We start from the raw sequence: 54,653 nt of genomic DNA on the forward strand, positions 1-54,653 counted from the left end.
AAGATGCAGAACATCATCCGCGCCGAACGCGACGGCGTCGTCAAGGCCGTCAACGCCAAGTCCGGCGATCCCGTCGCCGCCGATGAGGTGCTGGTGGAGTTCGCGTAAGTCAGCGCCTAGATTGCCGATACGAGTCGGAGCCAAGGCGAAATGAGCGAGCGTAGCGAATGGGCGGAGCTGTTCCTGTCGTCGAACGGCAGGCTGTCGCGCACGCCGTTCCTGATCGCCGCCGGCGTGCTGATCGGCGTGGCGGTGCTGTATGAGGCCATCGCCGGCTATACCCTGCACTGGCTGACCGGCTGGCTGGTCTATCCGGCCCTGCTGTTCTCGGGCGCCTGCGTGCTGTCCAAGCGCCTGCACGATCGCGGCCGTTCGGGCTGGTGGTCGCTGCTGGTGCTGGTGGCGGTGATCGCCGTCTGGCCGCAGCCCGAGCACTTCCTGGACTTCATGTTCTGCCTGGTGATCGTCTGGGCGATCGTCGAGCTGGGCGTCATGGGCGGCGAGCAGGGCGCCAACCGCTATGGGGCCAACCCGCTGAAGACGATCTCGATCTAGGTCGCACAATTCTTGTCATCCCGGCCGAAGCGCAGCGTAGGGCCGGGACCCAGGGGCGGCGCGCACCGCGTTCCTTCACCCCTGGGTCTCGGACAGCCGTGATGACGAATATTTTGGCCGACGGGCGGGGATTGAGCGTGCTCTATATCCCCTGGCCGCGCGAGGATGATATCGCATGGCCCTAGACCGGCGCGTCCGCGGCCTCGACCGGGCCGAACACCTTCTCGAAGCTGGCCTTCAGGGCCGCGTCGGCCTCGTCCAGGGTGACGGGCAGGCCCAGGTCCACTAGGCTGGTCACCCCGTGCTCGGTCTGGCCGCAGGGCACGATGCCGGAGAAGTGGCCAAGGTCCGGCTCCACGTTCAGGCTGATGCCGTGGAAGCTGACCCACTTGCGCAGCTTGACGCCGATGGCGGCGATCTTGTCCTCGCGGCTCCAGCCCGCGCCCTTGCGCTCGACCCAGACGCCGACCCGTCCGTCGCGCAGCTCGCCGGTGACGTTGAAGGCGGCCAGGGCGTCGATGATCCAGGCCTCCAGCGCCGCGACGAAGGCGCGCACGTCGCGGCCGCGCTTGGTCAGGTCCAGCATGACATAGGCCACGCGCTGGCCGGGGCCGTGATAGGTGAACTGCCCGCCGCGGCCGCTCTCGAACACCGGGAAGCGGTCGGGCTCGATCAGGTCGGTCGCTTTGGCGGAAACCCCGGCCGTATAGAGCGGCGGATGCTCCAGCAGCCAGATCAGCTCGCCCGCCGTTCCGTCGGCGATGGCGGCGGCGCGGGCCTCCATGGCGGCAACGGCTGCCGGGTAGGGCACGTAGTCGGCCGAAACCGCCCACCCAACCGGCGCGGCGTCCTCGCGTCCCATGGTCGGAATCCCAGTATTTTCAGAGCTTAACGGGAGAGCAAGCATGTGGCCCTAATCTTGCGATCGAGACGGTGGCGACCCAGTCGGTCGCGTGTGTCAGTTCAAGGGTCTTACTTCGTGAGCCAGGTCAACGCCGTCAATGTCGAGATCTCCGTTCTGCTGGGGCGCTCGATCCTGCCTATGCAGCAACTCCTGCGCATGGGTCGCGGCGCGGTGATCCCGCTGGACGCCAAGACCAATGACGAAGTGTGGATCCTGGCCAACAATCACCCGATCGCCCGTGGCGAAATCCAGATCAGCGACGACCGCATCGCCATCCAGGTGACCCGCGCGGCCGACGTCTACGACTACATGGCCGGCGGCGCCTAATCCGTCGCAGGGGGTAAGTTCGACATACTCGAACTTCCGACTTCCCAAATCCGATTCAGTTTGCTACCTGCCGCCCCTCACCACGATGCGGTCGTGGCGGAATTGGTAGACGCGCAGCGTTGAGGTCGCTGTATCGCAAGATGTGGAAGTTCGAGTCTTCTCGACCGCACCAGTGTTGAACAGAGAATAGAGCGCTCCCGGCGAAATCGGTTTCCGACTCGCTAGGGGCGCTCTAATCGTTTCTGGCCCTGATTTCGCCTCAGGGTCGCTTCATCGGACGCAGCCCACGAACCCACGCGCTCTTAGAGCTCAGGAGGCCCCCATGACCCGGGACACCGCCGAACTGACCGACGACGTGCTGGACGACATCGCGCTGGACCAGATCCCCCTGGCCAAGTCCGAGACCCCCGAGGAGCTGGAAGATCTCGCCCTAGGCGACGACTACGCCCTCAATCCCGAATATGTCGAGATGGTGATCGACGCCGCCGACAGCGGCGACAGCAAGCGCCTGCGCGAGCTGGTGGGCGCCCTGGACCCGGCCGACGTCGCCGACCTGATGGGCTTCCTGACCGCCGACTATCGCGAGCAGGTGATCCCGCTGCTCGATCCCGAAGCGCTGGGCGAGATCATCTCGGAGCTGGAAGACAACATCCGCGAGGAGGTCCTGGAGGCCACCCCGTCCGTGACCCTGGCCCGGGCGCTGGAGGAACTGGACACCGACGACGCCGCCGACGTCATCGACGACCTGGACGACACCAAGCGCTTCCAGGTGCTGGCCGCCATGGGCGAGCTGGACCGCGCCGCCATCGAGACGACCCTGTCGTACGAGGACGAGACCGCCGGCCGCCTGATGCAGCGGGAATTCCTGGCCGCGCCGGAATTCTGGACCGTCGGCCAGACCATCGACCACGTCCGCGACGCGGGCGATCAGCTGCCGGAGCTGTTCTTCGACGTCTATGTGGTCGACCCGACCTACAAGCCCGTCGGCGCGATCCCGATCAGCATCCTGCTGCGCAGCCGCCGCGAGACGCCGCTGGCCGAGCTGATGGAAGCGGCGACCGAAATCGATGTCGGCATGGACCAGGAGGAGGTCGCCTACATCTTCGACAAGTACCACCTGATCAGCGCCCCGGTCATTGATCCGGGCGGGCGGCTGGTGGGCCAGATCACCGTCGACGACATCGTCGAGGTCATCCGCGACGAAGCCCAGGAAGACATCCTGGCCCTGGCCGGCGTGTCCGACGCCGGCCGTGACGCCTCGGTGATCGAGATCGTCAAGTCACGCCTGCCCTGGCTGATGCTGAACCTGGCCACCGCCACCCTGGCGGTCAGCGGCGTCGCCATCTTCCAGGCCGAGATCGCCCAGCTGGTGGCCCTGGCCATCCTGATGCCGATCGTCTCGTCCCTGGGCGGCAACGCCGGCACCCAGACCCTGGCCGTCGCGGTGCGCGCCCTGGCCAGCAAGGAGCTGACCACGGCCAACGCCCGCCGGATCGTGCTGCGCGAACTGCTGGTCGGCCTGGTCAACGGGGTGTGCCTGGCCCTGGTCATGGGCGCGGCGACCTATCTGTTCTTTGGACCGCAGGACCATCACGGCAAGCTGGCGATCATCGTCGGCTCCGCCCTGATCGCCAATATCTTCACCGCCGCCTTGGGGGGCATCCTGGCGCCCCTGGCCCTGGAGAAGATGGGCCGGGACCCTGCGGTGTCATCATCGATCTTCGTGACCTTCCTGACCGACTTCACCGGCTTCTTCGCCGTGCTGCTGATCGCCGCCCTGTTGCTGCACTGACGCCTTTCTCGCGCCCCTAGGGAAAACTGGCGCCGACCTTGCGCCGAGACAGGCGAACGCATCCGCGTCTGTCTCAAACTGGGTCAAACTCCGCGATGAAACCGCGCCATCAGGTCACCCGGACGGCCGTCGATCTCATCAAGAGATTCGAGGGCTACCGTCAGAAGGCCGCGCAGCTCCCCGACGGGCGCTGGACGGTCGGCTATGGCCACACCCTGACCGCTCGCGAGGGCGCCTCCGTCTCTGAAAAGGACGCCGAGGCCCTGCTGCTGTACGACCTGATCTCGGTCGCCCATTCGGTCAACGAACATACCTACGCGCCGCTGAACCAGAACCAGTTCGATGCGCTGGCCTGCTTTGCCTTCAATATCGGTCTCGACAACTTCCTCCGCTCGGGCGTGCTGCGCCGGATCAACGAGGGCTCGCTGTTGCAAGCCGCGTGCGCGATGGAGATGTGGCGCAAGGCCGATTTCGAGGGTGAGCGGATCGTCATCGACGCCCTGGTTCGCCGCCGGTCGGCCGAGAAGACCCTGTTCCTGACCCCGGCCAACGGCGAATGGGTGCCCGCGCCCAGCCCCGTGTTGCGCCCGAAGGTCGACTACGACGCCAGCTGCGCCGTGCCGAAACAGACTCCGGTCGCCGTCAACGCTCGCACCGAGGGCGACCGGGTCGTCGCCGAGCGCGAGGAAGGTCTGCCGCTGACCGTGGTCGTGCCCGAAGAGGACGGTCCGACGGCCACCGAACAGTCGGCCGCCGCGGTCGCCGCGCGCCTGGAAGCCATCTTGCCGGAGACGCCGCTGGCCGCGTCGACGACGACCGCGCCTCAACCGGTGCGCCAGGATGATCTGGGCCTGCCGGAACCGCCGGTCCCGGCCCAATCCGCGATCACCGAACCCGAGCCGGTCCTGTTCCAGGACGAGACGACCACGGCGCCGATCGAACCGGCTCCGACGGAGCCCCCTGTGGCCGCTCCGGTCGAGTTCACGCCGTTCCGCCTGACGCCGCAGCCGGTCGAGGAGGTCGAACGGCCGACGCCGGTCGAGAGCTTCGCCCCGGCCTCGCAGCCGGTCCAGAGCGAGCCGACCCTGTTCGGCGGCCCGGCCGCCAACGCGTCGGTGTTCAACCTCGGCGGCTTCTCGACCAGCGAAGAGGTCGACCTGCGGCCGATGGACGTCTCCATGGTCCAGGCCGAGGCCCCGCGCTTCGGCAACACCAGCCTGCTGGTCAGCCTGGGCATCCTGGGCCTGGCCCTGTTCGGCGGCGGCGTACTGTGGATCCTGACCGTGGCCGCGGGCTCGGACAGCGGCGTGAAGATGTTCGGCTACGGCGCCAGCATGATTGGCGCGATCTGTTTCGTGGTTTCGGCCTATCTTCTGCTCCGCCGCCTTGCCGGGCCCGATGTGAGCGACGAATAGTTTTCTTTGCTTCCCTCGGGGAAACTGAGCAAGAACGCCCGCAAGGTTCAGCGCCTTGCGGGCGTTCGTGCTATGGGAGGACGTATGAGCACCAATTTCGCACCCTCGATGGATTTCGCGCTGGGTGAGACGGCCGACGCGATCCGTGAGACCACGGCCCGTTTCGCGGCCGACAAGATCGCGCCGCTGGCGGCCCAGATCGATGAGACCAACGAGTTCCCGCGTGGTCTGTGGATCCCGATGGGCGACCTCGGTTTGCATGGCGTCACGGTCGAGGAAGAGTTCGGCGGCCTGGGCCTCGGCTATCTCGAGCACGTTGTGGCCATGGAAGAGGTGTCCCGCGCCTCGGCCTCGGTTGGCCTGTCGTACGGCGCGCACTCCAACCTCTGCGTCAACCAGATCCGCCGCTGGGCCACGCCCGACCAGAAGCAGCGTTACCTGCCCAAGTTGATCAGCGGCGAGCACGTCGGCTCCCTGGCCATGAGCGAAGCCGGTTCGGGTTCGGACGTCGTCTCGATGAAGCTGCGCGCCGAACAGCGGGGTGACCGCTACGTTCTGAACGGCACGAAGTTCTGGATCACCAACGCCCCGCACGCCGACACCCTGGTGGTCTACGCCAAGTCGGGCGAGGGCAGCCGCGGCATCACCGCCTTCATCGTCGAGAAGGGCATGAAGGGATTCAGCGTCTCCAAGAAGCTGGACAAGATGGGCATGCGCGGCAGCGACACCGCCGAGCTGGTGTTCGAGGATTGCGAAATCCCGGAAGAGAACGTCATGGGTCCGGTCGGCGGCGGCGTCGGGGTGCTGATGAGCGGTCTCGACTACGAGCGCGCCGTGCTCAGCGCCGGTCCGCTGGGCATCATGCAGGCCTGCCTGGACATCGTCCTGCCCTATGTCCGCGACCGAAAGCAATTCGGCCAGGCGATCGGCTCGTTCCAGCTGATGCAGGGCAAGATCGCCGACATGTACGTGGCTCTGAACTCGGCCCGGGCCTATGTCTACGCCGTGGCCCGCGCCTGCGACGCCGGCAGGACCACGCGCTTCGACGCGGCCGGCGCGATCCTGATGGCGTCCGAGAACGCCGTGAAGGTGTCGCTGGAGGCCATCCAGGCCCTGGGCGGCGCCGGATACACCAAGGAGTGGCCGGTCGAGCGCCTGCTGCGCGACGCCAAGCTCTACGACATCGGCGCGGGCACCAACGAGATCCGTCGCTTCCTGATCGGCCGCGAACTGATCGGGGCCTAAGACGTCAAGAAAAAGGGCCGCCCCGATCGTTCGGGACGGCCCTCCATCGTCGTGGCCGCTTTCGCAGCGCGTGACTTAGAAACCTTGGGCGCTCAACGCCTAGGCGGAGACCTCACTCGTAAGGCTCCAGGTCACGACTTGCGACCGCGGTTGGAGACAATGAGACACTGGTCACCTCCTTTCAGTTGGTTGAACAACACAACTCGAATATGGACCCGATTTCCCGAATGAAAAGGGGGAGTCGACCGCGACGAGACGTCGCGCTGGTCATGCCTAAAAGGCGTGCTCAGATCGTCAGTAGCTTGAAGCCCAACAGGATAGCCGCCCACAGCGCGAACGCCGCGCCGATGGCCAGGGGGCGGTTGAGGTTGATACGACGAGCACCAGTCACCCGGGCCGTATGGCCGTTCGGGGTGAGGTTTATGGGCGTGAGCATGCCGCGTGAATCCTTCCCTTTAATCCCTCTTTTGGGGATCTGACTCGGACCGTATGGTAAATCCTCGCCTTTGAGAAGAATTCTTCACAAAAGCCTTTGGTTGCACGACCGACAAATTGTCGCGGGCTGACATGGGAGCGCCGATGGCCAACTGGGATCCGGACATCTACGCCCTCTATCGGCGCTATCGCGAGCGACCGGCGCTGGACCTGCTGACCGCCATTCCCCGCGACCTGGAGCCGCGCGAGATCTGGGACCTGGGCTGTGGCCTGGGCGAGCAGGCGGCCCTGCTGGCCGCGCGCCATCCGGAGGCGCGAGTCCTGGGCATGGACTCCAGCCCCGAGATGCTGGCGAGGGCCAAGGCCTTGGCGGCGGGGGTCGAGTGGGTGCTGGGCGACATCGCCAGCTTCACACCCGAGGGGCCGGCCGACCTGATCTTCAGCAATGCCGCCCTGCAGTGGGTGGATGACCACGCGAACCTGATCCCGCGCCTGGCCGCGAACCTGGCCTCCGGCGGCGTGCTGGCCGTGCAGATGCCGGTGGCCGACGGGCTGGGCTGGCGCGGTGCGTTGACCGACATCGCCGCCGACGGGCCGTGGGCCGCGCGGCTGACCGGCGTCGAGGGCGTGCGCCACGCCAATCAGCCCGAGGACTACTACGCCTGGCTGGCTCCGACCTGTCCCGAGGTCGATATCTGGACCACGACCTACCTGCACGCCCTCCATGGCCAGGATCCGATCGTCGACTGGACCATGGGTACGACCCTTCGGCCCTACCTCGACGCCTTGCCGGACGGCGAGAAAAAGCCCTTCCTCGACGCTTGGAGGGCCCGGCTGGCGCGCGACTATCCGCGCCGCGCGGACGGCGTGACGCTGTTCCCGTTCAAGCGGCTGTTCATCGTCGCGCGGAAGGCGTGACGTCCGCGCGCTTCTCGGCCAGGCTGGGCCGGCGGCGCAGTTCGTCGACGGGCCGGTTCAAGGCGTCCAGAGCCTGGCTGGCGGCGATGTAGCCGGCCTTCACGGCGGGCTCGAAGGCGCGCCAGTCGCGGATGTCGACGCCTTCCAGTTTCGGCGTGATCAGCACGTCGGTGGCCTCGCGGGCGGCGGCCAGGTCGCGGCCCGTGGTCACCGTCGCCGCGCGCATCAGCAGGGCCACGATCGGCGGGCCCTTGCGCCACTCGCCCGAGAGGATCCAGCTCCACAGCGAGGGCGGCACGACGATGTCGTCGGCGGTGATGCTGCGGCCGCGCGTGACGTCGACCCCGACGATGGGTCCCAACTGGAACGAACGCATGACGTCGGCCGGGAAGTTCTTCATCACGGCCCCGTCGACCAGCACCTGACCCTTGTCGGTGGCCGGCGGCAGCACGCCCGGCAGCGAGATCGAGGCCCGCAAAGCCGATTGCAGATCGTCGGTGCGGTGCAACTGATAGGCGCCCGAGGTCAGATTCGACGACACGCAGAAGAACGGCAGCCACAGGTCGCTGATGTCGACCGTGCCGAAATGCTCGTCCAGGCGCGCCTTGACCTTCTCGCCGCGGGTCATGGCGATGATGGGGAAGGCGATGTCGTCCAGTGGGCTGGTGTCGACGAAGGCCTTGCGGATGCGGTGCTCCAGTTCGCCGTCGTCCCAGCCCATGGCGATACCGGCCGCCACGATGGCGCCCATCGAGGCGCCGCCGACGAAGTCGATCGGTACGCCGCGCTCGCGCATCGCCTGAATCGCGCCGATGTGGGCGTAGGCTCGCGCGCCGCCGCCGGAGAGCACGAGGCCCACCGATTGACCGGTCAGGACTCGCGCCAGGCGCTCCATGTCGGCCACGCCGTTCTCGCGGAGATGAAACAGCCGCGCGGCCTGGGTCGCCGCCATCCAGGCGGCTGAGCCACTGGGCCGCGCCAGGCTGGCCGATTGCAGCAGGATCAGGTCGACTAGCCGCTGGGCCTGGAGCGGGCCCGAGGCGTAGGAGGGGATCTCGGCCGGCGGCGCGCGGTCGCCGCGTCCGATCCGGAACAGGCGATCCACCTGACGGCCGACCACGTGCTTCCAGGCGGTCTCGTCGGCCTCGGCGACATAGAGGACGAAGTCGTGCTCGCGCTCGACATTGCTGAACCATTCGGTCGGAGCCAGCAGCGACTCGCCACCCTCGACGGTGACCGAGTAGCCCAGGGCCTCGATGCAGCGGCCCAGGCGGTCGACGACCGGCCGAATGGCCAAGCCAGGCTCGATGGCGATGAAGCCGAATACCGACGGATCGCCGATCGCCGCGTGGGTCTGGGCCTGGCGGGACCGGCGGATCATCAGCCGCGACAGCTCCAGCATCACGTGCGGGTCTTCCTCGGCCGCCTCGAAGAAGTCGTCGCGGGGCAGGGAGACGACCTCGCTGTCACGCAGGGCCACCATGTAGGCCGAGTGCGCGCTGCCGCCGACCAGGGCCATTTCGCCGGCCGGTTCGCCGGGGCGGATGACGCCCAGGAACTGCGGCTCCTGGCCCTCTTCGCGGCGGAAGGCGCCGAGGCGTCCGGTCTTCAGGAAATATAGCTGGTCGGCGTCCTCGCCGGGGCGGAAGAGGGTCGCCCCGCCCGGCAGCGAAAACCACGCGGCCGCCCCGGTCCGCCGCTCTCGGGCAAACAGGCGCGCCAGGGCCGAGTCGTCGGGCAGGGGCGTTTCCACGGCGCGGACGCTAGCGGTTTCGGGCAGGCTTGACCACGGGGGCGCGATCAGGCGCAACTGTTGATCCCGCACACGAAATGTCCGAGAACGGATTTGGCTCGGAATCTTTCTGTTCGGGGTCCAAAAAACTACGACTTCCTGGATAGGGTGGAAGAGGCTAAGCGTCGGTCATGCCGAAGTTGAACTCCGTTGTCGACGCGTCCGGTGACGCTTTCATCCGCAACGCGGCCCATAACCGCGCCTTGGTCGAGGAATTGCGCGCAAAAGTCGCGGAAGCGGCCCTGGGTGGTCCCGAAAGCTCGCGTGAGCGCCACGCCTCGCGCGGTAAGCTGCTGCCCCGCCAGCGCGTCGAGCGCCTGCTGGATCCGGGCTCGCCCTTCCTGGAGATCGGCCAACTGGCGGCCTGCGACCTCTATGGCGGCGAAGCGCCCGGCGCGGGCATCATCTGCGGTGTCGGCCGGGTCTCGGGCCGAGAAGTGATGATCGTCGCCAACGACGCCACCGTGAAGGGCGGAGCCTACTTCCCGATCACGGTGAAGAAGCACCTGCGGGCCCAGGAGATCGCCGCCCAGAACCGCCTGCCGTGCGTCTATCTGGTCGACAGCGGCGGCGCGAACCTGCCGCACCAGGCCGAGGTTTTCCCCGACCGCGACCACTTTGGCCGGATCTTCTTCAACCAGGCGCGGATGAGCGCCGTGGGCATCCCGCAGATCGCCTGCGTCATGGGGTCGTGCACCGCCGGCGGCGCCTATGTCCCGGCGATGAGCGACGAGACGGTGATCGTCCGCAACCAGGGCACCATCTTCCTGGCCGGCCCGCCGCTGGTGAAGGCCGCCACGGGCGAGGTTATCAGCGCCGAGGAACTGGGCGGGGCCGACACCCACGGCCGCCGCTCGGGCGTCGTTGACCACGTGGCCGAGAACGACGAGCACGCCCTGGAGATCGTCCGCGCGATCGTCGCCAACCTCAACACGACCAAGCCCGACCAACTGGTCATCACCGAATCCGAGCCGCCGCTGTACGATCCCGAGGAGATCTACGGCATCGTCCCGACCGATGTCCGTGCCCCCTATGACGTCCGCGAAGTGATCGCCCGCATCGTCGATGGCAGCCAGTTCGACGAGTTCAAGGCGCTGTACGGCGCGACCCTGGTCTGCGGCTTCGCCCGCATCTGGGGCCAGCCGGTGGCGATCCTGGCCAACAATGGCGTGCTGTTCAGCGAAAGCGCCGTCAAGGGCGCGCACTTCATCGAGCTGGCCTGCAAGCGCAAGATCCCGCTGGTGTTCCTGCAGAACATCTCGGGCTTCATGGTCGGCGGCAAGTACGAGGCCGGCGGCATCGCCAAGGACGGCGCCAAGCTGGTCACGGCGGTCGCCTCGGCCGAGACGCCCAAGTTCACCGTGCTGATCGGCGGCAGTTTCGGCGCGGGTAACTACGGCATGTGCGGCAGGGCCTACAGCCCGCGTTTCCTGTTCACCTGGCCCAACAGCCGAATCTCGGTGATGGGCGGCGAGCAGGCCGCCAGCGTTCTGGCCACCGTCCACCGCGACGCCGCCAAGTGGACGCCGGAGGAGGCGGAAGCCTTCAAGACCCCCATCCGTCAGCGCTACGAGGATGAGGGCAATCCGTATCACGCCACGGCCCGGCTCTGGGACGACGGCATCATTGATCCGGCGCAAACCCGTGACGTGCTGGGCCTCGCAATCTCGGCCAGTCTCAATGCGCCTATCCCGGAGACGACCTTCGGCGTTTTCCGGATGTAGCGTTTAAAAAGGAACGAGCCCGCCATGACCAACCCGATCGCCGATCCCATCGTCGAGGTGAACGACACCGAGACCATGACCCCGCTCGTCCATATCGAAAGCACCCTCGCGGGGGCGGTGACGGTCTGGATCAACCGGCCCGACAAGAAAAACGCCTTCGACGCCGAGACCATCTCGGGCCTGCGACAGGCCTTCGAGACCCTGCACGGGGCCGAGGGCGTGCGGATCGTCTTCCTGCGAGGCGTTGGCGGCGTGTTCAGCGCCGGCGCCGACCTCGACTGGATGGCCGCGTCCATCGAACAGGACGAGGACGACAATCGCGCCGACGCCCTCGAGCTGGCCCACATGCTCAAGGCTCTGCACGACATCCCGGCTCTCACCGTGGCCCTCGTCGAAGGTCCGGCCTTTGGCGGCGGCGCCGGCCTGGTGGCCGCCTGCGACCACGCCATCGCCCTGATCGACGCCAAGTTCTCGTTCTCCGAGGTCAAGCTGGGCCTGACCCCGGCGACCATCAGCCCGTACGTCATCCAGGCCCTGGGCCCGCGCACGACCAAGCTGCTGTTCGCCACCGGCCGGGTGTTCGACGCCGACGAAGCCTGGGGCTTTGGCCTGGTCGACGAGGTGTTCGAGGACCTCGCCAGCCTGGAAGTCGCCCGCGACGCCCTGATCGAGGAAATGGCCCCCTGCGCACCCGGCGCGATCGGCGAGGCCAAGACCCTGGTCAACGACTTCGCTGGCCAGAAAATCGACAAGGGCCTGATCGAAGAGAGCGCCAAGCGCATCGCCCGCCGCCGCGTGTCGGAGGAAGGCCAAGAAGGGGTGCGCGCCTTCCTCGCCCGTCGTAAACCCGCCTGGGCTGAATAAGACTCAACTTCAGCGACGTTTGGGGGACGTAGGGCGTGATCACGGGAGCTGAACTGGAAGCGGCGGCGGCCGACTCGGCGGGCGGCTATGTCCGGCCGAAGAGGAAGCCGTTCGACCACAAGGGCGAGCCTTGCAAGAATTGCGGCACGCCCCTGGAGGGCTGGTACTGTTATTCGTGCGGCCAGAACGCCGACACCCATCATCGGTCGATCCTGCACCTGATCTGGGAGGCCATCGAGGGGATGTTCCACCTCGACGGTCGCCTGGCCAACACCCTGCCGCTGCTGTTCTTCAAGCCGGGCAAGCTGGCCAAGGACTACATGGAAGGCCGGATCGTGCGGCACGTGCCGCCGTTCCGCACCTTCCTGGTCGCCTTGCTGCTGTTCATTTTCGCCGCCGAGCACGCCATCCACGGCATCCGTCACCAGATGGAGCTGAAGGAGGAAAAGGAAGCCGCCCAGCTGGCGACGCCGGCTGGCCGCAAGGCCAAGGCCGACGAGATCCGCAAGGAGGCGACCGAGGCGCGCGCCGAGCGTTTGACCGAGGCCGCCGAGGAGCGCGACGCCGCCCTTAAGGAAGAGGGCGCCGACAAGGCCAGGATCGCCGCGACCTACGCCGAACGGATCAAGCGGTACGAGGCTCGCTACGCCGACAAGATGGCGCAGGCCTTGGCGCTGGAGAACAACCCGAACGCCGCCGCCGAAGCCTTGGCCGAGAGCAAGCGGAAGATGTCCAGCGCCGCCCAGCAGGTCCGCGACCTCAAGCTGGACGAGGCCGAGGTTCTGCCGAACGGCCAGCAGAAGCTGACCGGGACCACGATCGACGGCGTGCAGGTCAACGTCACCGTTCCCGGCGACGTCAAGGGCCACAAGAACTTCGCCAAGGACGCCTCCAAGGGCTGGCTGAAGGAGAACCTGGCCAAGGCCATCGAGAACCCGGATTACTACCTGTTGGTTCTGTTCGGCTGGGCGCACCGCCTGGCGGTGCTGCTGCTGCCGATCACCGGTCTGTCCCTGGCGCTGGTCTATGTGAACAAGCGCCAATACTTCATCTACGACCATCTGCTGGTGGCCACGAACCTGCTGTCGTTCTCGTTCCTGATCTACGCCGTGTGCATGGTCTTGCCGATGTCGGCCTGGCCGGCGGCGTTCGGCATCGCCGGCCTGTGGGGGCCGATCAACCTCTTCCAGACGATGCGGGGCGGCTACGGCTCCAGCATCTTCGGCGCCCTGCTCAAGACCTGGATCGTCTGGACCATCGGCGTCACGTCCTTCGGCCTTCTGCTGCTGAGCCTGATGGTCTTCACCCTTTCCCAGATGTAGGTCTCCGCCTTGATCTCCTCCGTCCTGATCGCCAACCGAGGCGAGATCGCCCGTCGCATCATCCGCACCGCCCGTGAGCTGGGCGTGCGGACGATCGCCGTCTATTCCGAGGCGGACGCCCATGCGCCCTTCGTGATGGAGGCCGACGCCGCGATCCTGATCGGCCCGGCGCCGGCCAAGGAGAGCTATCTGGATCCGCGGAAGATCCTGGCCGCGGCCCGTCAGATGGGGGCCGAGGCCATCCACCCCGGCTATGGCTTTCTCTCCGAGAACGCCGAGTTCGCGGAGAGCGTGATCGAGGCGGGCCTGGTCTGGATCGGTCCGCCGCCCTCGGCGATCCGGGCCATGGGCCTGAAGGACGCCGCCAAGAAGGTGATGATCGAGGCCGGCGTGCCGACCACGCCGGGCTATCTGGGCGAGGACCAGTCGGTCGAACGGCTCACGGCCGAGGCGGCCAAGATCGGCTATCCCGTGCTGATCAAGGCCGTGGCCGGCGGCGGCGGCAAGGGCATGCGCAAGGTCGATAAGGCCGACGACTTCGAGGCCGCCCTCGGCTCGTGCCGCCGCGAGGCCGCCGCCAGCTTCGGCGACGACCGGGTGCTGCTGGAGAAATACGTCACCCGGCCGCGTCACATCGAGGTGCAGGTGTTCGGCGACCAGCACGGCAACGTCGTCCACCTGTTCGAGCGCGACTGCTCGCTGCAGCGCCGCCACCAGAAGGTCATCGAGGAGGCTCCGGCCCCGGGCATGGACGAGGCCACGCGAGAGGCCGTCTGCGCCGCCGCGGTCAAGGCCGCCCAGGCCGTGGGCTATGTCGGGGCCGGCACGGTCGAGTTCATCGCCGACGCCTCCGAAGGCCTGCGCGCCGACCGCATCTGGTTCATGGAGATGAACACCCGCCTGCAGGTCGAGCATCCGGTCACCGAGATGGTCACTGGCCAGGACCTGGTCGAGTGGCAACTGCTGGTCGCCTCGGGCGAGCCGCTGCCGCTGGAGCAGGACGAGATCACGCTGGACGGCTGGGCCATGGAGGCCCGCCTCTATGCCGAGAACCCGGCCACCGGCTTCCTGCCCTCGACCGGCAAGCTGAAGCACTTCCGCCTGCCGGAAGGCGACGTCCGCGTCGACAGCGCGGTGGAGGAGGGCGGCGAGGTCACACCCTTCTACGACCCGATGATCGCCAAGCTGATCGCCCACGGCGCCGACCGCGAGGACGCCGCCCAGCGCCTGGCCGAGGCCTGCGCCCTGGTCGAGGTGTGGCCGGTCAAGACCAACGCCGCCTTCCTGGCCAAGTGCGCCAGCCACCCGGACTTCATCGACGGCGCCGTCGACACCGGCTTCATCGAGGCCCGCCTGGACGAGCTGGTCGAGCGGTCGTTCAGCGACGAGCCGGCCATGGCCGCGATCGGCTGGCGGCTGGACAGCTTCCTGGAAGCCGAGGCTCGCCGCGACCCGTGGGAGAGCGCGCCGTCCAAGCTGCTGGGCTTCCGCATGAACGCCCCGCGCGCCCCGATGCATCTGCCGATGTCGGCCGACGGCAAGGCCATGCCGCTGCGGGTCGCCCTGATCGGCGGCGGCTCCGAGGACTGGTCCTGGGACATCCGCCACGCCGACGGCGCGACCTTCGACGAGGTCACCCGCCTGCCGACCACCTATGGCAAGGGGCCGATCCAGGTGTTCGAGGGCGGCGACGTCCAGACCTTCGATTTCGAGGCCAAGGTCGGCGGGGCGGGCGAGGGGGCGGCCTCGGACGGGGTGATCCTGTCGCCGATGCCGGGCAAGATCGTCTCCGTCGCTGTCGAGGCCGGCCAGACCGTGACCAAGGGCCAGACCCTGCTGACCCTGGAAGCCATGAAGATGGAACACGCTTTGGCCGCGCCGTTCGACGGCGTGGTCGCCGAACTCACCGCCGTGGCCGGCGGCCAGGTCAGCGAAGGCGTGGTGCTGGCGCGGCTGGAAGCGCTGGCCGGCTGAGGCCGCTATCGTCTCCCTTCCCCCTGGATGGGGGAAGGGCCGGGGATGGGGGTGACCTGCCGCGCTGGCCGCCCCGCGCTGCATCGACCGTCGTATTCACCCCCACCCCTGCCCCTCCCCCATCCAGGGGGAGGGAACGTGTTTCAGCATCCTCGCGCCGTGCGGCTGCGAGTGGGTGAAAGGGACGCGGAGCGCCGGGCGACGCCCGGAGTGTGAGGAGAAGAATACCGTTTCGACGAAGTCCGAACGCCCCGCGCGACCGTTATCCGCCAGCGTCCCGTCGGGTGGCCCTGTTCAGGCCTTACCGGGACCTGGGCTCTTCCGTTTCCGGAAGCGCCCAGAGGTCGAAGAGGGCGGGCTTACAGCCTGACACGCCCCTTTGCCTTCGACCACGCCAACGGCGGGCGGGTGAGCCCAGCAAGCTCATCCCCGGATCGTCCGAGTATCCCCCTCGGACCTGACCCCGCTCGATCACCCCCCGCCGCCGCAACGGTCGCTGGCCATGCGCCCTTTCCTCGCGACGAGGTGCAAGCATTATGGCACCGCGCTGAGCGCCGATCATTCAGCGGCGTGTAAAATCGACAAGTGTCTGATTTTGCTGGATCCGAGATCGCGAATGCCGGGGATGGAGCGCCCTGAACGCTCTTTCTCGGAGAGATGGATTTTTGGCGCGATAAGCGCGAGTCGGGGAGAGCGGCCACCAAGATGCCGACTGGGAGGTCGCCTTTCACCGGGGCAGGGAAAGTGTGTTGGCGGTCCGAAGCCGCCCCTCGACCCCGGTTGAAATCACCGATCTGGCGCTCCATCGCCCATGGCGCCGGCCCGGAACCCGAAGGCTCTCTTTCGTGAAGGGGGCGGCCCTGGATCTTCACACGGTCTCGCCCCTTGGCGGCCCCCAAAACAGCTGCCGCGGAAACCTTCCGCTGGCCGCGAAAGGTCCTTTGAGACCGACCAACGGTGTGATGTCGTCCGGACAAGGTGTGGTTGAGTCGGGATGAGCGAACCTTCAATCTTCTTCTTCGAGGTCAACGAGCGTCAGGGGGTCTTTCACCGGCGCGCGTTCCTTTTGGGTGGGCTTGCGGGCGGGGGTCTGCTGGCCCTGGGCGGACGCCTGGCCCAGTTGCAACTCGTGGAAGCCTCACGCTACCAGAAGCTCTCGGCCGGCAACCAATTCAACTACCGTCTGGTGCCGCCGCCGCGCGGTCTGATCCTCGACCGCAACGGCGTGTCGCTGGCGTCCAATCGGCCAAACTTCCGGCTGATGATCAACAAGGACAAGGGCCTGGACGCCGAGGCCGTGATGACCGACCTCCAGAAGCTGGTTCCAATCGACGAGGCGCGCCGCACACGCGTTCTGAAGGAACTGGCCCGCACCCCGCGCAAGGCCCCCGTCGTGGTGATGGAGGACCTTTCGTGGGAAGAGTTCTCGCGGATCAATATCCGTGAGCCGGAGCTGCCCAATGTCACCGCCGACATGGGCGAGGTGCGGGTCTATCCGTTCGGCGGCGCCTTCGCCCACGTGATCGGCTACGTGGCCAAGGCGTCGGAGCGGGATCTGAAGGCCGCCGAGGGCGACAGCACGCAGGATCAGGTTCTGCTGCACAATCCCGGCTTCCGGATCGGCAAGCAGGGCGTGGAGAAGGCCTTCGACACGGCGCTGCGCGGCCACGCCGGCGCCACCAAGACCGAGGTCGACGCCCAAGGTCGCGTCGTGCGCCTGGATCCGGCCGGCGATATCGCCGCGACGGCCGGCAAGGAGATCCGCCTCACCCTGGACGCCGACATCCAGAACCGCGCCCTGGAGGTGATGGGCGAGGAAAGCGGCGCGATCGTGATGGTCGATTGCCGCAACGGCGACCTGCTGTGCATGGCCTCCGCGCCCAGCTTCGACGCCAACCAACTGGTCAAGGGTCTGTCGGGCCCCGAGTATCGGGCCTTGGCCGAATACGAGCGCAAGCCGCTGCTCGATAAGACCATGACCGGCGTCTACCCGCCGGGCTCGACCTTCAAGCCGACCGTGGCGCTGGCGGCGTTGAGCGCGGGCGTCAATCCGAGCGAGCGGGTGGTCTGCACGGGCGGCTGGTACTTCGGCGGCCGCACCTGGCACTGCCACAAGAAGGGCGGGCATGGCGCGCAGAACATGCACGACGCCATCAAGAACTCCTGCGACGTCTATTTCTACCAGATGGCGCTGCGCATCGGGCCGGATCCCATCCACACGACGGCGACCGCCATGGGCTTCGGCCAGACCTTCGACCTCGGCATACCCGGCCAGCGCAAGGGCCTGGTCGGCTCGCGCGAGTGGAAGAAGAAAGCCTTCAAGAAGGACCCGACCTGGCACCCCGGCGACTCCGTGCCGTACGGGATCGGCCAGGGTTATATCAACGTCAACGCCCTGCAGTTGGCGGTGATGTGCGCGCGTCTCGCCAACGGCAAGCGGGCGCTGAACCCGCGCCTCGTCAAGTCGATCGGCGGGGTCGACCAGCCGCATGGCGACGCCGTGGCGAACCTGCCTATTCCGCCCGAGCACCTGGCCATCGTCCGCGCCGGCATGGCGGCGGTCGCCAACGACCCCACGGGGGGCGCCTACAAGCAGAGCCAGCTTGGACTTGGCGATGTGCTGATGGCCGGCAAGACTGGCACGGCCCAGGTCCGCCAGTATTCCCAGACGGGATCGCGCAGCAACCAGGGCATCCCCTGGCGGTTGAAGGACCACAATCTGTTCATCGCCTTCGCCCCCTACGACAACCCCCGCTACGCGATGTCGGTGCTGGTCGAGCATGGCGGCCTGTTCGGCTCCAGCGCCGCCGCGCCCCGGGCCCGCGAGGTGATGCGCGTGGCCCTGCTGAAGGATCCGGAAATCCGCGCCCGCATCGAGCAGCCGACGCCGCTGCCGTCCTTCGAGCCCGAGGAGAACGAGGCGGCGGAAGCGCCGACGCCGACCGAGGGCGGCCTACCGCCTGGGTGAACGCGCCTCGCCGACGTCCTCACATCCGAAAACGCGCATCGGAAACCCAGGCGTCCATCCCAGCCCCCAAACGAAGACCGCCGCTGCGGACGGCCTCCCACAAGGCGTCCGAAACGGCGGTATGGAGCCCTCCGGGCTCGGATCACGCCCCCACATGAACGCGATAGCTAAGGGATAACGGTGTCATATGGACCGTCGATGGCTTTCCCCAATCGGGCGAGAGCGGGCGGACGAATGCGTCGGTTGCCTTACCTTGGAAGCGCGCTATCTAGCGCCCATGGCGTTGCACATCATCAAGCTGGTCGTCGGCTGCGAGACGATCGAGGATCTCCTGGCCTGGCACAAGGACGAGAACCAGCCCTGGATCATGCATACCCGCATGACGCCCAAGCGGATCGACGAGGTGCTGGATGGCGGCTCGCTTTATCGGGTGTTCAAGGGACAGATCCTGTGCCGTCAAAGGATCCTGGCCATCGATACGGTCGGGGAGGGCGCGGCCTCGCGCTGCGAGGTCACGGTCGATCCGCCGATCATCCGCGTGGCGCCCCAGCCGCGTCGGGCCTTCCAGGGCTGGCGTTATCTGAAGCCCGAGGACGCGCCGCCGGATCTGACCGAAAGCGAGGCCGCCGACCTGCCGCCCGATCTCGCCCGTCAACTGCGCGAACTGGGCGCCTGGTGACTTTCGCCGAAGAGAACTTTTGAGGGTGTTATTAGTGAAGCGGCAACCAGGCCGGGTGTCATCTTGTCGCACGGATCGCGGAGGGATGACGATGAAGGCCAGTTTTGCCGCCTTGGGCGTTGGTATGCTGTTCGTGGGTCTGATCGTGGGGCTGCTGATCGCCCTCAAGCCCATTTAACCCACGGCCATATTGTCGATCAGCCGGGTCTTGCCCAGCCACGCGGCGACCAGGATGCGGCCCTGGGTCTGGCCGATCGGGCCAGGGCCCAGCCGCGAGAGGTCGGTGGCTTCGCGCACTTCCACATAGTCGACCTGTCCGAAGCCGGCCGCCTTCAGCGCGGCCGTCGCCGCGTGCTCGGCCTCGTCGATCCGGCCGCCCGCGGCGACCGCGGCGGCGGCGGCCTTGATGGCCGTCGGCAGGGCCACGGCGGCGGCGCGCTCTTCGGCTGACAGGTAGGCGTTGCGGGAGGAGAGGGCGAGACCGTCCTCGGCCCGCGCCGTCGGGGCGCCGATGATCTCGATGGGGATGTCCAGGTCGCGGGTCATCCGCTTGACCACCTGCAGCTGCTGATAGTCCTTCTCGCCGAACACCGCGACGTCGGCCTGGCTCTGGATGAACAGCTTGGCGACCACGGTGGCGACGCCGCCGAAGAACTGCGGCCGGGCCGCGCCCTCCAGCGGTTCGGAGACGCCCGAGACCGTGATCGCCGTGGCGAAGCCGGGGGCGTACATCTCCGCGCCGTTGGGGGCGAACATCAGGTCGCAGCCGACCGAGGCCAGCTTCTCGGCGTCCATCGCTTCGCCGCGCGGATAGGCGTCGAAGTCCTCGTGCGGGGCGAACTGCTTGGGATTGACGAAGACGGTGGCGATCACCCGGTCGGCGTTCCGCTGGGCCAGGCGGATCAGGGTCAGGTGGCCCTCGTGCAGGGCGCCCATGGTCGGGACCAGGGCCACGCGCTGGCCAGCGGCCTTCCAGGCGCGGACGTGCTCGCGCATCTGCGCGACGGTGCGGACGATCTGGGTCATGGCGAGGTCTCCACGCGGACAGGCGGCGCTTATGGCCTCGTGGCCTCCGCAGGTCCACCATCCGTTGCGTGAGGCCGCGCCGGGGGTGCGACAATTATGCTTGTGGATTGAACCGGTTGACCCGCTAGGGCGGTGGTAACATCGTGTTAACCTTCAGTCCAAGGTCGCGCGAGTCGCGACGCATCGAGGATCGAGTCATGGCCGAAACGCGCGTCATCGTCGTCGGCAACGAAAAGGGTGGTGCGGGCAAGTCCACCATCGCCGTCCACCTTGTCACCGCGCTGCTGTACGGCGGCGCCAAGGTCGCCGTGCTGGACCTGGACCTTCGCCAACGGACGTCGGGCCGGTTCTTCGAGAACCGCCGGGCCTGGGCCGCCAACAAGAAGCTCGATCTGCCCATGCCTTTGGCGCTGGACCTCAGCGACAACGACATCGCCCTGGCCGAAAAGGGCGACGAGGCGCAGGTCGCCGGCTTCGAGGCCGCCTTCGCCAAGGCCGCCGAGGAATGCGATTTCATCCTGATCGACACCCCCGGCGGCGACAGCGCCATCACGCGCCTGGCCCACGGCCGCGCGGACCTTGTCGTGACGCCGATGAACGACAGCTTTGTCGACTTCGACATGCTGGGCACCGTCGATCCGGTGACCCTGGAGCTGACCAAGCCCAGCCTTTATTCGCTGACCGTCTGGGAAGGCCGCAAGCAGCGCGCCCTGTCGGGCCAGCGCCAGGCCATGGACTGGGTGGTGCTGCGCAACCGCCTGGCCACCACCGAGGCCCGTAACCGCAAGCGCCTGGAGGACCGTCTGACGGCCCTGGCCAAGCGTGTCGGCTTCCGCATCGGCCCCGGCCTGCGCGACCGCGTCATCTATCGCGAGCTGTTCCCGTTCGGCCTGACCATCGCCGACCTGTCGCCGCAAGTGCGTCCGGTGCCGGTGTCGCTGCAGCACCTGGCCGCGCGCCAGGAACTGCGCGCCCTGATGCACAGCCTGGGCCTGTCGGCCTATTCCGGCGAGACGCTTCTGGCGGCGCAGTAGGCGCTCGTCTAAGTTCGGGAAGCGGGCGGCTGGGGCGACCCTGCCGCCCGTTTTTCGTATCTGGAGTTCCGATGCTGTACCTGCTGCTGGGCGCGGCCATCCTCGTCTTCCTGCTGTGGCCGAAAGGACGCGCGTTCCTGAACGGCGACGGCTGGCGGGTCGGCGCGGGCGCGGCCTCGATCGCCGCCTTCGCCGGGGCGGCCTACGCGTCGATCCGTGGCTCCTGGGGCACGGGGATCGTGCTGGGCGTCATCGGCCTGTGGAGCGTCACCGAGGCCCGCCGCCGGCCGGTCATCCGCCGCGAGATCGTCCATCCGCCCAAGGCCGAGCTCAGCCTGTCCGAAGCCCGCGCCATCCTCGGCGTCGGCCCCGAGGCGAGCCTGGACGAGGTCAAGGCGGCCTATATGCGGCTGATCCAGATGGCTCACCCGGACAAGGGCGGCACCGAAGGCCTGGCCGCCCAGCTCAACGCCGCGCGGGATCGTTTGATCAGGCGGCGAAGCTGAGCTACGACTAGCGCCATGATCAATAACGAACGTTTCTGGCGCCGCCGCTCTTCGGGCCAAACCTGCTCGGTATGACGCTCTGACCTTCGTTGAGAGCGAGCCACGGGCCGTGGCTCAAAGGCGTCATTTCAGTTTCGGACCTTGATCCTCCCATGACTATCCAAGCTTCCCCTTCGGCCATTGACTGGGCCGGGCGTTTCAGCGCGCGCATGGACCGCGTCCACGCCAGCGAGATCCGCGAGCTTCTCAAGCTGCTGGACCAGCCCGACATCCTGTCGTTCGCCGGCGGCATTCCCGATCCCAGCCTGTTCCCGGCCGAGCGGATCCAGGCCGAGTACGAGGCCGTGCTGGCCGACCCGGTCCTGTCCAGCCAGGCGCTGCAGTATTCCGTCAGCGAGGGCTATCTGCCGTTGCGTGAATGGATCGCCGAGCGGATGACCCGCGACGGCATGCCCTGCGAACCGCACAACATCATGCTGACCGCCGGCTCGCAGCAGGCGCTGGACCTGATCGGCAAGCTGTTCATCAGCCCGGGCGATACGGTGGTGGTGGCGCGGCCGACCTATCTGGGCGCGCTGCAGGCCTTCAACGGCTACCAGCCGACCTATCGCGACCTGCCGGAAGCGGCGTTGCGGGGCGGGCAGACCGACCTGCCGCACGGCGCGCTTGGCTATTTCGTGCCCGACTTCGCCAACCCGACCGGCGTCAGCCTGATCCTGGAGGAGCGCAAGGCCCTGCTGGATCTGGCCACCGCGCTGGACATGACCCTGGTCGAGGACGCGGCCTATCGCGAGCTGCGCTTCGCCGGCGAGTCGACGCCGACCGTGCTGGCCCTCGACATCGAGCGGGCGGGCGGGATCGACAACGCTCGGACCCTGTTCCTGGGCACGCTGTCCAAGACCCTTTCGCCGGCGCTGCGCATTGGCTGGGTCTGCGGCCCCAAGCCCGTGATCGAGAAGCTGGTCCTGCTCAAGCAGGGCGCGGACCTGCACGTCTCGACGATCAACCAGATGGTCGCCCATCGCGCCGTCTCGGAGGGCTATGACCAGCACCTGCACCGCCTGCGCGGGGCCTATGGCGCCAAGGGGCGGGTGATGCTGGCCGCCCTGGAGCGGACCATGCCCGAGGGGGTGACCTGGTCGCATCCGGAAGGCGGCATGTTCGTCTGGATCAACCTGCCGGAAGGGATCGACGGCGCGGCCCTGCTGGCGCGGGCCATCGCGGAAGAGCGCGTCGCCTTCGTGCCCGGCGCGCCGTTCTTCGCCGAGGTGAAGACCGCCAACGCCATCCGCCTGAGCTACTCGCTGCCGACCGACGCGCAGATCGAGGAAGGCGTGGGCCGGCTGGCGCGGCTGATTTCCAAGGTGATCGCCGAGGCCTAGAAAAGCAAAACCCCGGAGGTCGCCCTCCGGGGTTTCTTGTTTCAGCGGCGGCTAGTCCGCTAGCGCGGCGACAGCACCATGCAGGGCATGCGCTTGGCCTTCAGGGCCGAGCAGACCTCGCGCGCCGCGTCCGAGGTCAGGCCCTGGAACTGGGCGCGGAAGGCGCCGCCGGCCGCGCCTTCGACGGCGCCCTCGGCATCGGCGACCATCTTGGCGAAGCGGCCGCGCACCAGCTTCAGCTGGTCGTTGGCCAGCGACTTGGACTTGAACGCGCCGACCTGCACGCCCCATTCGCCCTTGGGCTTCCTGGCGGCCTTGGCCGGTTTGCTGGCTTCCTGAGCGCCGCGCAGGGTGGGGGAGACCTTCACCGGGCCCGGATTACGCGGGTTCTCGGTCAGGACGATCCGCAGGCCGGCCTGGTCGCCGTCACCCTGTTCGGTCGACGGACGCTCGATCGGACCCGAGGGCTCTTCCTCATAGATGTTGGCGGCGATGCTGGTGCGTTCGCCGCGCGACCGGCGCTTCATCACGTCGAAGCCAGTCAGCAGCAGGTCTTCCATGTTGTTGTCGCGCCAGGCGGTCGAGGGGCCGCCCAGGACCACGGCGATCAGGCGACGGCCGTCGCGCACGGCCGAGCCGGCGAGGTTGAAGCCCGAGGCGTTGGTGTAGCCGGTCTTCAGGCCGTCGAAGCCGTCCATGCTGTCCAGCAGGCGGTTGTGGCCCTTGATGTAGTTGCCCCGGAAGTAGAAGCCCTTCACCGAGAAGTAGCTGTAGTACTGCGGGAAGTCGCGCATCGCGGCGCGCGACAGGATGGCCAGGTCGCGGGCGGTCGAGATCTGACGGCTGTCGGGCAGGCCCGAGGCGTTGACGAAGCGGGTGTTGCGCATGCCCAGTTCCTGACCGCGCAGGGTCATCAGGGCGGCGAATCGCGACTCGCTGCCGGCGAGTCGCTCGGCCATGGCCACGGCGACGTCGTTGGCCGACTTGACGGTCATGGCCTTGATGGCCTCGTCGACCGAGAGACCGTCGCCCGGCGAAATGCCGATTTTGGTCGGAGCCTGGGCGGCCGCGCGGGGCGACATGACGACCCGGTCCGTCAGCTTCAGGCGGCCTTCGCTCAGCGCCTCGAAGGTCAGGTACAGGGTCATCACCTTGGTGACCGAGGCGGGGTAGCGAGGGCTGTCGGCTCTTTTGTCGTAAAGGACTTCGCCCGAATTGGCGTCGATCACGATCGCCGCGTACTTCGGCTCCTGAGCGTTCAGCTGCAGATAGGGTATGGCCGCCGAAGCCGGGGTGGGCGCGACCGCGCCGAACAGGCACGAGAGCGCGAGGCCGGCGACGGCTAGCAGGGATCGGGCGGGGGTAAGCTTGGCGAACATGAAGCGGCGTCCGTCATTTGAACTGGGAGCGGTTTCGCACCGCCACACGCGTGACCACTAGCATGATGGAAGCGGCCTTTCGCTAAAGTAAACAACTGGTGAGCGATCTTGCCGCAGCCGCAAAAATATCAGGCGCGCGGCGCCAATGCTGCAGCTTGAGGTCTCGTGACGTTACGTCATGGTGCGCTGCACAAAATCATTGACTGCTGCACTGCAACATGAGAGAACCGTGGTGTTCCAAGCGCAGATGGGCGAGTTGCAGCTCGTTCGTCCGCCCCGCTCCGATCTTCCCTCCCCAGGAGAATTCCCATGGCCGCCGCCGAAACCGTCAAGAACACCGTCGAACAGTTCAGCACCGCCTCGAACCAAGCGTTCAAGGACGGCGTCGAGAAGTCGCTGGCCGCCCTGGCCGAAGCCAACACCCACTCGAAGAAGAACCTGGAAGCCGTCGTCGCCTCGGTGACCGCGGCCACCAAGGGCGCTGAAGCCCTGGGCGCCCAGACCTTCGCCTATGGCAAGAAGGCCGCCGAGGACCAGGTCGCCGCCGCCAAGTCGCTGGCCGCCGCCAAGAGCGTGCAGGAAGCCGTCGAGCTGCAGACCGCCTGGGCCAAGTCGGCTCTGGAAGCCTACATCGCCCAGGTCAGCAAGGCCTCGGAGATCGTCTCGGCCTCGATCAAGGACTCGGTCAAGCCGCTGAACGAGCGCATGACCGCCGCCGTCGAGAAGTTCCAAGCCGCTCGCTAAGAGCTGGCTCCGAACCGACAAGGCTAAGAGGCCCGGACCCCAAGGTCCGGGCCTTTTCTCTTTTGCGCCCTCGCGCAGCACGGTAAGCATGCCGCACCAGTTCATTGGAGCGCATGCATGTCGAAGGTCGAGGAACGCCTGAAGGCGATTGGGATCGAACTGCCCCAGCCGGTGGCGCCGGTCGCCAACTACGTGACCTTCGTCAAGACGGGCGCCCTCGTACACATCTCCGGCCAGATCTCGCTGGACGCCGACGGCGGCGTCAAGGGCACGGTCGGCGTCGACGTCGACCTGGAGACCGCCCAGAAGGCCGCCCGCATCTGCGGGATCAACCTGCTGGCCCAGATGAAGGCCGCCTGCGATGGCGACCTGGACCGCGTGGTCCGCGTCGTGAAGTTGGGCGGCTTCGTCCAGGCCGGTCCGGACTTCATCGACATCCCCAAGGTCATCAACGGCTGCTCGGACCTGATGGTCGAGGCGCTGGGCGACGCGGGCCGCCACGCCCGCTCGGCGGTGGGCGTCTATCGTCTGCCCCTCGGCTTCGCGGTCGAGGTCGACGCCGTGGTGGAGATCGCCTGATGCGCTCGCGCGAACGTCCCTCGACCGACGTCTTCGGCGAGGCGTGGGAGCGCCTTTTCGACCCGCCGGTGGCCCATCGTGGCCTCTGGACCCCGGACGGCGCGCCGGAGAACTCGCTGGCCGCCTTCCAGGCCGCCTGCGCGGGCGGCTACGGCATCGAGCTGGACGTCCAGCTGACCGCCGACGGCGAGGCCGTGGTCTTCCACGACGAGCGCCTGGAGCGCATGACCGGCCAGGAGGGCCGCCTGCGCGACCACACCGTCGCCGAACTCGGGGCCATGACCCTGAACGGCACGGACGAGACCATCCCGACCCTGGCCGATACGCTGACCATGATCGGCCACCGCGCGATGGTGTTCATCGAGCTGAAGACTCCCTTCGGCGAGGTCGGGCCGCTGGAGAAGCGGGTCACCGACGTCTTGGTCGACCACAATGGCCCGACCGCCGTGATCGGCTTCAACCCCTACTCGCACGCCTGGTTCGCCGACCATCACCCGCAGATCCTGCGGGGCCTGGACAGCTACGGCTGGAACGACGAGGGCGCCCGCAAGCTGGCCCCCGAAATGCGCAAGTCGCTGGCGGCGCTGGAGCAGGTCGAGCTGGCGCGCCCCGATTTCCTGGCCCTGGGCCTGGACATGTTGCCCAGCGCCCGCGCCGACCTATATCGCGCCAAGGGCATGCCAATCGTCGCCTGGACGGTTCGCTCGCCCGACCAGTGGGAAGGCGTGCGCGACCATTGCGACAACCTGATCTTCGAGGGCTTCACGGCGTGAGTTCGGCCCCGGCGGGCGTCCAGTCGGCGGTTCGCGTCCATCGCGAGATCGCCGAGATCGGCAAAGCCGCCTGGGACGCCTGCGCGGACCACACCGGTGATCCGTTCGTCAGCTACGACTTCCTGTCGATTCTCGAAGAGAGCGGTTGCGTGGGTCCGCGCGCCGGCTGGGCGCCGCAGCACCTGTCGGTTCTGGACCAGAACGACGTCGTCGCCGGCGTCATGCCGCTCTATCTGAAGTCCCACAGCCAGGGCGAATACGTCTTCGACCATGCCTGGGCCGACGCCTACGAGCGGGCCGGCGGGCGGTACTATCCCAAGCTCCAGTGCTCCTCGCCGTTCTCGCCGGTGACCGGCTCGCGACTGATCGTGCGGCCCGACGTGGATGTCGACGAGGGGCGCTCGGCCCTGCTGGGCGGCGCCCTGACCCTGTGCGAGCGCATGGGCGCCTCGTCGCTGCACGTGACCTTCCCCGTGGAGGCCGAGTGGGCCTGGATGGGCGAGCGCGGCATGCTGCTGCGTCAGGATCAGCAGTATCATTGGGAGAACCGGGGCTACGCGACCTTCGACGACTTCCTGGCGGCCCTGTCGGCCAACCGCCGCAAGACCATCCGCCGCGAGCGCCGCGACGCCCAGGACGGGCTGGAGATCGTCGCCCTGACCGGCGACGACCTGACCGAAGACCACTGGGACGCCTTCTTCGGCTTCTACATGGATACGGGGTCGAGAAAGTGGGGCCGGCCGTACCTGAACCGCCGCTTCTTCTCGCTGCTGCAGGAGCGGATGGCCGACAAGGTGCTGCTGATCATGGCCCGTCGGCCGGGCGGCCCCTGGATCGCCGGGGCGCTGAACCTGCTGGGCCGCGACTGCCTCTACGGCCGCCACTGGGGCTGCACCGAGGACGTGCCGTTCCTGCATTTCGAGCTCTGCTACTACCAGGCCATCGAGCACGCGATCAGGCTGGGCCTGCCGCGCGTCGAGGCCGGGGCGCAGGGGCAGCACAAGATCGCGCGGGGCTATCTGCCCAGCGCGGTCTACTCTGCCCACTGGATCGCCGACCCGGCGCTTCGCGAGCCGGTGGCGCGCTATCTCGAGCGTGAGCGCGAGGCGGTCGAGAGCGATATCGCCCTGTTGACGGAAGAATATTCGCCGTTCCGGGAAGAGCGGTAGCCGCCCTTACCCGTCTTCCCAGCGAAGGCCGGGGAGACGGATTTGGAGGGTGAACGCCTTCCTAGCTCAGCCGCACTTCCCCGACCTTGTCCTTGTAGTCCGTCTTCGGATCGACCCCGAGCATCATCTTCACGCCCGCGAACAGGCTGTGCTCGTTCAGCCAGATCTGGGCGTCGCCCGGCTCGAAGCGCAGCAGGCGCAGCTTCGGATCGTCCTTGCCCTCGTACCAGGCCGCGACGAAGGGGTTCCACAGGCGCTCGATGGTGGTGCGGTCATTGTCGATCCGCAACGATCCGTCGACCGTGGCGAAGACCTCGTGTCCTTTGGAGGCGAAGTGCAGCAGCGCGTCGCGTGTCTGGCCCTCGACAGCCTGGACGAGGTCGACATCGACCGCGCTGAAGATCCAGATCGGGCCTGAATGGTCACCTTCGATGATCGCGGTCATCGGCTGGGCGCGACCGCCCTCGAGATCGGGCAGGCCCAGCATCACGGTGCGGTCGGACTTCAGCGCCTTCCAGAATTTCTCGGCCAGATCAGCGTCTTTGGACATGATGGTCTCCTTGTTCGCGAAGACCAACGGCGAGGTTGAGACGCCGTTCCCAAGGCGAAGGTTCAGGACCGTTCCCAGGCGGCCTTAAACAGCGCCTTGATCGTGTCATCGACCTCGGCGGGCGAGGCCAGCGGAAGCTTGGCCTTCAGGCGCTCGGACCAGCCTTCGTTCCTGGGCTCGGAGAGGCCAGGGGAGGCGTCGGGCTCGACCGCCAAGCCTAGCATCGCCGCGCCGCCCTTGATGGGCTTCAGGGCCGCGAACTGCGCCTTGCGCGACCAGGCCGTGAAACCCTTGCGCTGGCCCATGACCAGATCCGGGAAGTCGGCGACGGCCGCCTCGACCGCCTTCAGGATCGCCGCCGAGGCCGGGTCGGTCCACAAGGCTTCGCGCAGGCCGTCGGCGTCGTCCCAACCCATCCGCGACGGGAAGGCGACTCCGAAGATGGCGGCGGCGCGATTCTGGCCGATGCCGTAGGTCGCCTTCAGCCAGTCGGCGCGGGCGCGCGGCTTGGTCTCCTGGCACTCGCGACGGACGATCTCGACCCATTCGTCCAGGGTCTTGCCGGTCTCGCGCTCCAGGTTGGCCTTGACCGAGGCGAACCACTTCCGTTGCTGCTCGGTGAGGCCCTGAGGTCTGGTGTCCACGGTTTGCGCGCCTCGTACGGTTTGCTAGGACCATTCCGTCAAAGGGAGACGGTCATGAGCCTCGACGGACGCTACGACGCCGACAACATCTTCGCCAAGATCATCCGTGGCGAGATCCCCAGCGTGAAGCTGTTCGAGGACGACAAGGTCCTGGCCTTCATGGATGTCTTCCCGCAGTCGCGCGGCCACGCCCTGGTGATTTCCAAGGTCAGCCAGGCGCGCAACATCCTGGAGGTCGAGCCCGAGGTGCTGAGCGACCTGGCCGCCGCCACCCAGAAGCTGACCCGCGCCGTGGTCTCGGCCCTGAAGCCCGACGGTGTGGTCGTCACCCAGTTCAACGGCGCCCCGGCCGGCCAGACGATCTTCCACCTGCACTTCCATGTCATCCCGCGCTACGAGGGCGAGGCGCTGGGCCGCCATGGCGAGGGCGGCATGGCCAATATTGAAGAACTCAAGGCCCTGGCGGGGAAGATTTCCGCGGCGCTTTAGGCGGTTCGAAATCCTGGGTCGGGTATCAGGCGAAGGGCGCGCGACGAATTTCGTACGCGCGCCTTGAACTTGGGTATTCGCGGAGCGCGCCATGACCTCGGACGAGATTGATCGCGGCGGCCTGCACCGGTTGATCTACGCCAGCCGGTTCACCGGGGCGACGCAGGACCTCGACGAGGTTCTTCGGGCGATCATCGCCAAGTCGATCCACAACAACCGCCTGGACGACGTCACGGGCTTTCTGGTGGCCGGGGAGGAGCGGTTCCTGCAACTGCTGGAAGGACCCGCGCAAGGCGTGGAGGCGATCTATGGCAGGATCGCCGGGGATCCGCGCCACGCGGATCTGGCTCGGATCTACAGCGGCCCGGCTGACCGCCGTCTGTTTCGCGACTGGAACATGGGTCAGCACCGATTGGGCGCGGCCGACCACGCGTTGTTGGCCGAGGTCGGGCTGGAACACTTCGATCCCGCGGGTTTGAACGTCGAGCTCGCGGAACGTCTGCTGATCCGCGCCGGCGGGCGCCACCTGCGCGGCGGTTAGCGCCCCTCAGCCGATCAGCTTCCCTAGGGCCGTGTAGAAGGCCAGCAATACCGCCATCCCGCCCAGCAACGACCAGCCTTGCATGCGGATCTTCTCGCTGAGGCGAGCTTCCGTCTGGGCGATTTCGCCGCGTAGCGTGAGCTTGGTTTCTTGGATCTCGGCCTTTGTTGAAAGTTCCAGCTGCCGAATGTCCGCTTTCGTGGCGAGTTCCAACTGTTTCAAGTCCGCTTTGTTGGCGAGCTCCAACTGTTTTAGATCGTCCTTGGTCGCGAGATGGCTGATATCGGGCATGTTGGCCGTCTGCTGCACGATTTCGACAATGGCTTCAGCCATGCGCTGCTCCATGCCGGCTTCGCGAAGCCGTTTGGAGGCGCTGAGCGTATCGAAGGCGATCGCGGTCATGGACACACGCTAATCATTTGTTCTCGTTTCGTCCACAATTTTCGCGCGTATTCAAACGAAAAGGGCCCGGATAGCTCCGGGCCCTTCGCTAGGTCCTTGACCGAGCCTATTCGACCAGAACCGGTTCGGCTTCGTCGGTCTTGCTGGCCTTCGGGTCGGGCGTGCCTTCGATTTCGAAGGCGATCTTGCCGTTCTCGAGGACCACCTTGACGTGGCCGCCGCGGACCAGGCGTCCGAACAGGATGTCGTCGGCCAGGGGCTTCTTGATGTGCTCCTGGATGACGCGACCCAGCGGACGGGCGCCGTAGAGCTCGTCGAAGCCGTTCTTGGCCAGCCAGTCGGCCGCGTCGTCGCTCAGCGAGATCGTCACGTTCCGGTCGGCCAGCTGGGCCTCCATCTGCATGACGAACTTCTGCACGACCTGGCGGATGATCTCCGGCGTCAAAGGCTTGAACTGCACCACCGCGTCGAGACGGTTGCGGAATTCCGGCGTGAACAGGCGCTTGAGGGCGGCCTCTTCCTCGCCGACCACCTTGTCGCGACCAAAGCCGATGGACTGGCGTTGGGCGTCCGAGGCGCCCGCATTGGTGGTCATGATCAGAACCACGTTGCGGAAATCGACCTTCTTGCCGTTTGAGTCGGTGAGAACCCCGTGGTCCATGACCTGCAGCAGGATGTTGTAGACGTCCTGGTGAGCCTTCTCGATTTCGTCGAGCAGCACGACCGCGTGCGGGTGCTGGTCGACGGCGTCGGTCAGCTGGCCGCCCTGGTCATAGCCGACATAGCCGGGAGGGGCGCCGATCAGGCGGCTCACGGTATGGCGTTCCATGTACTCGGACATGTCGAAGCGGATCATCTCGATGCCCAGGGTCAGGGCCAGCTGCTTGGCGGCTTCGGTCTTGCCGACGCCGGTGGGGCCGCTGAACAGGAACGAGCCGATCGGCTTGTCCGCGTCGCGAAGACCGGCGCGCGCCAGCTTCATGGCCGAGGACAGTTGCATGATCGCGTCGTCCTGACCGAACACGGCGCGCTTCAGGTCCGTTTCCAGCTCCTTCAGCGCCTCGGTGTCCGACTTGCTCACCGACTTGGGCGGGATGCGGGCGATCTTGGCCACGACGGCTTCGATCTCCTTGACGCCCAGGACCTTCTTGCGGCGGCCTTCCGGCAGCAGCATCTGGCCCGCGCCCGCCTCGTCGATCACGTCGATCGCCTTGTCGGGCAGCTTGCGGTCGGTGATGTACTTGGCCGACAGCTCGACCGCGACCTTGATGGCCTCGGCGGTGTATTTCAGCTTGTGGAAGTCCTCGTAGTAGCTCTTCAGCCCCTTGAGGATCTTGATGGTGTCTTCCACCGTCGGCTCGTTCACGTCGATCTTCTGGAAGCGACGGACCAGGGCCCGATCCTTCTCGAAGTGCTGGCGGAACTCCTTGTAGGTGGTCGAGCCCATGCAGCGCAGCGAGCCCGAGGCCAGCGCGGGCTTCAGGAGATTGCTGGCGTCCATCGCCCCGCCGCTGGTCGCGCCGGCGCCGATCACGGTGTGGATCTCGTCGATGAACAGCACCGCGTTCGGGTGGTTCTCGAGTTCCTTGACCACCTGTTTGACGCGTTCCTCGAAGTCGCCGCGATAGCGGGTGCCAGCCAGCAGCGCGCCCATGTCGAGCGAGTAGATGGTGGCGCCCTCTAGGACCTCAGGGACCTGGTGCGTGACGATCTTGCGGGCCAGGCCCTCGGCGATGGCGGTCTTGCCGACGCCGGGATCACCCACCAGCAGCGGGTTGTTCTTGGTGCGGCGGCACAGGATCTGGATCGCGCGTTCCACTTCGTTCGCGCGGCCGATCAGCGGGTCGACCTTGCCCTGGCGGGCCTTTTCGTTGAGGTCGACGCAATAGGCTTCCAGAGCTTCGCCGCCCGTCTTGGTGTTCGGCTTCTCGCCATCGTCCTCGGCCGCGTTCGAGCCGGCGTTGGCGCCCTTGACGTTCTTGGGCTCCGAGGCGCCGGCCTTCTTGGCGATGCCGTGGGCGATGAAGTTGACCGCGTCGTACCGCGTCATGTCCTGCTCCTGCAGGAAGTAGGCGGCGTGGCTTTCACGTTCGGAGAAGATGGCGACCAGAACATTGGCGCCGGTGACCTCTTCGCGGCCCGACGACTGGACGTGGATCACCGCGCGCTGGATCACGCGCTGGAAGCCGGCGGTCGGCTTGGCGTCCTCGTCGTCGTCGACGACCAGCGAGGCCAGTTCGACGTCGAGATAGTTCGAGAGGCTCTTCTTCAGCGCGGTGAGATCGACGTCGCACGCACGCATGACTCCGGCGGCGTCCTCGTCGTCGGTCAGGGAAAGCAGGAGATGCTCGAGCGTCGCGTACTCGTGCTTACGCTGGTTGGCGTACGCGACGGCGCGATGCAGGGACTCTTCCAGGGGGCGCGAAAAAGAGGGCAATGGGGGGCTCCTCAGTCCTTTTCCATGGTGCACTGCAGGGGGTGCTGATGACGGCGCGCCGAGTCGATGACTTGCGCGACCTTGGTCTCTGCGACTTCGTAAGTGTAGACACCACACACCCCCACGCCGTTCTGATGGACGTGGAGCATGATGCGCGTGGCGTCTTCACGCGACTTGTTAAAGAACCGTTCGAGCACGTAAACGACGAACTCCATGGGAGTGTAGTCGTCGTTGAGAATCAGAACTCGATAGAGCGAAGGCTTCTGCGTCTTCGGCTTCACTTCCGTGACGACCGACGATCCAGCGCCGTTGCTTTGTCCGCCTTGCTTCCGCTCGGCCATCGACTTGTTCTCTCCCGGCGGGCAAATCACCCGCCTGTCTGAATTAGATATGGAAACGCGACGGCTTTGGAAGAGCCCGAGACGCGTCTGCGCCGCTTTAACACAGGGGCGCCTCGGAAAACGGCTTCACGATTGGGAGAGCGAAGACCGCGCGCGAACGGTTCCGTGGGCGAAAGGTCCAAATGGTGCGCGGCGTGATGTCGCGCAAGAGGGGCAATGGGCCGTGCGGCGGCGACTCAGTCAGCGACCTTTCAAGGCTCGCCCACTGAACACAGCCGCGGCGCCGAACTTGCCGCGCAGGGCGTCGATGGCGGTCTCGCTCTTCAAGGTGCGGCGCTCGTCGTCGGCGAACATGTCCGAGCCGGCGGTCTCGGCGTCGACGAACTCGGTCAGGCCCGCGCCGATCAGGCGGTAGGAGAGGCCCCCGGGCTCGGCGGCCAGCAGTTCGCGCGCTACCTGGAACAGGGTGCGGGCCGTCTGGGTCGGAACGGCCAGGGTGCGGCGGCGGGTGTGGATCTTGAAGTCGGGCGTGCGCAGCTTCAGCGTCGCGACCCGGCCGGCCACGCCCTCCTTGCGCGCCTGATTGGCGACCTTCTCGCAGAGCGGCCAGAGTTCGTCCTCCAGCGCATCGCGCTTGTGCAGGTCGTCGTTGAAGGTGGTTTCGGCGCTGATCGTCTTGCGCGACTGGTCGGGATCGACCATCCGGCTGTCCTGGCCATGGGCGAGGCGGTGCAGGCGCAGCCCGCCGGAGCCCAGGCGGTTGGCCAGCAGCTTCAGGTCGGCGGCGGCGATGTCGCCGACGGTCTTCAGGCCGATCTCGGCCAGGCTCGAGACCGTGGCCGGCCCGACGCCCGGCAGGATGCCCACGGGCTTGGAGGCCAGGAACGTCTGGGCCTCGGCCGCGCCGATCGCCGAAAAGCCGCGCGGCTTGTCCAGTTCCGAGGCGATCTTGGCCAGGAACTTGTTGGGGGCCAGCCCGATCGAGACGGTCAGGCCGATGTCGCGCTCGATCTCGGCCTGCAGCCGCGCCAGCATCGCCGCCGGCGTCGCGCCGTGCAGGCGCTCGGTGCCGGTCAGGTCGATCCAGGCCTCGTCCAGGGACAGCGGCTGGATCAGCGGCGTCAGCCTGTCCAGCTTCTCGTGGATGCGCCGGCTGGCCTCCTTGTACTTGGCGAAGTCGGGCTTGATGACCACGGCGTCGGGGCACAGCTTCAGCGCCTTGAACATCGGCATGGCCGAGCGCGCCCCGCTCATGCGGGCGATGTAGCAGGCGGTGGTCACCACCCCGCGCTTGCCGCCGCCGACGATCACCGGCTTGTCGCGCAAGGACGGATCATCGCGCTTTTCCACCGAGGCGTAGAAGGCGTCGCAGTCCAGGTGGGCGATCGAGAGCGTCCCCAGCTCCTCGTGGAAGATCGTCCGCGGCGAGTGGCACGACGGACAACGCGCGGCCTTGGCCTCGCCGGTCCACCCGCAGTCGCGGCACAGGGACTTCATGGGAGCGTCCTTAGGCCTCCAGCGGCCACAGCCAGACCGCGCCGCGCACGCCGGAGCTGTCGCCGTGGGCGGCCTTCTTCACCGGCGTCTCGAAGACGTCAGAAAAGACGTGCGGGGCGATGGCGGCCGGCAGCCGCTCATAAAGCGCGTCTATGTTCGACATGCCGCCGCCCAACACGATGACGTCCGGATCGATGATGTCGCAGATCGCGGCCAGGCCTCGGCCAAGGCGGTCGATATAGCGGTCCAGGGCAGCGGCGGCCGAGGCGTCGCCGGATTCAATGGCGTCCATGCTCTCCTGGCCCGTGGGGAAGCCCGCGTCGCGCGAGAACGCCGGACCCGCGACCCATTTCTCCATGCATCCGTTGCGGCCGCACCAGCACTCGGGACCGGGATATTCCTCCGGCTTGGGCCAGGGCAGGGGCATGTGGCCCCATTCGCCGCCGACGCCGTTGTGGCCCTCGATGATGCGGCCGTCGACGACCACGCCGCCGCCGCAGCCGGTGCCCAGGATCGCCGCGAACACCACGCGCGCGCCGGCCCCCGCGCCGTCGGCGGCCTCGGACAGGGCCAGGCAGTTGGCGTCGTTGGCCAGGCGCACCGGGCGGGCCAGGCGCTGCTCCAGGTCCTCGCCGAACGGGCGACCGTTCATATAGACGCTGTTGGCGTTGCGGATCAGACCGGTGCGCGGCGAGATCGAGCCTGGAATGCCCACGCCCAACCGGGCGCAGGTCGCGCCGGCCATGCACTCGGCGTCGACCAGCAGCCCGGCCACCACATCCAGCGCGGCCTCGTAGTCGCCGGGATTGGGCTTGCGCACCCGCGCGGCGAACTCGCCGGTCTCGCCGAGGGCGGCGACCTCGATCTTGGTGCCGCCGAAATCGACTCCGAACCGGATCATGCGAACAGACGCTCCTCGATGGCGGCCTTCAGGCGGGGCCACTCGTCAATACGGACATGGCGGTCGGGCGCGGACGGGGCGAACGGGCGCAGGCGCTCGTCGCTGACCATCTGGAACCGCCCGATGCCGGGCGCCTTCTCCGCCACCGATTCCAGCTGCGGCAAAAGGTCGTCGATGAAGACGGAGCGACCCGAGGTGCGTCCGGCCAGATCGGCGGCCGCCGGCCCCTTGGGGCCGCTGTTGATGATCAGGGGATAGTCGAAGCCGTGCGTTTTCAGCCACTTGGCCCGTGTCAGCCGGCCGTGTTCGGGCGCGTTGGTCAGGATCACCACCTCGGCGCGGGTCGACAGATCGGCCAGCGCGTCCGCCGCGCCGATCGCCGGGGGCAGGTCGTCGGCCCCGTCGCGGAAGAAATCATCGAACAGGGCCTTGCCGGCGATCAGATCGAGGTGTTCCGTTTCGCCAGGCCGGTAGATATTCTGAAACAAGGCAAAGCGATCAACTCTCAGTTCGAAGCCATGGCGCGCGATGAAATCGCCGAAACCGCGCATGAACTGCGCGAGCACCTCGTCGACATCGACGATGACCAGCGGCGCGGTCGGCGTGACGGCGCAGGCCTGGAGGTCGGAGTAGCGTTGTTCCATGAGCTTATGGGTCTTAACGCGATTAGCGGGGGCTTAAGGATATTCGTGGCAACTGGTTCTGGAAGGTGACGCGAATCCCTAGCCGTCGCCACGTGACCTTTTGGTCGGGGTAAGGATGACGAAGAAGGTCCTCATCGTGGAGGATAACGAGCTGAACATGAAGCTCTTTCATGATCTGCTCGAAGCCCAGGGTTACGAGACCCTGCAGACCCGTGAGGGTCTGTCGGCGCTGTCCATTGCCCGCGACAACAAGCCCGACTTGATTCTGATGGACATCCAGCTGCCGGAGATCTCTGGTCTGGAAGTCACCAAGTGGCTGAAGGAAGACGACGAGCTCGCCCACATCCCGGTCGTGGCCGTCACCGCCTTCGCCATGAAGGGCGACGAAGAGCGCATCCGCGAGGGCGGCTGCGAGGCCTATATCTCCAAGCCGATCTCGGTGGTCCACTTCCTGGACACCATCAAGCGGCTCCTGGACAAGGTTCCCGCCGCATGAGCGCCCGGATCCTCGTCGTCGACGACATCGAAGCCAATGTCCGTCTGCTCGAGGCCAAGCTGACGGCGGAGTACTACCAAGTCTCGACCGCGATGGACGGGCCGACGGCCCTGGCGATGGCCGCCCGCGACCTGCCCGACATCATCCTGCTGGACGTGATGATGCCCGGCATGGACGGCTTCACCGTCTGCCGCAAGCTCAAGGAGGATCTGGCCACCCGCCATATCCCGGTGGTGCTGATCACGGCCCTCGACGGGCGCGCCGATCGCATCCAGGGCCTGGAATCGGGCGCCTCGGACTTTCTGACCAAGCCCATCGACGACGTCATGCTGTTCGCCCGCGTGCGCAGCCTGACCCGTTTCAAGCTCGTGATCGACGAACTGCGCCAGCGCGAGGCCTCGGGCCGCCGCATGGGCGTGATCGCCGGCGCCGCCGCCCGCCTGGACGGCCTGGGCGGCCGGGTGCTGATCGTCGACGACAACGAACGCCAGGCCGCCCGCATCGCGGCCGAGCTGGGCGTCGAGCACCGCCCGGTGATCGAGAGCGATCCCGAAAAGGCCAGGATCAGCGCCAGCGGCCCCGTCGACCTGGTGATCGTCAACGCCGCGGCCAAGACCTTCGACGGCCTGCGCTTCACCGCCGCCTTGCGGTCGGAAGATCGTTCGCGTCAGCTGCCCGTCCTGGCGATGGTCGATCCCGACGACCGTGGTCGCATGGTCAAGGCGCTGGAAATCGGCGTCAACGATATCCTGCTGCGTCCCGTGGACCCGCAGGAGCTGTCGGCGCGCGTCAAGACGCAGATCCAGCGCAAGCGATACACCGACTATCTGCGCAACAACCTCGACCATTCGCTGGAGCTGGCCGTCACCGACCAGCTCACGGGCCTTCACAACCGTCGCTATATGACCGGCCAGCTCGACTCGCTCGTCAAGCGCGCGGCGATGGGCGGCGAGCCGGTCTCGGCCCTGCTGATCGACATCGATTTCTTCAAGAAGATCAACGACACCTTTGGCCACGACATCGGCGACGAGGTGCTGCGCGAGTTCGCCCTGCGCCTGGCCTCGAACGTCCGCGCCATCGACCTGCCGTGTCGCTTCGGCGGCGAGGAGTTCGTGGTCGTCATGCCCGACACCCATCTGGCCGACGCCCTGCGCATCGCCGAACGGATCCGCAACCACGTGGCCGGCTCGCCCTTCAAGGTGGGACCGACCAAGGAACAGCTGACGGTGACCATCTCGATCGGCGTCTCGGCCACGCTCGGCGCCGACGACACCCCCGAAGCGCTGCTGAAGCGCGCCGACCAGGGCGTCTACCAGGCCAAGGCCTCGGGCCGGAACGCGGTGGTCGGCAAGGCCGCGTAAGCGCCTTCCAGGTCTCGACGTCCAGGGATAGGCGGGTGCGGTGCGCCCGGCGCATTTCTCATAGTCGGCAAGCCCCGAACTTGCGCCTCGGCGTGTTGGGCGTCCCAAAACCGTTACATGGCGGCGCTAGACCTGCGCGTTCCGAGGGCGGCGCATGGGCTACGACAGCTTCTATTTCCTGAAGAAGGCGTACGGGATCTATCCCGGCGTCGTGGCGCCGGTGTCGGCGCGCTGCCTGCGGGAACATTATGCCGCGCGCAAGGCCAGACGGGGCCACGCCCGCGCGGCGCTGGACGCTGTGGTCGGCCTGGCCTTTCACGCCTGGATCCCTGGCCGCGCGGCCGAGGTCGCCCGTAAGTTCGGTCTCGACGAAGCCTGGCGCCGCCGGGCCGTCGAGATCGCCCATGAACGCTTCGTCGATCCCAACGATCTGGCCCTGTTCCGCATCGACGACTCCATCCAGCTGGACGGCTATATTCGCCGCTTCGAGGACGCGGCGCTGAACAAGCGGATCAATCCGCTGGGCTGGACCCGCGACTGCGCGCTGGCCGACAAGGTCCGCTTCGAGGCGCGCTGCGCGGCCGCCGGTCTGCCGCATCCGCGCACCGTGGCGGTGGTCACGGGCGGACGCGTCACGATGAGGTCGGAGCCGGGCGGTCGCGACCTGGTGCTCAAGCCGGCGGACGGGGAGGGCGGCGATGGCGTTGTCATCCTGGAGCGCGTGGCCGACGCCGCCGATCTGGCTGGCCGCTTGCCGCGCGGCCGGGGCGCCTGGCTGGTCCAGGACCGGGTGGACACCCATCCGGCCCTCAAGGACCTGGCGTTGGACGCCCTGCCGACCGTACGCATCGTCACCATGGTCGACGAGGTCGGCGCGCCCGAGGTGGTCAGCGCCACCTTCCGCTTCGCCTCGGTGCGCGGCGCCAAGGTCGACAACATGAAGGCCGGCGGGTTGATTTCGGCGGTCGACCTGCCGGTCGGATCGCTGGGCGTGGCCTGCAAGGGATACGGCGGCGGCGACCACGCCGTGCATCCAGTGACCGGCGCGGCGATCGCCGGCCGCATGCTGCCCGACTGGCCCGCCGCCAAGGGCCTGGTGCGTCGGGGCCATGCCGAGACCTTCGCTGACTACGCCCTGATCGGCTGGGACGTGGCCCTGACGCCGCACGGTCCGGTGCTGATCGAGGGCAATGGCAAGCCGGGCGTGCTGATGCCTCAGCGCGCCGCGCGACAGGGCCTGGGCGTCGGCCGCTACGGCGCGTTGCTGGCTTATCATCTTGCCATCAAACCGTAGCGCGCGCGTCACGCGCCGTGCCTAGCCTCAAAGCCTCGACATCGACGTGACGGACCAGCGGAAGGGGGCTTCCGGCGGCCGTCGAGCCTGGAGGCATGCCGATGACCCGCTTCGCCGCACAGCGACGCCTTCCGCTCGAGGCCAAGCGCGCCCTTCGCATCATGCTGATCGCCAAGCACGCCAAGTGGCAGGGCGAACTGCACCCCGAGGACGGCAGCCACGCGGTCTATCACCGCGAGATGCGCCAGACGCTGGAAGAGATCGGCGTCAACCTGGTGGTGGCCGACGAGTATGGCGTGCTGTTCGACCGCCCGGACGTCGACTTCGTCTTCCCGCTGCTGAACCGGGCCGGCTTCCTGAACTCGGAAATGCTGGTCCCGCTGCTCTGCAATCGCCTGGGCTTGCCGTACCTGGGCGCCAGCCCGATCTTGCGCGGCCTGTCGGACGACAAGCACCTGACCAAGCGGGCCGCCGCGGCGCGCGGCGTTCCGACCGCGCCGTGGGCGGTCTATCGTCGCGGCGCGCCGCTAGACGCCGCGCTGCTGCCGCCGGGCGAGCACTTCGTGATCAAGCCGAACGCCTCATCGGCCAGCTGGGGCGTCGGCGACGCCTTCGACTGGGCCGGCGTCCGCGAGGCCGTCGAACGCCTGCACGCGGAAGGTCACGACGTCATCGTCGAGCCGTTCATCCAGGGCCACGATATCGAGGTCTCGGCGATCACGGTCGACGGCGAGCCCTTCATCCTGCCGACCCAGATCGTCGAGCAGATCAATCCGGCCCAGCTGCGCACCTACCAGGAAAAGCGCAACCTGGTCGGCGGTCAGGCCTACGAGATCCGCCCGCTGGAGGACGGCCCGCATCGGCGGATCGCCGAGGCTCGGGCGCGCGAAATGATGCGGGAGTTCATGCCGTTCGACTACGGCCGCTTCGAATTCCGTCTCGACGTCGCCACCGGCGAGGTCCAGTTCCTGGAAGTGAACCTGAACTGCAATCTGTGGTCCAGGAAGACCATCTCGATGGCCGCCCAGCAGATCGGCTGGAGCCATGCGGAGCTGATCGAGACCATCCTGACCGAGAGCCTGGAGCGCCAGGGCCTGATGCGGAGGGCGTTCGATGTCGCCGCCGCCTGAAGCCTTTGTCGGCGTCATCCTGGCCGGCCAACGGCCCGGTCGTGTCGATCCCCTGGCTGAAGAGGCCGGGGTCGTGAACAAGAACCTTGTCCCGATCCGGGGCGCGGCCCTGGTGCGCCATGTGGTCGAGGCCCTGACGGCGACGCCGGGCCTGACGCGGCTGCGCATCGTCGTCGAGCCGGGGACCGCGCCCCTGATCGACGCGATCCTGCCCAGCACCCGGGTGCTGATCGAGTACGTGCCGGCCGCCAACAATCTCGCCGACAGCGTCTATGCGGCGGCCGTGGGCGTGGGCGCCATGCCGCTGCTGGTGACGACGGGTGACAACGTCCTGCTGACGCCCGGCGCGGTGACCGAGGTGCTGGCGGCCCTGAAGGTGGCCGACGTGTCCCTGGCCATGGCGACCCAGCGGTCGGTGATGGAGGCCCATCCGGAAGGCCAGCGCCGGTTCTACAGGTTCCGGGACGACGCCTATTCGAACTGCAATCTCTACGCCTTCTCCGGCCCGGCCGCGACGAGCGTGGCCGAGAGCTTCCGCAGCGGCGGGCAGTTCGCCAAGAAGCCGATGCGGATGATCATGGCGCTGGGGCCGATCAACCTGGCTCTGTTGTTGATGGGCCGTCTGTCGCTGCGCGGAGCGCTCGGTCGCCTGGGACGGCGCTTCAAACTGAAGGTCGAGCCTGTGGTCCTGGCCGACGGCGCCCACGCCATCGACGTCGACAACGCGCGCACCTACGCCGTCGCCGAGGCGCTGCTGAGCAAGCGGGCGCTGGCGAGCGCGGCCTGATCAAGGATGGGGCGGGCCTCGTGGCTAACGGCGGTTAGGGCGCTTTTTTAGGGTTGCGGATACGACTGTCACGCATCCTCATTATACATCCTATGCGGGAGGCGTGGTGATGAAGTCGAGAATCCGTGCGCGCAAGCACCCATTCCCGGGCGCCTGGCTGGTCCTGGGCCTGCTGACCTGCGTGGCCCTGTTCTGGATGGGCGCGCAGGCGAGCGATCATCTGTCCGGCGGACTGTCCACCGCCGCCATGCTGGGCGCGTTCGTCGCCATCTGCGTCGGGCCGGTGCTGCTGGCCGTGACGGTCGTCTGGGGAAGCTTCGCGTTCTTTCGCTGGCTCTGGATCGGGCGCTGAGCCCGCATCCTCCCCACGACGCGGGGGAGGGGATCCAGAATCAAAAACGCCCGGCTATCGCTAGCCAGGCGTCTTGTGTCGTAGCGCGTAAGGCGATCTTACTTGATCTTGCCTTCGCGGAATTCGACGTGCTTGCGGACGACCGGATCGTACTTCTTCAGCACCATCTTCTCGGTCTTGGTGCGGGCGTTCTTCTTGGTGACGTAGAAGAAGCCGGTGTCCGCCGTCGAGTTCAGGCGGATCTTGATTGAAGCCGGTTTGGCCATAGTCGAATCCCTGCGGTGGTCGCGCAGGTTCCCGCGCGTTGGAAATAGGAGGCGCGGAACATACTCATCGGTGACTCAAAGTCAATTGCCGGAAGTCAGTTGGTGCCGGAAGTCAGTTGGTGGGGCAGCGCCTGTACGGAAAGTCCGCCGATCGCGCCTGACCGCCGACGGAACCCTCGATCCGGGCCACCAGGGTGTCCTTATCGACCAGACGATAGAGAATCCGTTGCGGGAAGTCGTGCTCGGGCGCTTCGAAGGTCACGGCGTTCTCGGCGATCTCCTTCATCGGGAAGGCGGCTTCGGCCTGGCCGGAGGGAATCGCCACGAACTGCGGCTTGCCGTCGGCGGCGGGCAGGATGCGCATGAACTCGTACTCGCGCAGCTTGCCGTCCCGGACGCTGCGGCTCATGCCGATCATCGCGCCGCCGGCGGGCGCCAGCCACTGCTCCTCGATCTTCGTGCCGTTGGGCTGGGTCAGGGTCCAGCAGCCGGCGATGAAGCCCAGCCTATCGATATCGCCAGAAGGCGGGACCGGCGGCGTGGCGGCCAGGGCCAGGGCGAACAGTGTGGTGAGCATGTGCTTCCCTCGGGAGCCTGAACTAGAGGTGGGACAGGCGCCGCTTGCCGTTCAGGAAGCGCATGAAGGGGGCCGGCCGTCCAGTGTCGGCGAGTCGCTGGCCGATCTCGTGGACCACGAAGCGGGTGATATTGGGCAGATCCAGCGCCATCGCCTCCTGGAAGTCGACCCAGGCGATCTCGTCCAGCTCGCCGCAGTCGGGACGGCGATCCAGCGACAGCAGCGCCTCGGCCGGGGCCATGAAGAAGCGAGCGTCGAAGCGGCGCGGGCGATAGGGCGGGGTGATGGCGCGGGCGACGAAGCTGAGCGGCGCCAGGTCGGGCAGGGCCCCCTGGGCCAGGAAGGGCCGCCAGGGCCCCGCGCCGGGCCGTACAGGGGCTTGGCGGGCCAGCAGCAGGCCTGTCTCCTCGAACGTCTCCCGGACCGCCGCCAGGGCCAGGGCGCGGGCCAGGCGGGCGGGCCTGGGATGACGAGGCTCCTGCTCCAGCCGCGCGGCGACCTCGGGCGAAAGTTCGGTGGCGCTGGGAGCGTCGTAGTCGGCGCGGTCGACGCGGCCGCCCGGGAACACCCACTTGTCGGGCATGAAGGCGTGACCGCCGTTGCGTCGGCCCATCAGCAGGCGCGGTTGCGGTCCGTCGGTGCGGACGATGATCACGGTGGCCGCGTGCTTGGGCGTCAGCGCCGCGCCGGTCTCGCGCACGGCGCCGTCGTGGATCGTGTCGAATTTCGCGTCGATCGGCGGCAGGCTCATGCGCTCAAGTTAAACCGATCCGCGGGACTGCATAGAGCGACCCGACGTCAAGCCAGCGGGCGCTTGACCCTTCGCCACGACGCGCCCCAAGGTCGCTCCGCTTTTCGTGAGGGGGTTTTGTGATGATCGGACGGGTTTCGGCGCTGGCGATGATGGCCGGCCTTGTTTTTGGCGCGCCGGCGATGGCCGCGCCTTCCACCGCCAAGATCGAGGCGGCGGTCAAGGCTGTGCAGCCCAAGGTCATCGCCTGGCGGCGCGACATCCACGAACATCCGGAACTGGGCAATCAGGAGGTCCGCACCTCGGCCCTGATCGCCAAGGAGCTGAAGGCCCTGGGCTTCGAGGTCCGCGAGAACGTCGGCAAGACCGGCGTGGTCGGCATCCTGAAGGGCGGCAAGCCCGGCAAGGTCGTGGCCCTGCGCGCCGACATGGACGCCCTGCCGGTCGAGGAGAAGACCGGCCTGCCGTTCGCCTCCAAGGTCACCGCGACCTGGGAAGGCCGCACGGTTCCGGTGATGCACGCCTGCGGCCACGACACCCACGTGGCCATGCTGCTGGGGACCGCCACGGTGCTGGCCGGCATGAAGGCCGACATCAAGGGCACGGTGGTCCTGATCTTCCAGCCCGCCGAGGAAGGCCCGCAGGCCGGCGAGGAGGGCGGCGCCAAGCTGATGATCCGCGACGGCGCGCTGGACAAGCCCAAGGTCGACGCGATCTTCGGCGTCCATATCGGCCCGGCCGACGCCCACCTGCTGAACTATCGCCCCGAGGGCTTCTACGCCTCGTCGGACCGACTGACGATCACCGTGAAGGGCAAGCAGACCCACGGCGCGCGGCCCTGGGCGGGCGTCGACATGGCCAGCGTCGCGGCGGACATCATCCAGGCCACGAACCAGATCGCCGCCCGCCAGGTCGATGTCGGCGCCTCGCCCTCGGTGGTGACGATCGCCGTCATCAACATGGGCATGCGCCAGAACATCATCCCCGAGGACCTGAAGATGGAGGGGACCATGCGGACCTTCTCCACCGCCCGCCATGACGACCTGGTCGCCAAGATGCAGAAGGCCGTCGCCGCCATCGGCGACCGCTACGGCGCCAAGGCCGAGGCCGTGTTCAGCCAGCCCTATCCGGTGACCTACAACGACCCGGCGCTGTCGGCCTGGGTCAAGACCAGTCTGGAGAAGGCCTCGCCCGGCAAGGTCGACGACAAGGCCGCCTTGGTGACGGGCGCCGAGGACTTCTCGATGTACGCCGAGAAGGTCCCGGCGGTGTTCGTCCAGCTGGGCGGGCGCAAGGCGAACGTGCCGGCGGCGACCGCGCCGGCCAACCACTCGCCCTATTTCGACGTCGACGAGGCGGTGTTCGAGACCGGCGTGAAGGCCGAGGTCTTCATGGCGCTGGACTATCTGGAGCGGAAGTAGCGGCGGCGCTGGCCCCCTCCACCGCCTTCGGCGGTCCCCCTCCCCCAAGAGGGGGAGGAGAGGTCTCGCCGTGAGGGCGGGGCTTGGCTCTCCGCCCCGCTTGGGGGCGGACAGACCTGCGTCAGCAGGTCAGGCGGGGGCTTGTGCTGAGTCAATCGCCCGCGCCTCGAACCACGGCGTGATCCGCTTCAGCGCCTCCTCGACCTCGGCCGTGGAGACCGCGAAGCTGAAGCGAATGAAGCGATTGCCCTCGACCGGATCGAAGTCGACGCCCGGCGCCGTCGCCACGCCGGTGTCGCGCAGCAACTGTTGGCAGAAGCTCAGCGAGTCGTCGGTCAGGTGGCCGATGTCGGCCCAGATGTAGAAGGCGCCGTCCGGCGGGGCGATCTTGCGCAGGCCAAGGGCAGGCAGGGCGTCCAGCATCAGCTGGCGGTTCCGCCGATAGACGTCGATATGGCCTTCCAGCTCGTCGATGCAGTCCATCGCGGCCAGCCCCGCGTGCTGGCTCAGCGACGGGGCGGTGAGGAACAGGTTGCCGACATAGGCCCGGGCCCGTTCCAGGTCCTCGCCCTTCGGCGTCAGCAGCCAGCCCAGCCGCCAGCCGGCCATGCTGAAGTACTTGCTGAAGCTGTTGACGATCAGGGCGTCGGGCGCGAACTCCAGCATCGAGGGCGTGCGGCCCGCGTAGCTGAGGCCGTGATAGATCTCGTCGCTGATGATGCGGATGCCGCGCTCGCGACAGACCTTGGCGATGGCTTCCAACTCCTCGGGCGCGATGATCGTACCCGTGGGATTGGCGGGGCTGGCGACGATGACGCCGGCCGGGGCGGGGTCCAGTTCGGCGAGATGCTTCGCCGTCAGCTGGAAGCGATCCTCCGGCCCGCAGGCGATCTCGACCGGTTCGAGGTGCAGGGCCTTCAGGCTGTTGCGGTAGGCGACGTAGCCCGGGCGGGCCAGGGCGATCCGGTCGCCGGGCGTGAACACGCTGGACAGCGCCAGGACCAGGGCCGGCGAGGCCCCGCAGGTCAGGACGATCCGCTCGGGCTCGACGTGGACGCCATAGAGGGTCTGGTAGCGCTCGGCGATCCGCTGGCGCAGCAGGGGGCTCTCCCAATAGCCCATGGCCTCGGCGTCGAGGATCTCGCGGGCCTTGACGATCGCCTTGCTCGGCGCGCCCGTCGAAGGCTGGCCGAACTCCATGTGGATGATCGAGGCGCCCTCGGTCTTCAGCTGGTGAGCCAGGCGGCTGATGGCGATGGCGTGGAAAGGTTCGATCTGCGCGCGCATGGCTCTGCTTAGCGGGGTTTGACGTGGCGCGCATCCCGCTTGAGAAGGAAGTCATGCGCTTGCTGACTCTCGCCGCCATCCTGTGTCTCGCCACCCCCGCCTTCGCCCCGAAGGCCTGGGCCCAGACCGCGCTCCCGCTGAATATCGGCGGCCGAGTCGCGCCAGCGCCGGACGGGACTTACGAGTTTGGCTGGCCAGGGGTCTATTTCGAGGGGCGCTTCAACGGTTCGTCCGTCGAGGTGGTGGTCGATACCGGCGCCGAGCATCTGGCCGTCAGCGTGGATGGCGCGCGCAAGGCCGAGCTGACCAAGGCCGGCGAACTCCATCTGCTGCTCGATCGGCTGGGGCCCGGCGAGCACGTCGTGCGCCTCGACAAGCTGACCGAAAGCCAGACGGGTTCGGCGCGGTTCGAGGGCTTCTTCGTCGGGCCGAGGGAGGCGGCCTTGCCGGCGCCCAGCCGTCCGCGCCGGATCGAGTTCATCGGCGATTCCTACACGGTCGGCTACGGCGTGCGCTCGACCAGCGGCACTTGCACCGAAAGCCAGGTCCACGACCTGACCGACACCAGCCTGGCGTTCGGCCCGATCCTGGCCGGGCGGCTGGACGCCGACTACCGGATCGAGGCCTTCTCGGGCCGGGGCGTGGTGCGCAACTACAACGGCCTGGCGCCCGGTGAGCCCTTGCCGGTGCTGCTGCCGCGGATCATCCCCGGCCAGGCCGAGCCGCGCGTGGCGGCGGATGATCCGTGGATGCCGGACATCGTCGTCATCGGCCTGGGGACCAACGACTTCTCGACGCCGCCACATCCGGGCGAGGCCTGGGCCGACGAGGCGGCGTTGCGCGAGGACTACCGCGAGACCTATGTGGCCTTCGTCCAGGGCCTGAAGGCCAACCGGGCCAGCGCGCGCGTGTTCCTGATCGCGGGCGACACCTTCGCCGAGGACGTCGCCGAAGTGGCCGACCGCACCGGCGCCAAGGCGGTGCGGATCACCGGCATGGACCGCGGGGCTTGCCACGGCCACCCGTCGGTCGCGGATCAGAAGATGATGGCGGACAAACTCGAGGCGGCGATCAAATCCTCCCCCTAGCGGGGGAGGTGTCGGCTCGAAGAGGCGACGGAGGGGGAAGAGGCAAGGCTTCAAGCACTTTCCCCCACCGGCGCTTCGCGCCGCCTCCCCCGCTAGGGGGAGGATTTCCGTCTAGCACCGACGCCTAGCGCCGCTTGCCGCGCCGCACGCCTTTCGGCAACCCGCCGCGCGGCTTCACGGCCGCCTGGCGCCTGGCCCCTAATCTGGGCCGCGGCATCTTCGGATCCGCCGGCAGCGGGTCGCTGAGCATCTCGAACAGGAGCCCGCCGGTGACCGGCGTGGCCTCGACCAGCTTGACCTCGACGTTCATGCCCAGCGTCCAGCGCTGGCCGCTGCGGTCGCCAACCAGGGCGTGCAGCTTCTCGTCGTGGACGAAGAACTCCTCTCCCAGGGTCGAGACCGGCACCAGGCCGTCGGCCCCGGTGTCGGCCAGCTTCACGAACAGGCCAAAGCGCGTGACGCCGGTGACCCGGCCGGCGAAGGTGGCGCCCACCCGGTCGGCCAGGAAGGCGGCGATGTAGCGGTCGGTGGCGTCGCGCTCGGCGGCCATGGCCCGGCGCTCGGCGTGGGTGATGACCTCGGCCGTGTCCTTGATCTGGGCGATGTCCTGGTCGGTGAGACCGTCGTCGCCCAGGCCCAGGGCCCGGATCAGGCCCCGGTGGACGATCAGGTCGGCATAGCGGCGGATCGGGCTGGTGAAGTGGGCGTACTTGGCCAGGTTCAGGCCGAAGTGGCCGATATTGTCGGCGCTGTAGTGGGCCTGCATCTGGGTGCGCAGGACCACCTCGTTGATGATCGCCGCGTTAGGGCCCTCGCGCGTCTCGTCCAGCAGCTTGTTGAACCGCGCGGTCTGCGGGGCCTGGCCCTTGTCCCAGCGGATCTCCAGCGTCTGCAGGAAGTCGGCGAGGTTCTGCACCTTCTCCAGGCTGGGTGTGTCGTGCACCCGATAGATCAGCGGCGAGCGCTTGGCTTCCAGGCTCTCGGCGGCGCAGACATTGGCCTGCACCATCATCTCCTCGATCAGCTTATGGGCTTCCAGGCTGGGGCGCTTGGTGATCGAGAGGATCTCGCCCTGGCGGATGATGATCCGGCGCTCGTCGCTCTCGATGGCCAGCGGCGAGCGCGCGTCGCGGCCGATCTTCATCGTCCGATAGGCTTCCCAAAGGGGCTGGAGGATCGGCTCCAGCAGCGGGCCGGTCTTGTCGTCCGTCTGGCCGTCGATGGCCGCCTGGGCCTGCTCGTAGGACAGCTTGGCGGCCGAGCGCATCAGGCCGCGCACGAACTTGTGGCCCTTCTTGCGGCCCGACTTGTCGAACACCATCCGCACGGCCAGGGTCGCGCGGCTCTCGCTCTCGCGCAGCGAGCACAGGCCGTTGGACAGGGTCTCGGGCAGCATCGGCTCGACCCGGTCGGGGAAGTAGACGCTGTTGCCCTTCTCGCGGGCGTCGCGGTCCAGGGCCGAGCCGGGGCGGACGTAAGCCGCGACGTCGGCGATGGCGACCCAGACCACCCAGCCGCCCTTGTTGGTCTCGTCCTCGTCGGGATGGGCGTAGACGGCGTCGTCGTGGTCGCGGGCGTCCACCGGGTCGATGGTCACGAACGGCAGCTTCCGCAGGTCCTCGCGACCCGTCAGCGTCGGCTCGACGGCGGCCTTGGCCTCGCGTTCGGCCTCCTCGGAGAAGCCGGTCGGGATGCCGTGGCTGTGGATGGCGATCAGCGAGGCGGCGCGGGGATCATTCTCGGTCCCGACCACCTCCAGCACCTTGCCGGGCTTGGGGCCGTAGCGGCCGCCGTGCGTGCCGACCTGGGCGATGACGAGGTCGCCGTCCTTCAGGTCGTGGGCGACGCTGGGATCCAGCAGCAGGGTGTCCTTGGACTTGCGGTCGACCGGCTCGACGCGGATTTCCTTGCGGTGCTTGCGGATGACGCCCAGCACCTTGTGGGCGCTCTGGCCCAGCTTCTTGATCAGCTTGGCCTCGAACTCGCCGGTCTCCAGGCGCTCGAAGCGGACCAGCAGACGGTCGCCCAGGCCCGGCGCGCCGGCCGCGGCCTCGCCCTTGGTCGGGGCCAGGCGGACGTTCGGCACGTCGTCGTCGGACTTGGTCAGCTTCACATAGAGCTCGCCATCGACATCGCGCTCGACCACGTCGGCCACGCCGACGGGGGGCAGGGAGCCCGGCTCGGCGAAGCCCTTGCGGCCGCGCTTGGCCAGGGCTCCCTGGGCTTCCAGCTCGCGGATCATCTCGCGCAGGGCCCGGCGGTCGGCGCCCTTCAGGCCGAAGTGGCGGGCGATGTCGGCCTTGCCGCTCTCACCCGCGTCGCGCAGGAACGCCAGCAGCGTCTCGCGGTCCGGCAGACCGGCGGGCGGCTTGGGCTTGAAAGTCTTGGCCTTTGAAGGCTGGGGGGGGCGAAGTTTGGCCATGTCCTGCCTTAACCCGTTCGAGGGGCGGCGGGCGAGATTTTCTTCTCCTCCCCCTCTTGGGGGAGGAGAGGCGAACCCTAGTACAGATCTTCGATCGACTTCGGCGGTGGCGGGTCGGCCGGCTTGGGGGCGGTTTCAGCGGGGGCGGGCGTCGCGACGGCCGGCGGCGCCTCGATGACGGGAGCGGGGGCTTCCTGCTCGACGGTCTGGACCTCGACGGCCTTGGGCTTGGGCTTCTCGACGGGCGGCGGCTCGTAGGCGAGGGCGGGGGCGGCGTCCTTGACCGGCACGCCCGAGACCTCGGCCAGCGGCTGCTTGGAGGTCTCCGGCCCGCTGCGATCGATCTTCATGGCGTTGGTCAGGCCCATGGCGAAACCGCCCACGCAGCACAGGATGAGCGCGGACACCACGACATGCAGCGGCAGGGGACGTTCCAGCGTCGTCATGCTCGAAACCTACTCTCCTCCCGATCCCCTGAACAGACTAGGCATCACAGACTAGGCTTCGTCGTCCCAGGGGGCGGCGCCGTCCTCGCTCGTCGCCGCGACCTTGGCTTTCGGTGCGGCCTTTTTCGCCGCCGGCTTCTTGGCGGCGGGCTTCTTCGCGGCCGTCTTCTTGGCCGGAGCGTCGCCTTCCGCCTTGGTCTTGGCGGCGGCCTTCTTCGGAGCCGCCGCTTTCTTCGCCGGCTTCTTGCCGCCGCCCTTGGCGGCGCGCTCGGCGATCAGGGCCACGGCCTCTTCCATGGTGATGGAGGCCGGGTCCTTGCCCTTGGGTACATTGGCGTTGGTGTCGCCGTGCTTGATGTAGGGGCCGAACCGTCCTGACAGCACGCGCACGGGCTTGCCGTCCTCGGGGTGATTGCCGATCTCGGCCAGGGCGGTGGCGGCGCCGCGCTGCGGACGTCCGCCGCCCGCGCGCTTGTCGGCCAGGATGGCGACGGCGCGGTTCAGGCCGACGTCGAACACCTCGTCGGGGTTCTCCAGATTGGCGTAGGTGCCGTCGTGCAGCACGAACGGCCCGAAGCGGCCCAGGCCCGCCGTGATGACCTTGCCGTCGTCCGGGTGCTTGCCGACTTCGCGCGGCAGCGAGAGCAGGCGCAGGGCCTTTTCCAGGTCCATGGCCGAGGCGATCCAGCCTTTGGGCAGGGACGAGCGCTTGGGCTTGTCGCCGCTGTCGGCGGCCGCCAGTTCCTCGACGTAGGGACCAAAGCGGCCGTTCTTCAGCCACACGGCCAGGCCGGTCGCGGGATTGACGCCTAGTTCCTTGTCGGCGCTCTCGGCCTCGCCGTCGCCTTCCGACACGCCCAGCTGGCGGGTGTAGCGGCACTCCGGATAGTTCGAGCAGCCGATGAAGGCCCCGAACTTGCCGGTCTTCAGGGACAGCTGGCCGACATTGCAGGTCGGGCACAGGCGCGGGTTGGAGCCATCCCCCTTGTCCGGGAAGATGTGCGGACCCAGGGCCTCGTTCAGCGCGTCGAGCACGTTGGTGGTGCGCAGCTCGGCGATCTCGCCGACGGCGGCGTGGAAGTCCTTCCAGAAGTCGCGCAGGAACTGCTTCCAGTCCAGCTTGCCGTCCGACACCAGGTCCAGCTGCTCTTCGAGCGCGGCGGTGAAGTCGTACTCGACGTAGCGCTTGAAGAACTGCTCCAGGAACGCCGTGACCAGGCGGCCCTTGTCCTCCGGGACGAAGCGCTGCTTGTCCATCTTCACGTATTCGCGGTCGCGCAGCACGGTCAGGACCGAGGCGTAGGTCGACGGACGGCCGATGCCCAGCTCTTCCATCTTCTTGACCAGGCTGGCTTCCGAATAGCGCGGCGGCGGTTCGGTGAAGTGCTGGTCGGCGCGGGCCTCGATGACCTTGGCGCTGGCGCCTTCCTCGATCATCGGCAGGCGGGCGCTGTCCTCGTCATCCGCGTCGTCGCGGCCTTCTTCGTACACCGCCAGATAGCCGGGGAAGAGCACGACCTGTCCGGTGGCGCGCAGGCCGGTCTGGCCATCGCTGCTTTCCAGGTCGACCGTGGTGCGCTCGATGCGGGCGCTTTCCATCTGGGAGGCGATCATCCGCTTCCAGATCAGTTCGTAGAGGCGGCCCAGATCCGACTCCAGGCGCAGCGAGCCCGGGTTACGATTCAGGCTGGTCGGGCGGATGGCTTCGTGGGCCTCCTGCGCGTTCTTGGCCTTGGCCTTGTAGTAGCGCGGGGTCTCGGGGACGTACGTCGCGCCATAGACATTGCCGATCACGCTGCGCGCCTCGGCGATGCCTTCCGGCTCGACCGACACGCCGTCGGTCCGCATGTAGGTGATCAGACCGACGGTCTCGCCGCCGATGTCGATGCCTTCATACAGCTTCTGGGCGGCCTGCATGGTGCGCTGGGCGGAAAAGCCCAGCTTGCGGGCGGCTTCCTGTTGGAGCGTCGAGGTGGTGAAGGGCGGGGCGGGCGAGCGCTTGCCGGGCTTCTTCTCGACGGCGGCGACCTTGAACACCGCGGCCTGAACGGCGGCCTTGGCGGCCAGGGCCGAGGTCTCGTTGTTCAGGTCGAACTTGGTGAGCTTCTTGCCTTGGTGCTTGACCAGGCGGGCGGTGAACGGATCGGCGCCGGCCGAGACGTCGGCGTCGACGCTCCAGTATTCCTGGGTCTTGAAGCGCTCGATCTCCATCTCGCGCTCGACGATCAGGCGCAGGCAGACCGACTGCACGCGGCCGGCCGAGCGGCTGCCCGGCAGCTTGCGCCACAGCACGGGCGAGAGGGTGAAGCCGACCAGGTAGTCCAGGGCGCGGCGGGCCAGATAGGCCTCGACCAGCTCCATGTCGACGTCGCGCGGATTGGCCATGGCCTCCAGCACGGACGTCTTGGTGATGGCGTTGAAGGTGACGCGCTGGACCGACTTGTCCTTCAGCGCCTTCTTCTTGTTCAGCACTTCCAGCACGTGCCAGCTGATCGCTTCCCCTTCGCGATCCGGGTCGGTGGCCAGAATCAGGCGGTCGGCCTTCTTCAGGGCGTCGACGATGTCGCTGACCCGCTTGGAGGCCTTGGCGTCGACCTCCCAGCTCATGGCGAAGTCGTTGTCCGGCTCGACCGAGCCGTCCTTCGACGGCAGGTCGCGGATGTGACCGTAGGAAGCGAGAACCGTGTAGTCGGACCCGAGGTACTTGTTGATGGTCTTGGCCTTGGCCGGGCTCTCGACGACGACGACGTTCATTCTGACTCTTGTTCAGGAAAGGGGATCGCCCGGAAGGCGAGCGCCGGGAAAGTGGGGGCTTCACCCCACGTCTGTCAACGTGAGGACCCAGAAACAGTGAGGCTTGGGCGTCTGGTAGGCGCTTGTTAAGGTCATTGCACGACAATGCTATGGCTAGTTTCACGACTGCTGTGACCCCGATGGACATGACCGTCAATCGGATCGCCACCGAGGCCTATGTCTCGCCGATCCAACCGATCAAGCCCGTGACCTCGAACGCCGAACGCGCGGAGATCGCCGATCGGCTGAAACAGGCCGTCCGCGCCGCGCCGGCCGCGGGCACGGGCCTGCTGGTCGACCTGTCGGTCTGAACCCTCCCTCCAAGCTTGACCAATCGCCACGTTCCTGACGCGGGGACGTGATTTTCCAGGACGCCTGGGCCGGCGCTTCGGCCCGTGGCCTGGCGGACTGATGGCGCGGTGGAAACGACGAGGGGGCAAGGGCGTCGCCCTGGTCGTGAGCATCGGCGCGCATGTCGGGGCTCTGATGGTCCTGTTCGCCACGCACATCACACCGCCGCCGCCCGAGCCGCCGTCGGTGATGGTCACGCTGGTCGACCCGCCACCTCCGCCTCCACCGCCGCCACCCCCGCCGCCGCCGCCCGCGCCGCATGACGCGCCCAAGTCGCCGGTGAAGGCCCCGGCCAAGCCGCCGTCGCCCGAGAAACCCAAGGCGGCGCCCAAGGCCGCGCCGCGCTCGCCCTTGCGCGTGTCGAAACTACCGCCGCCCAAGGACGTGACGCCGCTACCCGCCAGCCGTAACCCCGGGCCCAGCCCCGTGCTGGGACTGGGCGAGTCCGAACTGATGGGCGCCGCGACGGCTGGCTCGGGCAGCGGCAGCGGCGGCGGTGGGGGCGGGGCCGGCTGCGACATGGTCCGGCTGCTGCAGGAAGGCCTGCGCAAGAATCCTCGCGCCCGCGCCTCGCTGATGCGGGCTCACGGCGCGACGGTCGGCGCCGGTCGCGCGCCGCTGGTCTGGAGCGGCGACTGGGCTCGGGTCGCTGGCGAGGAGGGCGATGGTCTGGCGGGCCTGCGCGAGATGATCATGATGGAGGTCGCCTTCGCCCCCGCCGCCTGCCGCGCCGAACCGATGCGGGGCCTGGTCCTGATCTCCCTGAACGACGGCCCGGGCGGCGCTCGCTTCGCCCTGGGCGGCGGGCGCTGGCGGTGGTCGGACCTGCTGTTCGCCAAGGGCGCGCGTAGAGGTGGCTAGAGCCGTTCGAGCAGGTAGAGGCAGCCGACCGTGACGGCCGTCGTCTCCCGGCGCAACGGGATCTCCTGGCGCTCGACGATCCGGAAGCCGGGGGCGCTGGTGGTCTCGACATAGTCGTCGCCATGGGCGTAGCGCGCCGTGGGCAGGAGCCGCCAGCCAGTCTCGCCGAGTTCGGTGCTGACGGCCAGCAGGCCGCCGGGGGCGAGGGCCGCGGCGGCGGCGGCGAACAGCGGAACCAGGTCGCCGAAATAGATCAGGACGTCGGCGGCGACGATCAGGTCGAAGGCGCCACGATGGCTCTCCAGATACGCGATGGCCTCGGCATGGACCAGGTGGTCGTAGCCGCCGCGCTCGGCGGCCTTGGCCAGCATGGCGGACGAGAGGTCAACCCCGGTCAGTTCAGCGCCGAATCGTTCCAGGGCCGGCGCGGCCAGGCCCGTGCCGCACCCCAGGTCTAGGATCCGCTCGAACCGCGCCCGCCGGCCCGCCACGAGGTCGGCCAGCAGCGCCGGCGCGCGGTAGTCCAGCATCTCGACCAACTGGCGGTCGAACCGCTCGGCGAAGTCGTCGAACAGGGCCTCGACATAGGCCGGCGGCGCCCGGTCGATGCTGGGATCGACCAGCACGCGCAGCTCGTGCGCTCGGATCTTGTCGTCCGGATGGCGCGCCTCCAGCCAGGCGCCGAGGGCGCGGGCCGCGTCGAGCCGCTGGAAGGCCACCAGGATGCCGAAGCCCTCGCGCGCCACGGTCTCCAGGTCCTCGGCCAGCGGACCGGCGAGCTTGGTGTAGAGCTCCAGCGCGCTGTCGGCCGGGGCGCGACCGAGGGCGTTGTAGGCGGCAGCGCGGGCCCAGGTCACGCGAGCGCCCTCGGGCAGGGGCTCCACTGCATCGGCGGCCGCGAAGGTGTCGGCGGCGCGGGAGAAGTCGCCGGTCAGGAACAGGGCGTGGGCCAGGCATTGTCGACGCACCGGCTCGGCGTTCGGCGCGTGCGCGGCCCAGGTCAGCGGCGCGACGGCCT

At 67.8% G+C, this 54,653-nt stretch carries 54 protein-coding genes, 1 tRNA gene and 2 pseudogenes (1 of these 57 running past the window's edge); 34 read left to right on the forward strand and 23 right to left on the reverse strand.

All coding sequences use genetic code 11. The features are described 5' to 3' along the window. Positions 1–108, forward strand: a 108-nt coding sequence (locus AC1RJ9_RS24615) for a biotin/lipoyl-containing protein (RefSeq protein ID WP_492840933.1), incomplete at its 5' end; no start/stop codon positions are given. A gap of 42 nt (positions 109–150) precedes the next feature. Further along, complete coding sequence (locus AC1RJ9_RS24620) at positions 151–555, forward strand: DUF805 domain-containing protein (RefSeq protein ID WP_492840797.1); 405 nt, start codon at positions 151–153, stop codon at positions 553–555. A 181-nt stretch (positions 556–736) separates the two neighbouring features. Here AC1RJ9_RS24620 and lipB read toward each other — a convergent pair whose 3' ends face one another. After that, positions 737–1,462, reverse strand: coding sequence for a lipoyl(octanoyl) transferase LipB (gene lipB, locus AC1RJ9_RS24625; RefSeq protein WP_492840799.1), 726 nt, complete (start codon positions 1,460–1,462; stop codon positions 737–739). A gap of 12 nt (positions 1,463–1,474) precedes the next feature. Here lipB and AC1RJ9_RS24630 point away from each other — a divergent pair, with 12 nt between their 5' ends. The 5 genes from AC1RJ9_RS24630 to AC1RJ9_RS24650 all read left to right on the forward strand — a co-directional run bounded on the left by AC1RJ9_RS24630 (position 1,475) and on the right by AC1RJ9_RS24650 (position 6,238). Continuing rightward, on the forward strand, positions 1,475–1,786 hold the full coding sequence (locus tag AC1RJ9_RS24630; protein WP_492840801.1) for a FliM/FliN family flagellar motor switch protein: 312 nt from the start codon (positions 1,475–1,477) through the stop codon (positions 1,784–1,786). Between the two features lie 87 nt (positions 1,787–1,873). Beyond that, a tRNA-Leu gene (locus tag AC1RJ9_RS24635) sits at positions 1,874–1,958 on the forward strand. Between the two features lie 150 nt (positions 1,959–2,108). Beyond that, positions 2,109–3,578 carry a magnesium transporter gene (mgtE, locus tag AC1RJ9_RS24640; RefSeq protein ID WP_492840803.1) on the forward strand — a complete coding sequence of 490 codons (1,470 nt, stop codon included), beginning with the start codon at positions 2,109–2,111 and terminating at the stop codon, positions 3,576–3,578. Between the two features lie 95 nt (positions 3,579–3,673). Continuing rightward, the gene (spmX, locus tag AC1RJ9_RS24645; protein WP_492840805.1) at positions 3,674–4,993 is read left to right on the forward strand and encodes a lysozyme-family localization factor SpmX; all 1,320 of its coding nucleotides are present in this window, start codon (positions 3,674–3,676) and stop codon (positions 4,991–4,993) included. A gap of 84 nt (positions 4,994–5,077) precedes the next feature. After that, entirely contained in the window at positions 5,078–6,238 is a 1,161-nt protein-coding gene (locus tag AC1RJ9_RS24650) for an isovaleryl-CoA dehydrogenase (protein ID WP_492840807.1), read from the forward strand. Positions 6,239–6,337: 99 nt separating this feature from the next. Here AC1RJ9_RS24650 and AC1RJ9_RS24655 read toward each other — a convergent pair. Both AC1RJ9_RS24655 and AC1RJ9_RS24660 read right to left on the reverse strand, forming a co-directional pair. Next, a pseudogene (locus tag AC1RJ9_RS24655) lies at positions 6,338–6,423 on the reverse strand (hypothetical protein). A 101-nt stretch (positions 6,424–6,524) separates the two neighbouring features. Further along, positions 6,525–6,674: a hypothetical protein gene (locus tag AC1RJ9_RS24660; RefSeq protein WP_492840809.1), complete on the reverse strand. Its 150-nt coding sequence runs from the start codon at positions 6,672–6,674 to the stop codon at positions 6,525–6,527. A 143-nt stretch (positions 6,675–6,817) separates the two neighbouring features. On the opposite strand from AC1RJ9_RS24660, the gene AC1RJ9_RS24665 reads away from it, so the two are divergent. Next, the gene (locus AC1RJ9_RS24665; RefSeq protein ID WP_492840811.1) at positions 6,818–7,591 is read left to right on the forward strand and encodes a methyltransferase domain-containing protein; all 774 of its coding nucleotides are present in this window, start codon (positions 6,818–6,820) and stop codon (positions 7,589–7,591) included. On the opposite strand, the gene AC1RJ9_RS24670 is transcribed toward AC1RJ9_RS24665, so the two are convergent. After that, positions 7,569–9,344, reverse strand: a complete 1,776-nt coding sequence (locus tag AC1RJ9_RS24670) for a patatin-like phospholipase family protein (RefSeq protein WP_492840935.1) — start codon at positions 9,342–9,344, stop codon at positions 7,569–7,571. The two genes, AC1RJ9_RS24665 and AC1RJ9_RS24670, sit on opposite strands and share 23 nt — an antisense overlap. A 170-nt stretch (positions 9,345–9,514) precedes the next feature. Here AC1RJ9_RS24670 and AC1RJ9_RS24675 point away from each other — a divergent pair, with 170 nt between their 5' ends. Genes AC1RJ9_RS24675 through AC1RJ9_RS24690 form a run of 4 tightly spaced genes read left to right on the forward strand, consistent with a single transcriptional unit; the run spans position 9,515 to position 15,267 of the window. Continuing rightward, positions 9,515–11,107 (forward strand): carboxyl transferase domain-containing protein, encoded by a 1,593-nt coding sequence (locus tag AC1RJ9_RS24675; RefSeq protein WP_492840813.1) that lies wholly within the window; start codon positions 9,515–9,517, stop codon positions 11,105–11,107. A gap of 24 nt (positions 11,108–11,131) precedes the next feature. After that, positions 11,132–11,971 carry an enoyl-CoA hydratase-related protein gene (locus AC1RJ9_RS24680; protein WP_492840815.1) on the forward strand — a complete coding sequence of 280 codons (840 nt, stop codon included), beginning with the start codon at positions 11,132–11,134 and terminating at the stop codon, positions 11,969–11,971. A gap of 35 nt (positions 11,972–12,006) precedes the next feature. Then, positions 12,007–13,293 carry a DUF3667 domain-containing protein gene (locus AC1RJ9_RS24685; protein ID WP_492840817.1) on the forward strand — a complete coding sequence of 429 codons (1,287 nt, stop codon included), beginning with the start codon at positions 12,007–12,009 and terminating at the stop codon, positions 13,291–13,293. 9 nt (positions 13,294–13,302) lie between these two features. Beyond that, positions 13,303–15,267, forward strand: a complete 1,965-nt coding sequence (locus AC1RJ9_RS24690) for an acetyl/propionyl/methylcrotonyl-CoA carboxylase subunit alpha (protein ID WP_492840819.1) — start codon at positions 13,303–13,305, stop codon at positions 15,265–15,267. Positions 15,268–15,539: 272 nt separating this feature from the next. On the opposite strand, the pseudogene AC1RJ9_RS24695 reads toward AC1RJ9_RS24690, so the two are convergent. Continuing rightward, positions 15,540–15,605 (reverse strand): annotated as a pseudogene (locus AC1RJ9_RS24695) (hypothetical protein); the annotation flags it as partial. Between the two features lie 656 nt (positions 15,606–16,261). On the opposite strand from AC1RJ9_RS24695, the gene mrdA reads away from it, so the two are divergent. Then, complete coding sequence (mrdA, locus tag AC1RJ9_RS24700) at positions 16,262–18,235, forward strand: penicillin-binding protein 2 (RefSeq protein WP_492840821.1); 1,974 nt, start codon at positions 16,262–16,264, stop codon at positions 18,233–18,235. 277 nt (positions 18,236–18,512) lie between these two features. Beyond that, positions 18,513–18,914, forward strand: a complete 402-nt coding sequence (locus AC1RJ9_RS24705; RefSeq protein ID WP_492840823.1) for a DUF1489 family protein — start codon at positions 18,513–18,515, stop codon at positions 18,912–18,914. A gap of 174 nt (positions 18,915–19,088) precedes the next feature. On the opposite strand, the gene panC is transcribed toward AC1RJ9_RS24705, so the two are convergent. Next, on the reverse strand, positions 19,089–19,940 hold the full coding sequence (panC, locus tag AC1RJ9_RS24710) for a pantoate--beta-alanine ligase (RefSeq protein ID WP_492840825.1): 852 nt from the start codon (positions 19,938–19,940) through the stop codon (positions 19,089–19,091). Between the two features lie 197 nt (positions 19,941–20,137). Here panC and mipZ point away from each other — a divergent pair, with 197 nt between their 5' ends. The 4 genes from mipZ to AC1RJ9_RS24730 all read left to right on the forward strand — a co-directional run bounded on the left by mipZ (position 20,138) and on the right by AC1RJ9_RS24730 (position 22,862). After that, positions 20,138–20,974 (forward strand): division plane-positioning ATPase MipZ, encoded by an 837-nt coding sequence (mipZ, locus tag AC1RJ9_RS24715; protein WP_492840827.1) that lies wholly within the window; start codon positions 20,138–20,140, stop codon positions 20,972–20,974. A gap of 71 nt (positions 20,975–21,045) precedes the next feature. Then, entirely contained in the window at positions 21,046–21,480 is a 435-nt protein-coding gene (locus AC1RJ9_RS24720; protein ID WP_492840829.1) for a J domain-containing protein, read from the forward strand. 15 nt (positions 21,481–21,495) lie between these two features. After that, positions 21,496–21,555, forward strand: coding sequence for a hypothetical protein (locus AC1RJ9_RS24725; RefSeq protein WP_492840937.1), 60 nt, complete (start codon positions 21,496–21,498; stop codon positions 21,553–21,555). Positions 21,556–21,632: 77 nt separating this feature from the next. Continuing rightward, positions 21,633–22,862, forward strand: coding sequence for an aminotransferase-like domain-containing protein (locus AC1RJ9_RS24730; RefSeq protein WP_492840831.1), 1,230 nt, complete (start codon positions 21,633–21,635; stop codon positions 22,860–22,862). Positions 22,863–22,921: 59 nt separating this feature from the next. Here the strand turns inward: AC1RJ9_RS24730 and AC1RJ9_RS24735 are convergent, their stop codons facing one another. Continuing rightward, complete coding sequence (locus AC1RJ9_RS24735; RefSeq protein ID WP_492840833.1) at positions 22,922–24,241, reverse strand: D-alanyl-D-alanine carboxypeptidase family protein; 1,320 nt, start codon at positions 24,239–24,241, stop codon at positions 22,922–22,924. 309 nt (positions 24,242–24,550) lie between these two features. Between AC1RJ9_RS24735 and AC1RJ9_RS24740 the strand changes: the two genes are divergently transcribed. The 4 genes from AC1RJ9_RS24740 (at position 24,551) to AC1RJ9_RS24755 (ending at position 27,506) form a co-directional block, all read left to right on the forward strand. Then, complete coding sequence (locus AC1RJ9_RS24740) at positions 24,551–24,985, forward strand: phasin family protein (RefSeq protein ID WP_125159352.1); 435 nt, start codon at positions 24,551–24,553, stop codon at positions 24,983–24,985. A gap of 117 nt (positions 24,986–25,102) precedes the next feature. Next, the gene (locus AC1RJ9_RS24745; protein ID WP_492840835.1) at positions 25,103–25,564 is read left to right on the forward strand and encodes a RidA family protein; all 462 of its coding nucleotides are present in this window, start codon (positions 25,103–25,105) and stop codon (positions 25,562–25,564) included. After that, complete coding sequence (locus AC1RJ9_RS24750; RefSeq protein WP_492840837.1) at positions 25,564–26,337, forward strand: glycerophosphodiester phosphodiesterase; 774 nt, start codon at positions 25,564–25,566, stop codon at positions 26,335–26,337. Before AC1RJ9_RS24745 ends, AC1RJ9_RS24750 begins: the two co-directional genes overlap by 1 nt. Then, on the forward strand, positions 26,334–27,506 hold the full coding sequence (locus AC1RJ9_RS24755; RefSeq protein ID WP_492840839.1) for a GNAT family N-acetyltransferase: 1,173 nt from the start codon (positions 26,334–26,336) through the stop codon (positions 27,504–27,506). The genes AC1RJ9_RS24750 and AC1RJ9_RS24755 overlap by 4 nt, the downstream gene beginning before the upstream one ends. Positions 27,507–27,567: 61 nt before the next feature. Here the strand turns inward: AC1RJ9_RS24755 and AC1RJ9_RS24760 are convergent, their stop codons facing one another. After that, a complete protein-coding gene (locus AC1RJ9_RS24760; protein ID WP_492840841.1) occupies positions 27,568–28,056 on the reverse strand; it encodes a pyridoxamine 5'-phosphate oxidase family protein in 489 nt (162 codons plus the stop codon). A gap of 62 nt (positions 28,057–28,118) precedes the next feature. After that, the gene (locus AC1RJ9_RS24765) at positions 28,119–28,700 is read right to left on the reverse strand and encodes a DUF4287 domain-containing protein (RefSeq protein ID WP_492840843.1); all 582 of its coding nucleotides are present in this window, start codon (positions 28,698–28,700) and stop codon (positions 28,119–28,121) included. Between the two features lie 54 nt (positions 28,701–28,754). On the opposite strand from AC1RJ9_RS24765, the gene AC1RJ9_RS24770 reads away from it, so the two are divergent. Together AC1RJ9_RS24770 and AC1RJ9_RS24775 are read left to right on the forward strand one after the other, a co-directional pair. Continuing rightward, the gene (locus AC1RJ9_RS24770; RefSeq protein WP_492840845.1) at positions 28,755–29,189 is read left to right on the forward strand and encodes an HIT family protein; all 435 of its coding nucleotides are present in this window, start codon (positions 28,755–28,757) and stop codon (positions 29,187–29,189) included. A gap of 91 nt (positions 29,190–29,280) precedes the next feature. Beyond that, positions 29,281–29,730, forward strand: coding sequence for a BLUF domain-containing protein (locus AC1RJ9_RS24775; RefSeq protein ID WP_492840847.1), 450 nt, complete (start codon positions 29,281–29,283; stop codon positions 29,728–29,730). A 6-nt stretch (positions 29,731–29,736) separates the two neighbouring features. Here AC1RJ9_RS24775 and AC1RJ9_RS24780 read toward each other — a convergent pair whose 3' ends face one another. From AC1RJ9_RS24780 to AC1RJ9_RS24805, 6 genes are all read right to left on the reverse strand, one after another. Beyond that, entirely contained in the window at positions 29,737–30,132 is a 396-nt protein-coding gene (locus AC1RJ9_RS24780) for a CCDC90 family protein (protein ID WP_492840849.1), read from the reverse strand. Between the two features lie 106 nt (positions 30,133–30,238). Continuing rightward, the gene (gene clpA / locus AC1RJ9_RS24785; protein WP_492840851.1) at positions 30,239–32,569 is read right to left on the reverse strand and encodes an ATP-dependent Clp protease ATP-binding subunit ClpA; all 2,331 of its coding nucleotides are present in this window, start codon (positions 32,567–32,569) and stop codon (positions 30,239–30,241) included. Between the two features lie 11 nt (positions 32,570–32,580). Continuing rightward, entirely contained in the window at positions 32,581–32,910 is a 330-nt protein-coding gene (clpS, locus tag AC1RJ9_RS24790) for an ATP-dependent Clp protease adapter ClpS (RefSeq protein WP_013079900.1), read from the reverse strand. A gap of 240 nt (positions 32,911–33,150) precedes the next feature. Further along, complete coding sequence (locus tag AC1RJ9_RS24795) at positions 33,151–34,407, reverse strand: DNA polymerase IV (RefSeq protein ID WP_492840853.1); 1,257 nt, start codon at positions 34,405–34,407, stop codon at positions 33,151–33,153. Between the two features lie 10 nt (positions 34,408–34,417). Continuing rightward, entirely contained in the window at positions 34,418–35,308 is an 891-nt protein-coding gene (locus AC1RJ9_RS24800; RefSeq protein WP_492840855.1) for an ROK family protein, read from the reverse strand. Further along, complete coding sequence (locus tag AC1RJ9_RS24805) at positions 35,305–35,952, reverse strand: hypothetical protein (RefSeq protein WP_492840857.1); 648 nt, start codon at positions 35,950–35,952, stop codon at positions 35,305–35,307. The genes AC1RJ9_RS24800 and AC1RJ9_RS24805 overlap by 4 nt, the downstream gene beginning before the upstream one ends. Positions 35,953–36,067: 115 nt before the next feature. Between AC1RJ9_RS24805 and divK the strand changes: the two genes are divergently transcribed. From divK to AC1RJ9_RS24835, 6 genes are all read left to right on the forward strand, one after another. Further along, positions 36,068–36,448: a cell-cycle response regulator DivK gene (divK, locus tag AC1RJ9_RS24810; protein ID WP_099576699.1), complete on the forward strand. Its 381-nt coding sequence runs from the start codon at positions 36,068–36,070 to the stop codon at positions 36,446–36,448. After that, the gene (locus tag AC1RJ9_RS24815; RefSeq protein WP_492840859.1) at positions 36,445–37,809 is read left to right on the forward strand and encodes a PleD family two-component system response regulator; all 1,365 of its coding nucleotides are present in this window, start codon (positions 36,445–36,447) and stop codon (positions 37,807–37,809) included. Before divK ends, AC1RJ9_RS24815 begins: the two co-directional genes overlap by 4 nt. A 154-nt stretch (positions 37,810–37,963) precedes the next feature. Next, positions 37,964–39,103 carry a sugar-transfer associated ATP-grasp domain-containing protein gene (locus tag AC1RJ9_RS24820; RefSeq protein ID WP_492840861.1) on the forward strand — a complete coding sequence of 380 codons (1,140 nt, stop codon included), beginning with the start codon at positions 37,964–37,966 and terminating at the stop codon, positions 39,101–39,103. Between the two features lie 101 nt (positions 39,104–39,204). Continuing rightward, on the forward strand, positions 39,205–40,233 hold the full coding sequence (locus tag AC1RJ9_RS24825; RefSeq protein ID WP_492840863.1) for a D-alanine--D-alanine ligase family protein: 1,029 nt from the start codon (positions 39,205–39,207) through the stop codon (positions 40,231–40,233). After that, entirely contained in the window at positions 40,217–41,020 is an 804-nt protein-coding gene (locus tag AC1RJ9_RS24830) for an NTP transferase domain-containing protein (RefSeq protein ID WP_492840865.1), read from the forward strand. The genes AC1RJ9_RS24825 and AC1RJ9_RS24830 overlap by 17 nt, the downstream gene beginning before the upstream one ends. A gap of 109 nt (positions 41,021–41,129) precedes the next feature. Continuing rightward, complete coding sequence (locus tag AC1RJ9_RS24835) at positions 41,130–41,372, forward strand: hypothetical protein (RefSeq protein ID WP_492840867.1); 243 nt, start codon at positions 41,130–41,132, stop codon at positions 41,370–41,372. A gap of 98 nt (positions 41,373–41,470) precedes the next feature. On the opposite strand, the gene rpmG is transcribed toward AC1RJ9_RS24835, so the two are convergent. The 3 genes from rpmG to AC1RJ9_RS24850 form a co-directional block, all read right to left on the reverse strand. Continuing rightward, positions 41,471–41,638 (reverse strand): 50S ribosomal protein L33, encoded by a 168-nt coding sequence (gene rpmG / locus AC1RJ9_RS24840; protein WP_004620056.1) that lies wholly within the window; start codon positions 41,636–41,638, stop codon positions 41,471–41,473. A gap of 112 nt (positions 41,639–41,750) precedes the next feature. Beyond that, entirely contained in the window at positions 41,751–42,215 is a 465-nt protein-coding gene (locus AC1RJ9_RS24845; RefSeq protein WP_492840869.1) for a DUF6265 family protein, read from the reverse strand. Positions 42,216–42,237: 22 nt separating this feature from the next. Then, entirely contained in the window at positions 42,238–42,966 is a 729-nt protein-coding gene (locus AC1RJ9_RS24850; RefSeq protein WP_492840870.1) for an NUDIX hydrolase, read from the reverse strand. Between the two features lie 122 nt (positions 42,967–43,088). Between AC1RJ9_RS24850 and AC1RJ9_RS24855 the strand changes: the two genes are divergently transcribed. After that, complete coding sequence (locus AC1RJ9_RS24855; protein WP_492840872.1) at positions 43,089–44,387, forward strand: amidohydrolase; 1,299 nt, start codon at positions 43,089–43,091, stop codon at positions 44,385–44,387. Between the two features lie 129 nt (positions 44,388–44,516). On the opposite strand, the gene AC1RJ9_RS24860 is transcribed toward AC1RJ9_RS24855, so the two are convergent. Continuing rightward, positions 44,517–45,674, reverse strand: a complete 1,158-nt coding sequence (locus tag AC1RJ9_RS24860) for a pyridoxal phosphate-dependent aminotransferase (RefSeq protein WP_492840874.1) — start codon at positions 45,672–45,674, stop codon at positions 44,517–44,519. A 53-nt stretch (positions 45,675–45,727) separates the two neighbouring features. Between AC1RJ9_RS24860 and AC1RJ9_RS24865 the strand changes: the two genes are divergently transcribed. Continuing rightward, positions 45,728–46,762 (forward strand): SGNH/GDSL hydrolase family protein, encoded by a 1,035-nt coding sequence (locus AC1RJ9_RS24865; RefSeq protein WP_492840876.1) that lies wholly within the window; start codon positions 45,728–45,730, stop codon positions 46,760–46,762. Positions 46,763–46,886: 124 nt separating this feature from the next. Here the strand turns inward: AC1RJ9_RS24865 and rnr are convergent, their stop codons facing one another. The 3 genes from rnr to topA form a co-directional block, all read right to left on the reverse strand. Then, positions 46,887–49,184: a ribonuclease R gene (gene rnr, locus AC1RJ9_RS24870; RefSeq protein WP_492840878.1), complete on the reverse strand. Its 2,298-nt coding sequence runs from the start codon at positions 49,182–49,184 to the stop codon at positions 46,887–46,889. 77 nt (positions 49,185–49,261) lie between these two features. Further along, complete coding sequence (locus AC1RJ9_RS24875) at positions 49,262–49,630, reverse strand: hypothetical protein (RefSeq protein ID WP_492840880.1); 369 nt, start codon at positions 49,628–49,630, stop codon at positions 49,262–49,264. 51 nt (positions 49,631–49,681) lie between these two features. Then, positions 49,682–52,384, reverse strand: a complete 2,703-nt coding sequence (gene topA, locus AC1RJ9_RS24880; RefSeq protein WP_492840882.1) for a type I DNA topoisomerase — start codon at positions 52,382–52,384, stop codon at positions 49,682–49,684. Positions 52,385–52,563: 179 nt separating this feature from the next. On the opposite strand from topA, the gene AC1RJ9_RS24885 reads away from it, so the two are divergent. Continuing rightward, on the forward strand, positions 52,564–52,734 hold the full coding sequence (locus AC1RJ9_RS24885; RefSeq protein ID WP_492840939.1) for a hypothetical protein: 171 nt from the start codon (positions 52,564–52,566) through the stop codon (positions 52,732–52,734). 100 nt (positions 52,735–52,834) lie between these two features. After that, positions 52,835–53,635 (forward strand): hypothetical protein, encoded by an 801-nt coding sequence (locus tag AC1RJ9_RS24890; RefSeq protein ID WP_492840884.1) that lies wholly within the window; start codon positions 52,835–52,837, stop codon positions 53,633–53,635. Here AC1RJ9_RS24890 and AC1RJ9_RS24895 read toward each other — a convergent pair. Next, positions 53,632–54,653: the 3' portion of a methyltransferase domain-containing protein gene (locus AC1RJ9_RS24895; RefSeq protein ID WP_492840886.1), read on the reverse strand. 172 nt of this gene lie beyond the right edge of the window; the window shows 1,022 of its 1,194 coding nt (coding positions 173–1,194); its start codon lies beyond the right edge, outside the window; its stop codon occupies positions 53,632–53,634. The genes AC1RJ9_RS24890 and AC1RJ9_RS24895 overlap by 4 nt on opposite strands.

This window comes from Caulobacter sp. GW822-FHT07D08, assembly GCF_058798735.1.

Bases quoted from the DNA above. Each gene is read 5' to 3' on its own strand.
- AC1RJ9_RS24675 (WP_492840813.1), top strand. From the start codon at position 9,515: ATGCCGAAGTTGAACTCCGTTGTCGACGCGTCCGGTGACGCTTTCATC.
- AC1RJ9_RS24740 (WP_125159352.1), top strand. From the start codon at position 24,551: ATGGCCGCCGCCGAAACCGTCAAGAACACCGTCGAACAGTTCAGCACC.
- AC1RJ9_RS24680 (WP_492840815.1), top strand. From the start codon at position 11,132: ATGACCAACCCGATCGCCGATCCCATCGTCGAGGTGAACGACACCGAG.
- AC1RJ9_RS24745 (WP_492840835.1), top strand. From the start codon at position 25,103: ATGTCGAAGGTCGAGGAACGCCTGAAGGCGATTGGGATCGAACTGCCC.
- rpmG (WP_004620056.1), bottom strand. From the start codon at position 41,638: ATGGCCAAACCGGCTTCAATCAAGATCCGCCTGAACTCGACGGCGGAC.
- AC1RJ9_RS24855 (WP_492840872.1), top strand. From the start codon at position 43,089: ATGATCGGACGGGTTTCGGCGCTGGCGATGATGGCCGGCCTTGTTTTT.
- AC1RJ9_RS24750 (WP_492840837.1), top strand. From the start codon at position 25,564: ATGCGCTCGCGCGAACGTCCCTCGACCGACGTCTTCGGCGAGGCGTGG.
- clpS (WP_013079900.1), bottom strand. From the start codon at position 32,910: ATGGCCGAGCGGAAGCAAGGCGGACAAAGCAACGGCGCTGGATCGTCG.
- mrdA (WP_492840821.1), top strand. From the start codon at position 16,262: ATGAGCGAACCTTCAATCTTCTTCTTCGAGGTCAACGAGCGTCAGGGG.
- AC1RJ9_RS24815 (WP_492840859.1), top strand. From the start codon at position 36,445: ATGAGCGCCCGGATCCTCGTCGTCGACGACATCGAAGCCAATGTCCGT.
- AC1RJ9_RS24650 (WP_492840807.1), top strand. From the start codon at position 5,078: ATGAGCACCAATTTCGCACCCTCGATGGATTTCGCGCTGGGTGAGACG.
- spmX (WP_492840805.1), top strand. From the start codon at position 3,674: ATGAAACCGCGCCATCAGGTCACCCGGACGGCCGTCGATCTCATCAAG.
- AC1RJ9_RS24825 (WP_492840863.1), top strand. From the start codon at position 39,205: ATGACCCGCTTCGCCGCACAGCGACGCCTTCCGCTCGAGGCCAAGCGC.
- AC1RJ9_RS24665 (WP_492840811.1), top strand. From the start codon at position 6,818: ATGGCCAACTGGGATCCGGACATCTACGCCCTCTATCGGCGCTATCGC.
- mipZ (WP_492840827.1), top strand. From the start codon at position 20,138: ATGGCCGAAACGCGCGTCATCGTCGTCGGCAACGAAAAGGGTGGTGCG.
- AC1RJ9_RS24865 (WP_492840876.1), top strand. From the start codon at position 45,728: ATGCGCTTGCTGACTCTCGCCGCCATCCTGTGTCTCGCCACCCCCGCC.
- AC1RJ9_RS24875 (WP_492840880.1), bottom strand. From the start codon at position 49,630: ATGACGACGCTGGAACGTCCCCTGCCGCTGCATGTCGTGGTGTCCGCG.
- AC1RJ9_RS24620 (WP_492840797.1), top strand. From the start codon at position 151: ATGAGCGAGCGTAGCGAATGGGCGGAGCTGTTCCTGTCGTCGAACGGC.
- AC1RJ9_RS24720 (WP_492840829.1), top strand. From the start codon at position 21,046: ATGCTGTACCTGCTGCTGGGCGCGGCCATCCTCGTCTTCCTGCTGTGG.
- AC1RJ9_RS24735 (WP_492840833.1), bottom strand. From the start codon at position 24,241: ATGTTCGCCAAGCTTACCCCCGCCCGATCCCTGCTAGCCGTCGCCGGC.
- AC1RJ9_RS24775 (WP_492840847.1), top strand. From the start codon at position 29,281: ATGACCTCGGACGAGATTGATCGCGGCGGCCTGCACCGGTTGATCTAC.
- AC1RJ9_RS24835 (WP_492840867.1), top strand. From the start codon at position 41,130: ATGAAGTCGAGAATCCGTGCGCGCAAGCACCCATTCCCGGGCGCCTGG.
- AC1RJ9_RS24885 (WP_492840939.1), top strand. From the start codon at position 52,564: ATGGACATGACCGTCAATCGGATCGCCACCGAGGCCTATGTCTCGCCG.
- panC (WP_492840825.1), bottom strand. From the start codon at position 19,940: ATGACCCAGATCGTCCGCACCGTCGCGCAGATGCGCGAGCACGTCCGC.
- AC1RJ9_RS24660 (WP_492840809.1), bottom strand. From the start codon at position 6,674: ATGCTCACGCCCATAAACCTCACCCCGAACGGCCATACGGCCCGGGTG.
- AC1RJ9_RS24805 (WP_492840857.1), bottom strand. From the start codon at position 35,952: ATGGAACAACGCTACTCCGACCTCCAGGCCTGCGCCGTCACGCCGACC.
- rnr (WP_492840878.1), bottom strand. From the start codon at position 49,184: ATGGCCAAACTTCGCCCCCCCCAGCCTTCAAAGGCCAAGACTTTCAAG.
- mgtE (WP_492840803.1), top strand. From the start codon at position 2,109: ATGACCCGGGACACCGCCGAACTGACCGACGACGTGCTGGACGACATC.
- AC1RJ9_RS24760 (WP_492840841.1), bottom strand. From the start codon at position 28,056: ATGTCCAAAGACGCTGATCTGGCCGAGAAATTCTGGAAGGCGCTGAAG.
- lipB (WP_492840799.1), bottom strand. From the start codon at position 1,462: ATGCTTGCTCTCCCGTTAAGCTCTGAAAATACTGGGATTCCGACCATG.
- AC1RJ9_RS24730 (WP_492840831.1), top strand. From the start codon at position 21,633: ATGACTATCCAAGCTTCCCCTTCGGCCATTGACTGGGCCGGGCGTTTC.
- AC1RJ9_RS24770 (WP_492840845.1), top strand. From the start codon at position 28,755: ATGAGCCTCGACGGACGCTACGACGCCGACAACATCTTCGCCAAGATC.
- AC1RJ9_RS24800 (WP_492840855.1), bottom strand. From the start codon at position 35,308: ATGATCCGGTTCGGAGTCGATTTCGGCGGCACCAAGATCGAGGTCGCC.
- AC1RJ9_RS24845 (WP_492840869.1), bottom strand. From the start codon at position 42,215: ATGCTCACCACACTGTTCGCCCTGGCCCTGGCCGCCACGCCGCCGGTC.
- AC1RJ9_RS24850 (WP_492840870.1), bottom strand. From the start codon at position 42,966: ATGAGCCTGCCGCCGATCGACGCGAAATTCGACACGATCCACGACGGC.
- divK (WP_099576699.1), top strand. From the start codon at position 36,068: ATGACGAAGAAGGTCCTCATCGTGGAGGATAACGAGCTGAACATGAAG.
- AC1RJ9_RS24820 (WP_492840861.1), top strand. From the start codon at position 37,964: ATGGGCTACGACAGCTTCTATTTCCTGAAGAAGGCGTACGGGATCTAT.
- AC1RJ9_RS24705 (WP_492840823.1), top strand. From the start codon at position 18,513: ATGGCGTTGCACATCATCAAGCTGGTCGTCGGCTGCGAGACGATCGAG.
- topA (WP_492840882.1), bottom strand. From the start codon at position 52,384: ATGAACGTCGTCGTCGTCGAGAGCCCGGCCAAGGCCAAGACCATCAAC.
- AC1RJ9_RS24890 (WP_492840884.1), top strand. From the start codon at position 52,835: ATGGCGCGGTGGAAACGACGAGGGGGCAAGGGCGTCGCCCTGGTCGTG.
- AC1RJ9_RS24830 (WP_492840865.1), top strand. From the start codon at position 40,217: ATGTCGCCGCCGCCTGAAGCCTTTGTCGGCGTCATCCTGGCCGGCCAA.
- AC1RJ9_RS24860 (WP_492840874.1), bottom strand. From the start codon at position 45,674: ATGCGCGCGCAGATCGAACCTTTCCACGCCATCGCCATCAGCCGCCTG.
- AC1RJ9_RS24780 (WP_492840849.1), bottom strand. From the start codon at position 30,132: ATGACCGCGATCGCCTTCGATACGCTCAGCGCCTCCAAACGGCTTCGC.
- AC1RJ9_RS24795 (WP_492840853.1), bottom strand. From the start codon at position 34,407: ATGAAGTCCCTGTGCCGCGACTGCGGGTGGACCGGCGAGGCCAAGGCC.